This window comes from Flavicella sediminum, assembly GCF_006381105.1.
Classification (GTDB): Bacteria; Bacteroidota; Bacteroidia; order Flavobacteriales; family Flavobacteriaceae; genus Flavicella; species Flavicella sediminum.
Map to the genome: position 1 here is coordinate 115,343 of NZ_VDET01000018.1, position 57,671 is coordinate 173,013.

General features: G+C 33.7%; 55 protein-coding genes and 2 tRNA genes (2 of these 57 running past the window's edge). 20 read left to right on the plus strand and 37 right to left on the minus strand.

Going from position 1 to position 57,671, the window contains the following annotated elements:
- The 21 genes from FGM02_RS15240 to purB form a co-directional block, all read right to left on the minus strand.
- Positions 1 to 497, minus strand: the 5' portion of a protein-coding gene (locus FGM02_RS15240; RefSeq protein WP_243739422.1) for a Crp/Fnr family transcriptional regulator. The gene continues 103 nt to the left of window position 1, outside the view; only the first 497 of its 600 coding nucleotides appear in the window; its start codon is at positions 495 to 497; its stop codon lies beyond the left edge, outside the window.
- A 29-nt stretch (positions 498 to 526) separates the two neighbouring features.
- Positions 527 to 1,147, minus strand: a complete 621-nt coding sequence (locus FGM02_RS15245) for a hypothetical protein (RefSeq protein ID WP_139959359.1) — start codon at positions 1,145 to 1,147, stop codon at positions 527 to 529.
- Positions 1,148 to 1,417: 270 nt separating this feature from the next.
- The gene (locus tag FGM02_RS15250; protein ID WP_139959360.1) at positions 1,418 to 1,663 is read right to left on the minus strand and encodes a hypothetical protein; all 246 of its coding nucleotides are present in this window, start codon (positions 1,661 to 1,663) and stop codon (positions 1,418 to 1,420) included.
- A 5-nt stretch (positions 1,664 to 1,668) separates the two neighbouring features.
- Positions 1,669 to 2,049 (minus strand): hypothetical protein, encoded by a 381-nt coding sequence (locus FGM02_RS15255; RefSeq protein WP_139959361.1) that lies wholly within the window; start codon positions 2,047 to 2,049, stop codon positions 1,669 to 1,671.
- 156 nt (positions 2,050 to 2,205) lie between these two features.
- Positions 2,206 to 2,685 (minus strand): hypothetical protein, encoded by a 480-nt coding sequence (locus FGM02_RS15260; RefSeq protein ID WP_139959362.1) that lies wholly within the window; start codon positions 2,683 to 2,685, stop codon positions 2,206 to 2,208.
- 2 nt (positions 2,686 to 2,687) lie between these two features.
- Positions 2,688 to 4,280 (minus strand): ATP-dependent nuclease, encoded by a 1,593-nt coding sequence (locus tag FGM02_RS15265; RefSeq protein ID WP_208021527.1) that lies wholly within the window; start codon positions 4,278 to 4,280, stop codon positions 2,688 to 2,690.
- An 81-nt stretch (positions 4,281 to 4,361) separates the two neighbouring features.
- Entirely contained in the window at positions 4,362 to 4,706 is a 345-nt protein-coding gene (locus tag FGM02_RS18225) for an AAA family ATPase (protein WP_208021528.1), read from the minus strand.
- A 296-nt stretch (positions 4,707 to 5,002) separates the two neighbouring features.
- Positions 5,003 to 8,674 carry a phosphoribosylformylglycinamidine synthase gene (gene purL / locus FGM02_RS15270; RefSeq protein WP_139959363.1) on the minus strand — a complete coding sequence of 1,224 codons (3,672 nt, stop codon included), beginning with the start codon at positions 8,672 to 8,674 and terminating at the stop codon, positions 5,003 to 5,005.
- Positions 8,675 to 8,797: 123 nt separating this feature from the next.
- A complete protein-coding gene (locus FGM02_RS15275; protein ID WP_139959364.1) occupies positions 8,798 to 9,568 on the minus strand; it encodes a leucine-rich repeat domain-containing protein in 771 nt (256 codons plus the stop codon).
- A gap of 64 nt (positions 9,569 to 9,632) precedes the next feature.
- Positions 9,633 to 10,586: a hypothetical protein gene (locus tag FGM02_RS15280; protein ID WP_139959365.1), complete on the minus strand. Its 954-nt coding sequence runs from the start codon at positions 10,584 to 10,586 to the stop codon at positions 9,633 to 9,635.
- Between the two features lie 9 nt (positions 10,587 to 10,595).
- Positions 10,596 to 12,476 carry a DUF4153 domain-containing protein gene (locus FGM02_RS15285; RefSeq protein ID WP_139959366.1) on the minus strand — a complete coding sequence of 627 codons (1,881 nt, stop codon included), beginning with the start codon at positions 12,474 to 12,476 and terminating at the stop codon, positions 10,596 to 10,598.
- A 70-nt stretch (positions 12,477 to 12,546) separates the two neighbouring features.
- Positions 12,547 to 13,530 (minus strand): alpha/beta hydrolase, encoded by a 984-nt coding sequence (locus FGM02_RS15290; protein WP_208021529.1) that lies wholly within the window; start codon positions 13,528 to 13,530, stop codon positions 12,547 to 12,549.
- 1 nt (position 13,531) lies between these two features.
- On the minus strand, positions 13,532 to 14,710 hold the full coding sequence (locus FGM02_RS15295; RefSeq protein WP_139959367.1) for an ABC transporter permease: 1,179 nt from the start codon (positions 14,708 to 14,710) through the stop codon (positions 13,532 to 13,534).
- 7 nt (positions 14,711 to 14,717) lie between these two features.
- A complete protein-coding gene (locus tag FGM02_RS15300) occupies positions 14,718 to 15,674 on the minus strand; it encodes an HlyD family secretion protein (RefSeq protein ID WP_139959368.1) in 957 nt (318 codons plus the stop codon).
- 25 nt (positions 15,675 to 15,699) lie between these two features.
- Positions 15,700 to 17,067: a TolC family protein gene (locus FGM02_RS15305; protein ID WP_139959369.1), complete on the minus strand. Its 1,368-nt coding sequence runs from the start codon at positions 17,065 to 17,067 to the stop codon at positions 15,700 to 15,702.
- Between the two features lie 78 nt (positions 17,068 to 17,145).
- Positions 17,146 to 17,715: a Crp/Fnr family transcriptional regulator gene (locus FGM02_RS15310; RefSeq protein WP_139959370.1), complete on the minus strand. Its 570-nt coding sequence runs from the start codon at positions 17,713 to 17,715 to the stop codon at positions 17,146 to 17,148.
- Between the two features lie 30 nt (positions 17,716 to 17,745).
- A complete protein-coding gene (locus FGM02_RS15315) occupies positions 17,746 to 18,516 on the minus strand; it encodes a TerC family protein (RefSeq protein WP_139959371.1) in 771 nt (256 codons plus the stop codon).
- 322 nt (positions 18,517 to 18,838) lie between these two features.
- The gene (locus FGM02_RS15320; RefSeq protein WP_139959372.1) at positions 18,839 to 19,039 is read right to left on the minus strand and encodes a hypothetical protein; all 201 of its coding nucleotides are present in this window, start codon (positions 19,037 to 19,039) and stop codon (positions 18,839 to 18,841) included.
- A gap of 44 nt (positions 19,040 to 19,083) precedes the next feature.
- On the minus strand, positions 19,084 to 19,509 hold the full coding sequence (locus FGM02_RS15325) for a hypothetical protein (protein ID WP_139959373.1): 426 nt from the start codon (positions 19,507 to 19,509) through the stop codon (positions 19,084 to 19,086).
- A gap of 18 nt (positions 19,510 to 19,527) precedes the next feature.
- Entirely contained in the window at positions 19,528 to 20,466 is a 939-nt protein-coding gene (locus FGM02_RS15330) for an SGNH/GDSL hydrolase family protein (RefSeq protein WP_139959374.1), read from the minus strand.
- Positions 20,467 to 20,743: 277 nt separating this feature from the next.
- Positions 20,744 to 22,087 (minus strand): adenylosuccinate lyase, encoded by a 1,344-nt coding sequence (gene purB / locus FGM02_RS15335; RefSeq protein ID WP_139959375.1) that lies wholly within the window; start codon positions 22,085 to 22,087, stop codon positions 20,744 to 20,746.
- Between the two features lie 192 nt (positions 22,088 to 22,279).
- On the opposite strand from purB, the gene FGM02_RS15340 reads away from it, so the two are divergent.
- The 7 genes from FGM02_RS15340 to FGM02_RS15370 all read left to right on the plus strand — a co-directional run bounded on the left by FGM02_RS15340 (position 22,280) and on the right by FGM02_RS15370 (position 31,159).
- On the plus strand, positions 22,280 to 23,281 hold the full coding sequence (locus FGM02_RS15340) for a ThuA domain-containing protein (protein ID WP_139959376.1): 1,002 nt from the start codon (positions 22,280 to 22,282) through the stop codon (positions 23,279 to 23,281).
- 12 nt (positions 23,282 to 23,293) lie between these two features.
- Positions 23,294 to 24,181: a 3-keto-disaccharide hydrolase gene (locus FGM02_RS15345; RefSeq protein ID WP_139959377.1), complete on the plus strand. Its 888-nt coding sequence runs from the start codon at positions 23,294 to 23,296 to the stop codon at positions 24,179 to 24,181.
- A 209-nt stretch (positions 24,182 to 24,390) separates the two neighbouring features.
- Positions 24,391 to 26,247 carry a DNA topoisomerase IV subunit B gene (locus FGM02_RS15350; RefSeq protein WP_139959378.1) on the plus strand — a complete coding sequence of 619 codons (1,857 nt, stop codon included), beginning with the start codon at positions 24,391 to 24,393 and terminating at the stop codon, positions 26,245 to 26,247.
- Between the two features lie 83 nt (positions 26,248 to 26,330).
- Complete coding sequence (locus FGM02_RS15355; RefSeq protein WP_166461199.1) at positions 26,331 to 27,221, plus strand: phytanoyl-CoA dioxygenase family protein; 891 nt, start codon at positions 26,331 to 26,333, stop codon at positions 27,219 to 27,221.
- A 1-nt stretch (position 27,222) separates the two neighbouring features.
- Positions 27,223 to 29,790 carry a DNA gyrase/topoisomerase IV subunit A gene (locus FGM02_RS15360; RefSeq protein WP_139959380.1) on the plus strand — a complete coding sequence of 856 codons (2,568 nt, stop codon included), beginning with the start codon at positions 27,223 to 27,225 and terminating at the stop codon, positions 29,788 to 29,790.
- A 39-nt stretch (positions 29,791 to 29,829) separates the two neighbouring features.
- A complete protein-coding gene (locus FGM02_RS15365; protein WP_243739423.1) occupies positions 29,830 to 30,714 on the plus strand; it encodes an alpha/beta hydrolase in 885 nt (294 codons plus the stop codon).
- A 1-nt stretch (position 30,715) separates the two neighbouring features.
- Positions 30,716 to 31,159, plus strand: coding sequence for a GNAT family N-acetyltransferase (locus FGM02_RS15370; protein ID WP_317133625.1), 444 nt, complete (start codon positions 30,716 to 30,718; stop codon positions 31,157 to 31,159).
- On the opposite strand, the gene FGM02_RS15375 is transcribed toward FGM02_RS15370, so the two are convergent.
- The 7 genes from FGM02_RS15375 to FGM02_RS15405 form a co-directional block, all read right to left on the minus strand.
- Entirely contained in the window at positions 31,156 to 32,226 is a 1,071-nt protein-coding gene (locus tag FGM02_RS15375) for a hypothetical protein (protein WP_139959382.1), read from the minus strand. The two genes, FGM02_RS15370 and FGM02_RS15375, sit on opposite strands and share 4 nt — an antisense overlap.
- Before the next feature lie 57 nt (positions 32,227 to 32,283).
- The gene (locus FGM02_RS15380; RefSeq protein WP_139959383.1) at positions 32,284 to 33,033 is read right to left on the minus strand and encodes a DUF3379 domain-containing protein; all 750 of its coding nucleotides are present in this window, start codon (positions 33,031 to 33,033) and stop codon (positions 32,284 to 32,286) included.
- The gene (locus FGM02_RS15385; RefSeq protein ID WP_139959384.1) at positions 33,020 to 33,580 is read right to left on the minus strand and encodes an RNA polymerase sigma factor; all 561 of its coding nucleotides are present in this window, start codon (positions 33,578 to 33,580) and stop codon (positions 33,020 to 33,022) included. The genes FGM02_RS15380 and FGM02_RS15385 overlap by 14 nt, the downstream gene beginning before the upstream one ends.
- A gap of 79 nt (positions 33,581 to 33,659) precedes the next feature.
- A complete protein-coding gene (locus tag FGM02_RS15390; protein ID WP_139959385.1) occupies positions 33,660 to 34,010 on the minus strand; it encodes a DUF1801 domain-containing protein in 351 nt (116 codons plus the stop codon).
- A 34-nt stretch (positions 34,011 to 34,044) separates the two neighbouring features.
- On the minus strand, positions 34,045 to 34,830 hold the full coding sequence (locus FGM02_RS15395) for a carboxypeptidase-like regulatory domain-containing protein (RefSeq protein ID WP_139959386.1): 786 nt from the start codon (positions 34,828 to 34,830) through the stop codon (positions 34,045 to 34,047).
- Positions 34,831 to 35,321: 491 nt separating this feature from the next.
- Positions 35,322 to 35,405: transfer RNA gene (locus tag FGM02_RS15400), tRNA-Leu, on the minus strand.
- A gap of 53 nt (positions 35,406 to 35,458) precedes the next feature.
- Positions 35,459 to 35,531: transfer RNA gene (locus FGM02_RS15405), tRNA-Lys, on the minus strand.
- A 114-nt stretch (positions 35,532 to 35,645) separates the two neighbouring features.
- Here FGM02_RS15405 and FGM02_RS15410 point away from each other — a divergent pair.
- Complete coding sequence (locus FGM02_RS15410; protein ID WP_139959387.1) at positions 35,646 to 36,158, plus strand: shikimate kinase; 513 nt, start codon at positions 35,646 to 35,648, stop codon at positions 36,156 to 36,158.
- Here the strand turns inward: FGM02_RS15410 and FGM02_RS15415 are convergent.
- A complete protein-coding gene (locus FGM02_RS15415; protein WP_139959388.1) occupies positions 36,155 to 36,652 on the minus strand; it encodes a phosphoribosyltransferase family protein in 498 nt (165 codons plus the stop codon). The two genes, FGM02_RS15410 and FGM02_RS15415, sit on opposite strands and share 4 nt — an antisense overlap.
- An 81-nt stretch (positions 36,653 to 36,733) precedes the next feature.
- Positions 36,734 to 37,111, minus strand: a complete 378-nt coding sequence (locus tag FGM02_RS15420; RefSeq protein ID WP_139959389.1) for an RNA-binding S4 domain-containing protein — start codon at positions 37,109 to 37,111, stop codon at positions 36,734 to 36,736.
- Between the two features lie 129 nt (positions 37,112 to 37,240).
- On the opposite strand from FGM02_RS15420, the gene FGM02_RS15425 reads away from it, so the two are divergent.
- Positions 37,241 to 38,161: an FKBP-type peptidyl-prolyl cis-trans isomerase gene (locus FGM02_RS15425; RefSeq protein WP_139959390.1), complete on the plus strand. Its 921-nt coding sequence runs from the start codon at positions 37,241 to 37,243 to the stop codon at positions 38,159 to 38,161.
- A gap of 317 nt (positions 38,162 to 38,478) precedes the next feature.
- Here FGM02_RS15425 and rplT read toward each other — a convergent pair whose 3' ends face one another.
- From rplT to thrS, 4 genes are all read right to left on the minus strand, one after another.
- Entirely contained in the window at positions 38,479 to 38,823 is a 345-nt protein-coding gene (gene rplT, locus FGM02_RS15430) for a 50S ribosomal protein L20 (protein WP_139959391.1), read from the minus strand.
- A gap of 97 nt (positions 38,824 to 38,920) precedes the next feature.
- On the minus strand, positions 38,921 to 39,118 hold the full coding sequence (gene rpmI, locus FGM02_RS15435) for a 50S ribosomal protein L35 (RefSeq protein WP_139959392.1): 198 nt from the start codon (positions 39,116 to 39,118) through the stop codon (positions 38,921 to 38,923).
- A 95-nt stretch (positions 39,119 to 39,213) separates the two neighbouring features.
- On the minus strand, positions 39,214 to 39,768 hold the full coding sequence (gene infC, locus FGM02_RS15440; RefSeq protein ID WP_262711129.1) for a translation initiation factor IF-3: 555 nt from the start codon (positions 39,766 to 39,768) through the stop codon (positions 39,214 to 39,216).
- A gap of 42 nt (positions 39,769 to 39,810) precedes the next feature.
- A complete protein-coding gene (gene thrS, locus FGM02_RS15445; RefSeq protein ID WP_139959394.1) occupies positions 39,811 to 41,751 on the minus strand; it encodes a threonine--tRNA ligase in 1,941 nt (646 codons plus the stop codon).
- Positions 41,752 to 41,917: 166 nt separating this feature from the next.
- Between thrS and FGM02_RS15450 the strand changes: the two genes are divergently transcribed.
- The 3 genes from FGM02_RS15450 to FGM02_RS15460 all read left to right on the plus strand — a co-directional run bounded on the left by FGM02_RS15450 (position 41,918) and on the right by FGM02_RS15460 (position 46,280).
- Positions 41,918 to 42,691, plus strand: a complete 774-nt coding sequence (locus tag FGM02_RS15450) for a 3'-5' exonuclease (protein ID WP_139959395.1) — start codon at positions 41,918 to 41,920, stop codon at positions 42,689 to 42,691.
- A 99-nt stretch (positions 42,692 to 42,790) separates the two neighbouring features.
- Entirely contained in the window at positions 42,791 to 43,273 is a 483-nt protein-coding gene (locus FGM02_RS15455; protein WP_139959396.1) for an ABC transporter ATPase, read from the plus strand.
- A gap of 64 nt (positions 43,274 to 43,337) precedes the next feature.
- Positions 43,338 to 46,280, plus strand: coding sequence for a glycoside hydrolase family 3 N-terminal domain-containing protein (locus tag FGM02_RS15460; protein WP_139959397.1), 2,943 nt, complete (start codon positions 43,338 to 43,340; stop codon positions 46,278 to 46,280).
- 198 nt (positions 46,281 to 46,478) lie between these two features.
- On the opposite strand, the gene FGM02_RS15465 is transcribed toward FGM02_RS15460, so the two are convergent.
- The 3 genes from FGM02_RS15465 to FGM02_RS15475 form a co-directional block, all read right to left on the minus strand.
- Positions 46,479 to 47,024 carry a pyridoxamine 5'-phosphate oxidase family protein gene (locus tag FGM02_RS15465; RefSeq protein ID WP_139959398.1) on the minus strand — a complete coding sequence of 182 codons (546 nt, stop codon included), beginning with the start codon at positions 47,022 to 47,024 and terminating at the stop codon, positions 46,479 to 46,481.
- Between the two features lie 74 nt (positions 47,025 to 47,098).
- The gene (locus FGM02_RS15470; RefSeq protein WP_139959399.1) at positions 47,099 to 47,809 is read right to left on the minus strand and encodes a 16S rRNA (uracil(1498)-N(3))-methyltransferase; all 711 of its coding nucleotides are present in this window, start codon (positions 47,807 to 47,809) and stop codon (positions 47,099 to 47,101) included.
- Positions 47,810 to 47,814: 5 nt separating this feature from the next.
- Positions 47,815 to 49,266 (minus strand): transporter, encoded by a 1,452-nt coding sequence (locus FGM02_RS15475; RefSeq protein WP_139959400.1) that lies wholly within the window; start codon positions 49,264 to 49,266, stop codon positions 47,815 to 47,817.
- Between the two features lie 99 nt (positions 49,267 to 49,365).
- Here FGM02_RS15475 and FGM02_RS15480 point away from each other — a divergent pair, with 99 nt between their 5' ends.
- The 8 genes in view from FGM02_RS15480 to FGM02_RS15515 are tightly spaced (at most 35 nt apart) and all read left to right on the plus strand, a layout consistent with a single transcriptional unit that may run on beyond the window.
- Complete coding sequence (locus FGM02_RS15480) at positions 49,366 to 49,647, plus strand: DUF4834 family protein (RefSeq protein ID WP_139959401.1); 282 nt, start codon at positions 49,366 to 49,368, stop codon at positions 49,645 to 49,647.
- Positions 49,648 to 49,682: 35 nt separating this feature from the next.
- Positions 49,683 to 52,091, plus strand: a complete 2,409-nt coding sequence (locus FGM02_RS15485) for a YfhO family protein (RefSeq protein ID WP_139959402.1) — start codon at positions 49,683 to 49,685, stop codon at positions 52,089 to 52,091.
- Positions 52,092 to 52,095: 4 nt separating this feature from the next.
- The gene (locus FGM02_RS15490; RefSeq protein ID WP_139959403.1) at positions 52,096 to 52,620 is read left to right on the plus strand and encodes a class I SAM-dependent methyltransferase; all 525 of its coding nucleotides are present in this window, start codon (positions 52,096 to 52,098) and stop codon (positions 52,618 to 52,620) included.
- Positions 52,617 to 53,714, plus strand: a complete 1,098-nt coding sequence (gene wecB / locus FGM02_RS15495; RefSeq protein ID WP_139959404.1) for a non-hydrolyzing UDP-N-acetylglucosamine 2-epimerase — start codon at positions 52,617 to 52,619, stop codon at positions 53,712 to 53,714. The genes FGM02_RS15490 and wecB (FGM02_RS15495) overlap by 4 nt, the downstream gene beginning before the upstream one ends.
- A complete protein-coding gene (locus tag FGM02_RS15500) occupies positions 53,711 to 54,934 on the plus strand; it encodes a glycosyltransferase (RefSeq protein ID WP_139959405.1) in 1,224 nt (407 codons plus the stop codon). The genes wecB (FGM02_RS15495) and FGM02_RS15500 overlap by 4 nt, the downstream gene beginning before the upstream one ends.
- Positions 54,931 to 56,211, plus strand: coding sequence for a glycosyltransferase (locus FGM02_RS15505; protein WP_139959406.1), 1,281 nt, complete (start codon positions 54,931 to 54,933; stop codon positions 56,209 to 56,211). The genes FGM02_RS15500 and FGM02_RS15505 overlap by 4 nt, the downstream gene beginning before the upstream one ends.
- Positions 56,212 to 57,297, plus strand: a complete 1,086-nt coding sequence (wecB, locus tag FGM02_RS15510; protein WP_139959407.1) for a non-hydrolyzing UDP-N-acetylglucosamine 2-epimerase — start codon at positions 56,212 to 56,214, stop codon at positions 57,295 to 57,297.
- Positions 57,298 to 57,307: 10 nt separating this feature from the next.
- Positions 57,308 to 57,671 carry the 5' portion of a lipopolysaccharide biosynthesis protein gene (locus tag FGM02_RS15515; RefSeq protein ID WP_139959408.1) on the plus strand. It continues 1,091 nt past the right edge of the window, so the window shows 364 of its 1,455 coding nt (coding positions 1-364); it begins with the start codon at positions 57,308 to 57,310; its stop codon lies beyond the right edge, outside the window.

Consider the following 57,671-nt stretch of genomic DNA (forward strand, 5'->3'; position numbering starts at 1 on the left):
GGGTGTTTTAAAAGTAAGTCTCGATATCTTTCTGTGGCATTTTCCATAACCAGTGACACTTCTCGTTGTTCTTTTTCTAGGATCCAATTTTTTTCCAAATAGGCAATATAGAAATTTTTTAAGTCGAGGTGGGTATCGATAAGCTGTCTGTATTTTTTATAATCCAGATGAATAAGTGTGGTGTTTTCCAAAGCTTCTAAGCTAAAATTGGAAGGCTTTTGCAAAAGATAGGAAACGGTAGAACCCGCAAAATCATTTTCAAGAAAAATATTTTTATTGTAGCTGTTGCCAGCCGCATCGGTTATATAGGCCCGAAGTGCACCTTTGCAAACAAAATGGATGTTTTTGGCAATTTGACCATTTCTAAGCAAAAGTGCATTTTTCTCTAAATCTTGAAATTGAATCAGCGCGGCTATTTTTAACCAAGATGCCTCTGAAATTGCATGGTAACTTTCAATTTTTAGTCTTAATTCGGAAATATATTTTTCTTTAGTCAAGCTACTTTTGTTTTCTGTAATAAAGAATGTTAATTGGTTGGAAAGCCTTCTTCTGCCAACTCTGTAATTTCCATGATATCGAAATGTTCTAGGATCTCATTCATTTTATCTTGATTCCATTTTCGAATATACACCCAATCGTAAAGATTGCCCATGATTGTTCTGACTCCAAGCCATTTACCATCTGGATTTATGGTTTTATTGTAACGGTATTCTTTCCATCTTGCAATTTTACCCAATGGGGTTTCTGGTATTGTCCATTTTCTTACAACTCTAAATTTGTCTTCCCAAACGCGGTTCAATTTAGCGACGGGTCTCTTTTTTAGGATGTCCTTTTTTGGCAAAATATACGAATTGAATCGAGTGATGTATTGCTGTTTGTTTGGGTTTTCGTCTTCGGAAAGTTGTAAAATATATTTATCTAAATAATCGTGTGGACTTTTACTGTGCATTTTGTAATTAAATCCTAGCGCTTCTATTTTTTTAACACGTTCTACATTCTTTTTACTTTTTGCTGAAGTTAAAAAAGTTCCAAGGTTTTTACCTTTGTATTTAAAACGATGGTTTACTTGAAGTTCTGCACCTTCATCTATAGCGCTTTTCAATAGGTTTAGCCATTCTTGTTCTGTATGTCTTTTTTTTGTTTTCATTTAGGGGGAGCTAAAATATTAGATATTGAATTTCAAAACTTTACATAAGATGCTGTTTCTAAAAAAAGTATGCTAAGAAATAGCAAGGTATGTAAGCTTGAAGGCTTAAAGGTACTAATTATTTATATAGGATGTTGTTTTAATTTTGGTCTGTTTTTAAATCCTTTTATAGGTGTTTTTTGGTATGTAAAGAAACTAGGTTTTATGTTGGCAATCTGTTTCTATCTAAGGATCTGTAAATTTATTTTACGAGTTTGTAGCAATAAGTTTTTATGACTCGTTTTGTTGTTTTTTTAGCCAAGCTCTAATTTCTTTTCTTAAAGAAACTTCCGGTTTGGGTAAGGGAATGGTTTGTCCAAATTGTTTACTTCTGTTAAATTTAGAAAACGCAATTTTATGTTTTTTCCAAACGTCTGGAAACAATTCTAAGAACTTGTTAAAAAAAGTTTGTTCATTAAGGGTTCCTTCTATTTGAGAAAGGACTTCTTTAAATTTTTGCTCTTGTTCTATAATCATTTTTGCTAAGGGTGTGTTTGTTTAAGTTTTTTGTTGTGGGCTTTTTTGTTTCCTAAATTTTTCAAATATTTAAAATGTGTTATTGCATTAAGTTTCTTATTGGTGAATAAGGATTCGTGAACAGCATCATGGGAAGCATTAAAAGCAAGTAAAATTCCAGAAAGTCCAAGTAATGTATAAGTTAATATTACTAAAGGAAAATTTTTTGAAATTAAATTGGTAAATAACATACTATATAGACCAATAAACATGAAAAAATAGAAGAAGAATTTTGCTCTCAAAATACGTTTGCTTTTCTCTAGTACTTGATCAGTCAGAATAGTTGAAACTTTTAAGTTTAACTCCTTCTGAAAATTCGAATTTGAAGGTTTAAATTTAATTTTCATCTTTATTTTTTAATTACCCAACGGTTAGTATATGAAAAGTAGGCGATTACGAAGTACCAAACTTTCCGTTAAGAACTTAGTTTGATAAGAGCTTAAACTTCTTAATTTAATGATATTTCGCCTATTTTTTATATACATTGTTACCTGCTGGCTTTTTTATTTTCTTCTCAATCGTTCTTCACGATACATAAATCCTAAATCTCTTCTTAATTGCTTTCTAAAAGATTTATTAGCATTGAATATTTTTTCAATTTGTTCTTTAGAGAATGATTCTTGATGAGCAGGATTTTTCATAAGAACATCTCTTAAAACATAATAACTATCTCTAGATTCAACTGAAATAATTAAATTCACAATTCCTTTTTTCCATTCTATTAATTTTTCAAGTACTTCTTTAATTTGATTTACATCATAATTACCACCCTTTTTCTTGTGAATCAAATCTGTTATTTCGTAAGCTGCGGGATAATGTTCAAGCCTTAAATCATACAGCTTGTTCGTAAGAGTTCGATTTAAATTTTTGTCAAATTGTTTTTGTTGAAATCTTTGATTTTTAAAGAATTGAAATAAAGTAATAAATGAAACGCAAAGAGCTGTAATAGAAGCTATAATTGACGGTGTGAAAAAATCAGACATAGTTATTTTAAAACTTTATTGATAGTAACAATTAGTTTTTTCCAATTAGTAAGTTCTAATGAGTTAAGGTCTTTAGCTTCGTGTTCCCTAGTCCATTTAATGTATTTTTTTGCTAAATGATATTTTGAGAAATCTTTAACTTCTTTAGCGAAAATATCAATAATAGGTCTGTTTGGTTGTTCATCAGATATTTTTTTGCAATCTGTATTGTATTCAGTTTTTACAATTTCAATAAGTGTTTCACGAAGAAGGTCTTCTATTTCTGCTTTCTGTACATTTTCAACATAATCTTTTGTTCTAAGAATATTTTTATTTCCTAAAGTGTGGACTAAATTCTCTTGTTGTGCAGCTTGGTCACCAGCTGAATCAGAATCTAATAATGCAGCTACTTTTAAGTTATGAGCAAATAAAATGGTTGCATAATAGACAACTTTACCTGCTGAATTTGCAAAAACTAATGCAATTTTATCATTAAGTTTTTCGTATTTAGACTCTCTTAGTAATTGAGATGTAGCATCTAAGTACCAATAATCAGTAATTCCTTCAAGAATTAAATTTCGTTGTTGAGAAAAAAGACTTTGTGCTAGGTCATAACCTAGAGCTTCTTGCAATGGTAATAGCCCCGCAGGGTCACTTGAAGAAATAGTGGTATGAACTTTTGTTCCTTCTTTTCTATTTTTCATTTCAACTACCTTAACAATATCTAGTTCGTCTGGACCGACTAAAAATGGAGAATGAGTTGAGTATATTGTTTGGTTATTTTCTGCAAGTCTAGAAATAGTATCACGAAAATCTCTTTGCTTTAACCCGTGTAGACTCATTCCTGGCTCATCAAGAAGAAGAATTGCATTTTTATGTTTATCCATTGCTTCAGCAAAGAAGACTACAAAAAAAGAAACAAGCCATTGAAATCCTTCAGAACGTTGATCTAATTCTATATCAACACCAATATCATCCTCTACGACAACTTTTAAATATTGACCATCAGCTGTTACTTTTAATTTGTCAGCTTCTGGTCTGTCAGGATTAGGCATCCAAACTGTTCGGATTTCTTCTGTAAGTCTTACACTTGCTGCATTTAATTGATAACTTCTACTATCAAGTTTATCTTTGTATTCTTTTAAAGCTTCAGTATCATTAATGTTTGGACTTAGCGTATTTCCTAAGTCAGATAGTTCTCTCGCAGTAAAACCTAACAGCTTTAAAAGGCATAGATTCCCGTAATCGTAATAATCATCATCTAATAAATTTTGTTCTGTTCTTTTTGCTAAATGCTCTAAGTGAACAGAAGGTTTAACTTTAAAATAATTATTAAATAAGATAAATACAGGTTTTCTAGCGGCAAGAGTTTTTAAAACTTTATCAATTTCTCCATTAAATTCAGCTAATTTTTTTAACTTTTCATATCTTTCTTCTTCTTTAGAATTGTCTTCGTCAATTAAAGCAAAATTACTTTCTAAAAAAGTAATTAGTTTTGTAGAGTTATCTCCTGAAATGATAGTATAATCACTCCAAGTTTTATTAATACTGTTAATGAGTATGCTAGGCTTTTTTGTTTCTTCGTTTGGATTTTCAATAGAATATTGTTTATCCAAATGTGCAATTAACCTTGTTAAGTCATTTCTAACGTCTTTGAAATAAATTTTAGAAGGAGCATTTTCAAGAGAGTGATAAATTTAATTATCAATATTTTTATATCGTTTATAAATGCAATCTTGAAATTCTTTAGGTATTAATTTTATATCATCTTCGTCCAATTTAAACCAACCTGTTACTACTGTAACATCCTCGACAGAAACTTTCTTAGAAGTAATATCATTATACTTTGAACGAGGATAATCTCTTAAAGCATCAAATCCAGCAACATCATCAGGTTTACTTAACTGTTGAAGTGCTTTTAAAATTACAGTTTTTCCTGCTTCATTCGGACCTACCATAATTGTTTTTAAGTCTTCAACTTCAAATTCTCCAGTATCAATTATACTTCGATAATTTTGGATTCTTGCTTTGATTAATTTCATATTCTCTATTTTTTTTGAGCTTGCAGGTAACTTCCGGATAACGATACCTTATTAAGATAAACGAGGAAGCAAATTTTTTATAAAGGTAACTATTTTATATATGGATAAAAGGGGTAGTTATGCACAAAAAAGCAAAGTTTTAAACAGTAGCAACAAAAAAATCCCTCAAGAAATTCTTGAGGGATTTTACATATATGTTCTTGATACTATTTTATTCCATTTTCATTTCATAAAATCAATCAAACGGAGATTAGTTTGGTCATTTGACCAACTACCAACTACCAACTACCAACTTCTTACTTCGTCAACCAGTTTTTAGCATTTGTAAAAGCTTCCAACCAAGGAGAAACTTCGTCTTTACGTCCTACAGGATAATTAGCCCAATTCCATTGGAAAATAGAACGCTCAATATGAGGCATCATTACCAAGTGACGACCGTCTTTTGAAGTCATCATGGCTGTGTTATAATCAGAGCCATTAGGATTTGCTGGATAGGCATCGTATCCGTATTTGGCAACAATTCCGTATTGGTCTTCTGCATAAGGTAAACTAAACTTTCCTTCTCCATGCGAAATCCACACGCCTAATGTAGAACCAGCCAAGCTGTTTAACATCACCGAGTTGTTTTCTTCAATCGTTACAGAGGTAAAGTTACTTTCGTGTTTGTTAGAATCGTTGTGTAACATTTTAGGTTTGTCTTCATGGTCAGGATTGATCAATCCTAATTCCACAAATAACTGACAACCGTTACAAATACCAATAGACAAAGTATCGTCTCTTTTAAAGAAATTTTCCAAAGCCGTTTTTGCTTTTTCATTGTATAAGAAAGCACCTGCCCAACCTTTGGCAGAACCTAAAACATCAGAATTAGAGAAACCACCAACGGCTCCAATAAATTGAATGTCTTCTAGGTTTTCACGACCAGAAATTAAATCGGTCATATGTACGTCTTTTACATCAAAACCTGCAAGGTACATGGCATTGGCCATTTCTCTTTCAGAATTCGATCCTTTTTCACGAATAATAGCCGCTTTTGGTCTTGGTTGACTCGCATCCAATACAGGAAGTTTTCCTTCAAAACCAGCAGGGAAATTAAATTTTAAGGCTTGTTCTTTGTAATTGTTGAAACGAGCTGTAGCCAATCCGTTTGCTGTTTGTTTGTTGTCTAATAAATAAGAAGTCCCAAACCAGATATCACGTAAATAAGCAACGTTAAATTCGTGTGTTTCTTCACCGTTGATTACGGTAACCTCACTACTTCTAACAGCGTTTCCTAATACGGTAAACTTTACATCGTTTGCAATTAATATGGTTTCAATGGCTTCATCAGCAGATTGAATAATAACACCACTATTTTCAGCAAACAAAGCTTTGATGGTATCTGCTTCACCTAAAGCAGAAATATCAATTTTTGCCCCCACCATTTCTTGTGAGAAACACATTTCTAATAGGGTTGTAATCATACCACCCGCAGAAATATCATGCCCGGCTAAAATTCTACCTTCTTTAATTAATTTTTGAATTGTATTAAAGCCCGTTTTAAATTTAGCTGAATCTGCAATGGTAGGACTTTCGTTTCCGATTCCTGCAACCGCTTGTGCAAATGATGAACCTCCTAATTTGAAAGCATCATTTGATAAATCGATATAATATATTTTGTTTTGAGCACTTTTTTGGAAAACAGGCTCAACTACTTTGGTAATGTCGTTGCAATGACCCGCAGCAGAAATAATTACGGTACCCGGAGCAATGACATCCTCATTCGGATATTTTTGCTTCATAGATAAAGAATCTTTTCCTGTAGGAATATTGATACCTAATTCAATAGCAAAGTTTGAAACCGCTTCTACCGCATTGTACAAACGCGCATCTTCACCTTCATTTTTACAAGGCCACATCCAGTTGGCAGATAAAGACACAGAGTCTAAATTATCTTCCAAAGGCGCCCATACCAAATTGGTTAAAGATTCTGCAATGGCATTACGAGAACCCGCAACTTCGTCAATTAAACTAGCTACAGGAGCATGTCCAATACTTGTGGCAATACCTTCTTTTCCTTTAAAGTCTAAAGCCATGACAGCTACATCATTCAAAGGCAATTGCAAAGGTCCGGCAGTTTGTTGTTTGGCAACTTTACCACCCACACAACGGTCAACTTTATTTGTCAACCAGTCTTTACAAGCAACGGCTTCTAATTGTAAAACGTTTTCAAGGTAATCGTGAATATTTTCAGTTTCGTAGCTTAAAGCTGCGTAATTTCTTTTGATTGTTTTGTCGGTTAAGATTGTTTTTGGAGAACTTCCAAACATATCATTCATCGACAAGTCCATTGGTTTTTCACCTGTAGTAGCAGACTGGAAAGTGAATTGATCATCGCCAGTAACTTCACCAACGGTGTACATAGGAGAACGTTCTCTGTCGGCAACACGTTTTAAATAAGCTACATTTTCTTCATTAATAACCAATCCCATTCTTTCTTGCGATTCGTTACCAATAATTTCCTTAGCCGATAAAGTTGGATCTCCCACAGGTAATTTATCCAAGTCAATTTTTCCACCTGTATCTTCTACCAATTCAGAAAGACAGTTTAAGTGTCCACCTGCACCATGATCATGAATAGATACAATAGGGTTGATGTCACTTTCTACCATTCCACGAACCGCATTGGCAGCACGCTTTTGCATTTCTGGATTAGAACGTTGTACCGCATTTAATTCAATTTGGCTGTCCATTCCACCTGTATCCGCAGAGGATACCGCAGCACCACCCATACCAATTCTGTAGTTGTCACCACCTAAAATTACAATTTTATCTCCTTTTTGAGGGGTGTCTTTTAAAGCTTGCTCTCTTTTACCATACCCGATACCACCGGCTTGCATGATCACTTTGTCAAATCCTAACTTACGTAAAGAGTTAGAGCTTGTTGCAGATTCGTCTGCCTCAAAAGTTAACAAAGAACCAGAAATTAAAGGTTGTCCAAATTTATTTCCAAAATCAGAAGCACCGTTAGACGCTTTGATTAAAATATCCATAGGAGTTTGGTACAACCATTCTCTTTCGTCCATGGTTTCCCAAGGTCTGTTTTGCGACAAACGAGAATAAGAAGTCATGTAAACCGCAGTTCCAGCCAAAGGCAAAGAACCTTTACCACCAGCCAAACGGTCTCTAATTTCTCCACCTGAACCAGTAGCAGCACCGTTAAAAGGCTCTACAGTTGTTGGGAAATTGTGCGTTTCTGCTTTTAATGAAATTACAGATTCGTATTCTTTTGTTTCGTAAAAATCGGGCTTGTCTGAAGACTTTGGTGCAAATTGCTCTACTTGAGGTCCTTTTACAAAAGCCACATTGTCTTTGTAAGCAGAAACAATTCCGTTAGGATGTGCTTCTGAAGTTTTACGAATCATTTTGAAAAGAGAGATGTCTTTTTCTTCTCCATCAATAACGAACGTTCCGTTAAATATTTTATGTCTACAGTGTTCTGAGTTGATTTGTGAAAAACCAAATACTTCAGAATCTGTTAATTTTCTTCCAATTTTTTCAGACATTCCTTCCAAGTAAGCAACTTCTTCTTCACTTAAAGAAAGTCCTTCTTGTTGGTTGAATGCTTCAATATCTTCAATGGCTAAAACCGCTTGAGGTTTGGTATTGATGGTGAAAATATCTTGATTTAATCCTGTGTACAATACCTGTAACATTGGGTCAATGGTCGCATCTTCTGAATCTACTTTTGTAAATTCTTCAATACGAATAATTCCTTCGACACTCATGTTTTGCGTAATTTCAACCGCATTGGTACTCCATGGAGTAATCATTTCTTTTCTTGGACCCGTGAAAAATCCTTCCAAAGAAGGCTCGTTAATTTGGTTTGCATTTCCAAAAAGCCACACTAATTTTTGAATGTTTTCTGAAGAAAGTTCTTGTGTTTGTACAGCAAATACAGTGGTATTGCGTTGAAAGAATAAAATCATCTAGTCTAAAATGTTTTAAGCGTTTATTGCTTAGATTTTTAAAAGCACAAATTTACATAAAATGAGCCAAATGGCACAGTTTAGAAAGTCAAAAGTTTTAAACAATGCATTGCTAATAAAAAATTATTTTTTCTGCTGAAAGGAGAGCAAAAAGAAAGCGCTAAATTCTTTTTTTGCCCAATCAATTTCTTCTTTAGGAATGGGGTTATTGTCTAAGATCAAACCTTTTAGGCTGTATTTTTTTGTTTCGTAAATTTTAGGAAAGGATTGAATGCGATTGTTGTTTAGATGTGCCAATATTAAACCAGGCATTTCTATAAAAACTTCAGGAAAGGAATTGAGTTGGTTAAAGCCTGCATGTAAAACACGTAATTTTTTCATGTTTTTCATTTCTGGAGCCAAAGTGGTGAGGAAATTATTGTCGATATACAAACGAATTATCTGGTCTAATTTTCCAATCGTTTTTGGGACTTCATACAATTCATTATGATCTAACCAAAGTTCTGATAAATTTTTTAAAGCTGCCAATCGTGTATAATTTACCTCGTTTTGTAGTTTGTTATAGGCTATATTTAAATCGGTTATGCTTTGTAATTTAGCAATGTTTTTAGGCAGTATTTTTAAATCATTTCCTTTTAAGTTTAAGAATTCTAAGGGTAGGTTTTTTAGAAGCTCAAACGCGTTGTTAAAATCTAAATTTGGATTGTATGCCAAGGAAATGTGTTTTAGGTTTTTAAATAGAACACAGTTTTTAGGCAAGGTTTTTAGCTGTAAACTATCTAAAAGTAAGATTTCTACTTTTTCAGGATGTGGAATGTTTTGCAGTTCAAATTCTAGGTCTAGTTCTGTTTGCTTGCTAAAATTTACGATTGTCAAGGCTTTGTCTTTTTTCAAAGAAGAAGTGTTTGCGCAATTTGCAAGCAACAAAAGTAGGAGGCCATATATACTAAATCGAAAGCTATTCATTGTGGGTTGTTTTATAAAATAGGTCGGCTTGAATTTCTATATACAATTTGTCTTTTTTGTCGGTATGCCAAGGATATCGTGGATTTAGACCAAAACCGTCGTGTAATTTATTTTGGATATAGGCGCCCATTTTTTGACTGTTGCTACCTAGTTTTGTATGTAGCGAATAAAAATCAGTTTGGTAAGTTCCAAAAGCATAGGCATTGGCATAAAAAGTTTCTGGGTAATCGGTATTTGTAAACCAAACATTTTTACGTCCTTCCTCCGAATTTCTTTTATTTCTTGGTAGTTTTCCATAATTGGCTTGTGGCGTAAATAAGCTAAGTCCGAACCCAACTTGATACAATTCTGAGAAATTTTGCGCTTTTGAAAATCCTACAAGCAAGGTGCCTGTTTCACCATAATCGGTGCCTTCGCCATACATAATTTTACCAGCCTTAAAATCATTTAAAAAAGCCAAATGTAGGTTGAAGTTGTTTTTAGCATAACGCACTAAAAATTTCCCTCTTCGGTTGTTATAAATTTTTAAATTCCCCGGTAAAATTTCTTTTTCAAAACCAAAACCAAGGCCTTTAAAAGTTGAGGTTTCTTTGAAATCGTACAGGAACGTAGTGTTGGTGGTTGCAACAGAAGAACCTATTAAATTGCTATTGTTCCCTGACCCTATAAGTCCGAAAACCTCATAACCATAACTTTTGCCTTTTGTTTTTAAAGTATGTCTTTTAAGCAGTTGAGAAATAGAAAAAGAAATACCACTTTCAGCAGCCACTCCTTTGTAGTTGGCAGTTCCAAATGCAAAAACACCAAATTTTACGCCTTGGTTCTGATTGCCTAAAGTAATTTTAGAGCTCAGTAAAATACCGCCATTGACATTTAGTTTTTGTCCGAAACTACTGAAAGTTGCGAGTAAAAATAAAGAGCTAAAAAAAAGGAATTTGTGGATCACGAGTGGTTTTTATTTTTCTTTTATAAATATTTTTGTATTGAATGCCGTTAGGAACAAAGAGTCCTTTTCTTTTTCAAAGCGCATATTGCTAATTTCAAGTTTTACATTAACAGTTGCTGCGTTTTTATAGAGGGTCAATCTTTTTTTGTTGAGTTGTATGTTCGTTTTTTCGCCAAATTGCTCAATTAAACTAGTAGATAAGGGCTTTAAATCAAAATCGATGGTTTCTTTTTTTGTATGAAGGGTCAATATTTTTTCAAAAGGATCAATGCGGTCTGTACAATAGGTAAATCCTTGCACATAATACCGCTTGGTGTCGGAGTTTTTGTTGTAATAACGGTTGTTAATCAAAATAGCATATTCTGAAATATCTGTATAATCTAAGTCTCTTGTTGAAAATCGAAAATCTTCCTTTGAATTCCAATTGTTTTTATAAATTCTTCCAGATTGAAGCCCCAAACTTTTCATATACATGGTTTTTTCGTTGACATGCCTTTCACCTGTTTTGGCAATACGAATTAGGGAATCTATATTTTGATGAAAAATTGGCGCCATGCTTTTGTACCCATGGTTGTCGTTTAAATAATCTACAATAGAATAAATTTCATTGTGAATAGAATCGGAAACTAAGTGCTGGTTGATTTTTAATTTTTTGGCATGTAGTTTTGGAAGACTATCCGTAATCCAAAGAACTTCATTCGTGACTTTTCCGTTTGTGGTAATTTTATAGGTTTCTAATAAATTGAGGAGTCGTTTGGATTGGTGTTTTTCACTAACGCTAAACATTCCCCAGGGGCCAAAAGAAGAGAGTGCCAAGAGCAAGGCTAGGGAAGTGGGAATAAATTTGATATTGCTTTTTCCAACAGAAAAATAAACACAAATAATACTAAGCCAAATGCCTAATAAAACAATTATATAACGGTTAATAGTGATGCCATACTGATTGATTCGCATAAAAATAGCGAGAAATAATAGCGCGACTAAGGGCACTAAAATATAGTAGTAGATTTTTGAGAATTGTTTGATCCAAGAATTTTCTTTGGAATTGCTAAAAGGGTAAATTAATAGAATTGCTAAAATTCCCAGTATAGAAACTCCTGAAATTAGATAGGAAACGATGCCTTTTGGCCAGTCCCAATTAGCAATAATTTTGATTCCATAAACATATAAAATGGACAAATAAAGAATCAATAAGGGCAATAAAATAAATTGCGTAAATACTTTCAATCCTTTGGGATAGGTTTTTTGTTCTTCCAAAGAATTTAAATCTGTCGGTATTCCGCCTAAGAAAAACCACGTATTAAAAACACCCGCAATGAAAATATAAATGTCGAAATATAATTTTTCATGTAGGTCTATGGTAAATAATTTGTCAACGGCAAAAAGTGCCATGACCAAACCTAAATATAAAAATCCAGAATAGAGTATGGCTGTCCAAACCCGAATAAATAACATTTTGTTGTAGTTCCAAAAACCGTTCAGTTTTGTGGTTTTCCAATAAGGAACAAAGGAAACTAATAAATGAATGATGATATTGTAAATACTATAGCGAATATAAGGAATACGCGTATTGTTGTTGAATTCGGAATTGGGTAAGGAAAAATAAATAGCGATGAGAAGGAGGAGGGCTAGGCCGTAAAACAATTTCTTTTTTAAGGAGGCTGTTTTTTCAAAAGAATTGTAAACAGAAACACAGAAAAACAAAGGAATACCAAGTGCGGCAGTCAGTAATAAATTGATGTAGGGAAATGCATTGTCAATCTCTTTTTCGTTCTCAAACAAATAAATGCTAATAGCTGTTCCAACAACGGCTGCCAGTATGCTTAAAGGAAACCTTAAAAAGGTAGTTTTGGTTTGAGTAAATAAATTTTTTAGAGAAGGAAGTTTCATAGCAGTTCTTTTTTGAAAAGCTAAAGGTATAAAAGTTTCTTCACCTTGTTCACACTTTACTTAAAACTGGCTATATATTGTTTTCAATCCATTCAAAAACCTTAGAATAAACCTCTTCTCGTACTTTCTTTTTTGAAAGAAATAAATCATGAAGGCCATTTTCTATTTCACAAACTGTTAGGTGTCCTTTTATTTTTTGTGCATACTTCCGAATGTGATTTACATTTAATACCGCATCTGCTTGGGTGAATTTTTCGGACCATTTTTTTTCATAAATTGTTTTATCGCTATGCATTACAAGTATGGGTACATGTAGGCTAGGCGAGTTTTGTATGTTTTTTTGTGCGGTATGTATGGCGCGAATAAAGCCAAGGTTTATATCGGGAGTTTCAAAAGGTTTCCAAGTAGTTGAATAGTTCCATTCACCATATTTATCTTTGTGCAGGCTGTAGCCATATTCTTTTGCAAATCCGCTAGGAATCGTTCTATCTGGGAAGTATTTCCCTAGAAATGCTAAAAAAGGAATGCCAATTTCCCTTTCCAAAAAACTTAAATTAAATTCATAAAACGGACTGTTACAAATAATGCCATGAAAAAGAGTGCTGTTTTTATGGCGCTCCGCATAATTTGTAAGAATAAGCCCTCCATTGGAATGTCCTTTTAAAATGACTTGTGTATTATTTTCCGATTTGATAATAGTTAGAGCCGTTTCTATTTCTTCATCATATTCTAATAAAGAACGAACATTGTTTAATTTTTGATGCTTTAAATAAGAGCGGCCATACTTTCTTAAATCTAAAGCATAAAAATTAAATCCTTTTAAATTGAATCTTTTCGCCATTTGGCTTTGGAAAAAATAATCATTAAAACCATGAATGTATAGAATGGCTTTGGAGGAATTGCTTTCTGCTTTTCGTCTGATCAAGGTGGCTATAGCCTCTCCTTCATAGTCGCTTGCAAGTGGCAAGTTTAACTTACTAAAACCTTCACCAAGAACATCGGGTAAATAATCAGGATTGGAAATTTCTTTTAATTGTGGCGCTTGCATCTTCATTTTAGTTAGAGGTTAAAGGGCTTTTTTGTTTTTTACGAAAGCTATAAATTTTATATTGTAACAATAGCACTAATGCTGTAAAAGTGACAAAAATAATTCCTAGTAATATATTTATTTCAGCGGAGATAGAAGAAATATTGCCCCCATAAAATGCTATTTTTCTAAAAGCACTTAAAAACTGTGTCAAGGGGATGTATTGAGCTACGCTCGTAATTGCATTTGGAAAAGCCAAACTTGGCCAAGTAAAACCACTAAGTACAAATGCTGGGGTTGAAATAACCATTAACAGTTCGGTGGCTTTTAATTGACTTGGAATTGCAATTGAAAATAACATGCCAATACACATAGAAGCTAGGGTTAGCAAGGTTGTTATCACAAACATTGGAAAATTGAAGATGTTTAAATTGATTTTGAAATAGGGAAAAAACAGACTTACAATAGCCCACATAATTGGAATCATTAATAGAAATGGAGTGGATTTTAGTGCGATATGATACAAAGAAGAAGTGCTTTTTTTTACAAGTGTTCCAAAATAACCATCTTCAAAATCTCTGGCAAAAACCAGCGCCATGGCTAAAAAAATAATTTGTTGCATGATAGCCCCCAGCAAACCAGGCAGCATAAAAGTTGAATAGCTTCCTGTTGAATTGTACAATTTGTTAAAATTAATTTTAAAACTTTCGTAGCGCTCGGCGGCTTGAGAAGGATGGAATCCTTGTTTTTTGAATCCTTCTATTTCAATTCCGGCATTTAGGGTCATTAATACTGCTTGAATGTTTTTACTTGCCGTATTGGCATTCAGTATGTTTGCCATGTCTAAGTCTACTCTAATTTCAGGATGTCTTTTTTGAAGAATATCTGCTTCAAAATTTGTTGGAAAAGTAACAACGGCGGCGTATTGATTTTTAGGCATTTCTGCTAAAATATTTCCAGGTGTGTACTTTACTTTGCTAACAAACAATACTTCATTGTCTCTAAAAGCATCAATAATTTTATCGCTAAGTGGGCTCTTGTCTTGATCTACAATTACAATTGGTAAATCCAAAACTTTGGCTTGTTTGTATACATAACCAAATAAAATTCCATAAAATATAGGAGCTCCAATAAAAATGGCAAGTAGCACATTGTTCGAGAAAATTCGTTTGAATTCTATTTTGACGAGTTTTAAAAATTCTTTCATGGCCTGACTATTTAATAAGAATGGTGGCGTTTAAATAAAATTTTTGCTTAGAAATAGCTGAAGTAGGTAGTATCTTTAATTCATAAATAGATTGAGACAATTCATACAATGGAGCCGTACTACTTATGTCTGCATACTGAGCAAGCTGATTGATGGCTTCAATTTTTCCGTTTATTTCTTCTTGGGTATACGGATTTACAAGTGTGTATGTTTTGCCCACTTCAAAATCATAGATTTTAGATTCAGGTACTGTAAATCGAAAGTACAGACTGTTTTTTTTATAGCCATTGATCAATGTATAGCCTGGAGTTAGCAATTCGCCTTCTTCTAAACTGATGGTTTCAATGGTCATGTCTGCCGCAGCAACTAAATATTTTTCATTTGCCGCAATTCGTATTTCTTCTTTAGCACCAAGGGCTCTGTCTAACTGCCCTTTTGCTTGATCAATTTGTTCGGTTCTAACACTTTTGCTAATTTCTTCTTTTTTAGCCTGTAGCGCATTTATTTGCGCCTGAGCCATGTTTCGCTTCATCTTTATTTCATCAAATTGTTGCATGCTTACCAAAGAATCTACATACATGGCTTCTATTCTTTTGTACGAATTTTGAGCAAATTCTAATTGAGCATTGGCAGCATCAATTTTTCCGTTAAGTTGGTCTAACTGTTCTACGGTAGCTCCTTTAAAGGCCATATTTAATTGCCCTTTTGCTGAAGTTATGGCACCTTCGACTTGCATCATTTTTGCATTTACTTCTGGAATGTCGAGCAGGGCTAGGGTGTCTCCTTTTTTTGCTGTTTGTCCTTCTTTTACATAGAGTTTGTCAATTCGCCCAGCAATTTTACTACTTACGGCGATGGTTTCAAATTTTACTTTTCCTCTGTAGGCTGTAATTTCTTCATTGTTTCCGCAAGAGTTTAAAACCAAGGCAGTGCAGAGTATAAATATGGTTGTGAATGATTTCATTGTTTTTTATTTTTATGAGTTTGTACTAATAGGTAAGAATCCCTTTTGCGTGAAGTAATTCTGTCACGGCTTTTCGTTGTTTGAAGTAAGAATTTTGAAGTTTGAAATTGGCCTTTTCCAAGTCGTTTAAAGCAGCAAGCACATCGTTTATAGAGGCAAGATTATTTGTATACTGTCTATCAATCATTTTGTAGGTGTCGTATGCAAGTTCAATTTCTTTTTGAATAATTTGAGTGTTTTGAAGCGCGGACTCGTAGCTTAACTGAGCTTTGATCACACTTAAATGAATGAGCTCATTTGTTTCGGCTATTTGTGCTTGGTACTTTCGACTTTCCAATTTTGTTTTTTTACTTTTTAAGTGAGCTTGATTTCCGTCAAATAGATTCCATTTGATACCAGCACCCACATACCATTTTGGATCAAATAATGATAAATCATCTTCTAGTAATTCATAATGTCCTTTTATGGCCAACTTTGGTATAAAATTGCTTTTTTCCATTTTAGATTTGTAGTCCGTCGCTTTTTCGGCTTCTTCTAAAGCTTTGAGTTCGTATCGCTTTTTTGTAGCCAAAGTTGCATTGATTGCAAAAGGATGTAGTGAGGGATGAAGTGTGTTTAAATAGTTTTTGTTTTCTCCAGTTAATTGAGACAATACCTCAATCAATAAGGTTTTGTTTTGGTTGAATTCTAAAACTTTTCCTGCTAGCTGCTGTTGAGCAAGTTCTATTTTTTTTCGATGGATAGGAGTAGCCAAACCATTTTCTATGGCTTTTTTTACATAATATTCTTGTTTCTTTAAAAGTTTTTCAGAGCTTGTTAGTATCCGTTTAGAAGCATAAACCAATGCAAGTTTGTCATAGGTTTCTATTATGGAAATTGCGATTTTATCTTTTTTGGCCATGCCAAGGTAGTTGAAAGAGGCTTCTTTGTGCTTACTTGCTTTTAGGGCATGACTGGCTTCTTGTCCGCTAAATAGCACCCAGTCTAAATCGATAGAGGTTTTTAAAATATTTTTATTTTGCAAATTAGAAATCTCTGTAAGGGGTATGCTTTCTGGAAAAGGATCGTTAAAGGGAATACCAATGGCCTCCTTAATGAGTAATTTTTGTGTGGCAATCAATAAGTTTTGTGTGTCATCATCAAAACGAATGTCGTCATCTAATCTGGTGTAACTACCATTTACGGTAATTTTGGGTAAAAAAATGGATTTAGCCATTTTTTGATCGACTGCCGTTTGCTTTCGCTCTAAATTATTTATTTGTAAGCTGTAACTTTTGTTGATTCCTTTGTGAATTAAATCTTGAAGAATTGGATCTAATTGTTGTGCTGTGCTTGTAGCCCAAACAAAACAGACAAAGGTTATGAAAAGTATGTTAGATTTTTTTATTTGCATGGTAAATCGTTTTAGTATTACCATGCAAATGTCTCAATGAAATGGTTGATTTCATTTGACTTATATCAAAAAGAAAATTTATTTTAGCAATTCATTCTTTCTAATCCGACTGAGCGTTTCTTGAGTCATGCCAAGATAGGAAGCAATATGTCCTAAGGGAACTTGATGTGAAATATTTGGAAATTCGGTAAGCATATAGTCGTATCGCTCGCGCGCCGTTTGAAATTGAATGGCGTTTACTTTATGGACAATTTTGGTCAACATTTGAATAGAGATCAACCTAGCCAGTTTTTCCATTTTATGGTACTTGTTTAAAAGCACATCCATTTTTCCTTTAGTAATACTGTAAAGTATAGAATCTTCTAAAACTTCTAAATAATACAAGCTAGGCGTTTGTTGAAAAAAACTATCAGCGCTCGACATAAAATTACCGGCATCAAAAAACCATTGTGTTATTTCTTTGCCATCTTGCTTTAGGTAATAACTTCTTCCAATTCCTTTTTCAACAAAATACAATTTCGTAGAAATCTGACTTTCTTTTATTAAAATTTGATTTTTTTGTACCTGTTCTTTTTCAAAATGAGAGAGTATGTCGTTTAACTCATCATGCGTAAAGGGAACTAAATCGATTAGAAAATCAGTAAGCATACATTGTGTTTTTAGGTTGCCAATGAAAAACTAACTTTTTTTCTTTCTAATTTTCATATTCAAAGCTTCAACTCCTAATGAAAAAGTGATTGCAAAATACAAATACCCTTTAGGAATAGCCCCTATATGCTGATGGAAAAATTCTGTTTGTGCCAAATGAGCCCCTTCGGTAATTAGCATAAATCCGATCAATATTAAAAAAGACAAGGCCAACATTTGAATGGTAGGATGTGCATTGACAAATTTCCCTACAGGATTGGCAAAGAGCATCATAATTAACATAGAAACAACCACAGCAGTTATCATTATAACTAAAGCGCCTTCCGTTCCATTGGTCATTCCAACCGCCGTTAAAACCGAGTCGAATGAAAATACAATATCTATTAAGACAATTTGTACAATCGCTTTGGATAGCGTGGTTGTTACTTTTTTGGCAGTAGATTCCTCTTCGGTAATTCCTTCTACTTTGTGGTGTATTTCACTGGTGCTTTTGTACAATAAAAAGAGTCCTCCAATAATTAAAATAATACTCTGACCTGAAATATGCGTTGTCAACCACGAAGTTTCAATATCTATAATTGAATCTTTCATGGCTATTAAATAAGAAACCCCTAACAATAAAATAACACGGAAAACCATGGCCAATAACAAACCGATATTGGTTGCTTTTTTTTGTTGCTCCTTTGGAAGTTTTCCAGTGGTGATAGAAATGAAAATGATATTGTCAATTCCCAAAACAATTTCAAGAAAAGTTAAGGTTAATAGGGCAATCCAGGTGTCTACTTGTGTAAAAATTTCCATCGTATTTATGATTGTTGTGTTTTAAATTTTAGCTTCTCGCTTCTCGCTTCTCGCTTTTAGTTTTTCACTTTTAGCTTCTCGCTTTTCGTTTTTGGCTTTTAGTTTTTAGTTTTTCACTTTTAGCTTTTAGCTTTTAGCTTTTGGCTTTTGGCTTTTTGCTTTTTGCTTTTGGCTTTTGGCTTTTTGCTTTTGGCTTTTGGCTTCTCGCTTTTGGCTTTTGGCTTTTAGCTTTTGGCTTTTGGCTTCTCGCTTTTGGCTTTTAGCTTTTCACTTTTGGCTTTTCACTTTTAGTTTTTCACTTTTCACTTTTCACTTCTCGTTTTTAGCTTTTAGCTTTTGGCTTCTCGTTTTTCACTTTTTGCTTCTCGTTTTTAGCTTTTAGTTTTTCACTTTTCACTTTTAGCTTTTGGCTTTTCGCTTTTCGCTTTTGGCTTTTGGCTTTTCGCTTTTCGCTTTTGGCTTTTGGCTTTTGGCTTTTCACTTTTGGCTTCTCGCTTTTTGCTTTTCGCTTCTCGTTTTTCACTTCTCGCTTTTGGCTTTTCGATTTTGGCTTTTGGCTTCTCGTTTTTAGCTTTTAGCTTTTGGCTTCTCGTTTTTCACTTTTGGCTTTTCATCCGATATTTTAATAGTACTTCCTTTTTGTTTGAAATTATTGTTTACATAATTTGCTTGAAACTCGTAAGAGTTGTCTTTTATTTTTGTGATTTTCACGACAAATTCGGTACTGTCTAATTTCGATTTCGGGTTGACTTTTAACAAACGAAATTCAAATTTGTTTTTCCATTCAATATGAAAAGTATCCACTTGACTTCTATAAGTTTCAATTTGAAAATCTTTGGTTCTATAAAAAGAAGAACTGTCTTTTTTATTTTCTAAATAGGTTTTAAACGAACCCGTTTCAAAAGAAAAAGGTGTGGTTTTACGCTCTTGTTTGCAAGAAATTAACAAACAGATAAACAGGGAAGCGGCTACAAAAAATATTTTTTTCAACATTTACCAAAAGTACTAAAATTACTGAGCTTGTTTTGCCAAGATCTTGATTTTTTCATCAAAAATATAGGCTTCTTTTAAAGCACTTCTCAAAGGAATTCCTTCCTTCATTTTTGGTCGCTTGTGTCCTGTTGCTGTCAACCAGGCATCTTTCATAAAGCTTTGCTTTTCAGAAACTAATTGCAAGAGTAAGTTCTTTTCGTTTTTATAATTTGAAATAGCATTTCGTATGTTTTCTGTTTTGGCGACTTCCGGCTGCCCTAAGTACAGTAAAATTTCTCTGGCCATTAGCCAGTGTCCTAATTTGTTTGGGTGAATTCCGTCTTTGGCAAAAGCAAAATCAGGATTTTTTTCTCTTTTTTGAAGCAATGCTTTTTTCATAGGCCAATACAAATCAATGACTTTCCAATTTTGATCTTTTTTCTGAGCGATGATCCAATCGGAATAGGTGTCCATCACCTTAGCATAGGCTTTGTCTTTTTTTTCATCAAAAGCAGAAGGGGTCATATAAACAACAGGAAGTTTTCGTTTTTTTATTTCTGAGTCTAGCCATTGCATTCCTTCTTTAAACTTATCAAAACGGTTCTGATCAAAGGGTAAATAAATTCCATCGTTAATTCCATAACTAGCGAAAACAAAATCGGGTTTGGTCTTTTTAAAGATACGTTTCAAACGTTCTCTTAAGTCGGGTCTAGGAAAAGCTCCTTTGGCATGGTTAGGCTCTGAAAGTCCGGAAACAGTTTCACTAGGTAGTCCCACGTTTATAAATTGATATTTATTGTTCGGGTATTTTAAGCGCAGATAGGTTTCTAAATAACTAATATAAGTTCCTTGGTAAGTGATGCTATTTCCTAAGAAAAGAATTTTTTTAGTGTTTTTACCTAAAACAGTTTTTGGCTGTGCATTTCCTTGGGTAAAAGAAATAAGAAGTAGTAGGATTAAGAATTTTAAGTTTTTCATATTCCAAATATAGTAGGTTTATGGACTATAAAAAAACGAAGGAATTTGAAAAGACATATCGGATTTAGCTTCCTTTTTTATTAGCGCAAGGAACTGTTGCGAAACAAAAAAAACCTAACAGGTCTCCAAGACCTGTTAGGTTTACTTTATGCTATAGTGATGAGTTTTGTCGAGATTTAGCTTCCTTTTTTATTAGCGCAAACAACTGTTGCGAAACAAAAAAACCTAACAGGTCTCTAAGACCTGTTAGGTTTACTTTATGCTTTAGTGATGAAGTTTAGATTCCAGTATAATTACTTGGGGTAATTACTTTCAATTCTGCTTTAATAGCATCAGAAACTTCTAAAGTATCAATAAAATCAGCAATAGATTTTTGGTTGATTACTGAATTTGTTCTTGTCAATCCTTTCAAAGCTTCGTATGCATTTGGATAGGCTTCTCTTCTAAGAATTGTTTGAATTGCTTCCGCAACGACTGCCCAGTTATTTTCTAAGTCGGCCTCAAAAGCTTCTTTGTTAATCAATAATTTGTTCAATCCTTTTAAGGTAGAAGCAAATGCAATTAATGTATGTCCAAAAGGAACTCCAACATTTCTTAAAACTGTAGAATCTGTTAAATCGCGTTGCAAACGAGAAACAGGTAATTTTGCTGCTAAATGTTCAAACAAAGCATTTGCCAATCCAATATTTCCTTCAGAATTTTCAAAGTCAATAGGATTAACTTTATGAGGCATAGCAGAAGAACCTACTTCTCCTTTTTTAATTTTTTGTTTGAAATAATTATTAGAAACATAAGTCCAGATATCTCTGTCTAAGTCCATAATAATAGTATTGATACGTTTCATGGCATCAAAAATTCCTGCCATATGATCGTAGTGCTCAATTTGAGTTGTTGGGAAAGAATGGTGTAAACCTAAAATATTTTCAACAAAATTAGTTCCAAAAGCTTTCCAATCAACATTTGGATAGGCTACTTTATGTGCGTTGTAATTTCCAGTTGCACCACCAAATTTAGCTGCATGTGGTGTGTGTTGTAAATGCAATACTTGCTGATTTACACGTTCTACAAATACAAACAATTCTTTTCCTAAACGCGTAGGAGAAGCGGGTTGTCCGTGTGTTCTTGCTAGCATAGGAACATCGTCCCATTCTTCAGAAAGATCAGCAATTTTAAGAGTCAATTCATCTAAAGAAGGGTAATACACTTCCTCCAAAGAATCTTTGATAGACAAAGGAATTGCCGTATTGTTGATGTCTTGAGAAGTCAAGCCAAAATGGATGAATTCTTTATAAGGAACCAAGTTTAGAATGTCGAATTTTTCTTTGATGAAATATTCAACCGCTTTTACATCATGGTTGGTTACATTTTCAATTTCTTTAATTCTCAACGCATCTTCAGAAGTAAAAGAGGTATAAATTTCTCTTAAAGCTGGAAATAAGGAATTGTCAAAACCTTCTAATTGAGGCAAAGGAATTTCGCACAAAGCAATAAAATATTCAATTTCAACTTTTACACGGTACTTAATCAAAGCTTCTTCAGAATAGTAAGCTGCTAAAGATTCTACTTTTCCTCTATATCTCCCATCAATAGGCGAGATTGCATTTAAATTCGTTAATGACATTCTTTTAGATTGAAAATTAAGGCGCAAAAGTACGCAATTCTAGAGAATTTTTGTGGCATTGCATAAAATTTTTATAGGATACTTGTGTGTGAAAGCAGTAAAATTACTGTTCGAATTTTCTCATTGTAGTTTTTTGAACAGCGTTGCGTGGATAATTTGATAAATTGTGCTCTGTAATTTAAAAATAAGAAAATGAAATTTAGAAAAGTACTGGCGCTTATCGCTTTAATTGGAACCATGAGTTCTTTTGCTAGCATTACAGGAAATGAGCTAACTCTGGTTAAACGAAAAATTAAAGTATTGATTATCGACGGTCAAAATAATCATGGTGTTTGGCCAAAATCAACCATTATGATGAAGCAGTATTTAGAAGAGACCGGCTTGTTTACGGTTGCTGTAGAGCGCACACAATATTTATGGAAAGGTGAAGGAGAAAAAGCATTTTTACCTTTGGCCAATGCTAGAACAGGTGAGTTTTTGAAATCGCCAAAAACAGATCCAGATTTCTGTCCGAAATTTAGCAAGTACGATGTGGTGGTTTCTAATTTTGGTTGGAGAGCTGCCCCTTGGTCGGAAAAAACACAAAAATCTTTTGAAAAATTCATTCAAAAAGGTGGAGGTTTTGTTTCTGTACATGCGGCAAATAACTCCTTTCCAGAATGGTTGGATTATAATAAAATGATTGGCCTTGGCGGGTGGGGAAATAGAAATGAAAAAGACGGTCCTTATGTGTATTATACAAATGAAGGAAAATTAGTGAGAGATACTTCTGCTGGTGGGGCAGGTGCACATGGAAAAAGACATGAATTTCCTGTGACCATTCGGGAAGCAAATCACCCAATAACCAAAGGAATGCCGAAGGTTTGGTTAACAAATGCCGATGAGTGCTATGCAAAGTTAAGAGGTCCAGCAGAAAATATGACCATTTTAGCGACAGGTAAAGATCAAAATGCAAAAGCACCAACCGACAGACATGAGCCAATTTTTATTGTAACAGATTACGGAAAAGGAAGAGTGTTTAATACGATTTTAGGACATGATGCTGTTTCATTTCAAAGTGTTGGTTTTATTGTTTCTTTTACAAGAGGTGTAGAATGGGCAGCAACAGGAAAGGTAACACAAGCCATACCAAGCGATTTCCCAAAAGCTGAAAAATCATCGGGGAGAAAATTTTCTTTAAAAAAAATAAAATAAAATAAAAAAAGGATGCAAAAAATATTTTCAAAAGTAGCGGTAGTTCTAACGTTTTTAGTCGCAGCCAATGCAGTACAAGCCCAAAAAGAAGGGATTGTGATGAAACAAGAAGGACCTTCAAAAATGGTGAAGTCGAAAGACTGGAAACCAATGTTGGATAAAGAATTAAGTCAGTGGGAAGTTTGGACAGGTGTGCCTCATAAAACCGTAAAAAACTTGCCAAAAGGTTATGTGGTTCCCGAAGATGGAAAACCAGTAGCACCAATTGGTTTGGATAATTCTATGGAAGTTTTTAAAGTAACGGAAGATGAAAATGGCGAGCCTATTTTAAATATTTCAGGTTTGATTTATGCGGGCTTGACTTCAAAAAAAGAATATAAAAATTACCATTTGACCTTATTGTTTAAATGGGGTGAGAAAAAATACGAACCTCGTTTAAAGGCTTTGCGAGATAATGGTTTGTTGTACCATTGTTATGGCGAGCATGGTGCTTTTTGGAATGTGTGGAAACGTTGTTTAGAATCGCAAATACAAGAAGGAGATTTTGGTGATTTGTATACTTTGGCAGGAACAAAAGCAAAAGTACAAGTGAATGAATTTAACAGATGGGATCCAAAATCGGACAAAATTTCTGGAAAAGGAAAAAGATTGTACGATACAGAAAGTAAACATGGGGCATGGACAAGAGTAGATCTTTATGTGCTAGAAGACCAAGCAATCCATGTAACCAATGGAAAAGTAACTTTTGCTTTAAAAGATGCCTTGCGTCATGATGGAAAGAAATTAGACAAAGGGCAGTTGCAAATTCAATCAGAAGGAGCAGAGGCTTATGCCAAAGGAATTTTTATTAGACCGATTAAAAAGTTTCCAAGAAAAATTAGAAAAGCAGCTGGGTTTTAACACCAAACTTTTCAAGAACATAAATAAGTCCTGCTTCGGTGGGACTTTTTTTTTGAAAAGAATACAGCAAGCGAATATTTTTTTAAATTTTACTTAAGCATCCAACATCCTGATAGCTTAAAACCTTGTTAATAATTATTTCGCAGACCCTTTTAATTCTCTAGTGAAAATACTATTTTAGCAACACTTCAAGCTTTAGAATAGAATACATGACAGAGGAAACAAAATATACAGAAGATAACATACGATCATTAGACTGGAAAGAGCATATTAGGATGCGTCCCGGAATGTATATTGGGAAATTAGGCGATGGAACTTCACAGGATGATGGTATCTATATTTTAATAAAAGAAGTACTCGATAACTCCATTGATGAGTTTGTAATGAATGCTGGTAAAACCATTGAAATTTCTGTTCGAAACACCAGTGTTATTATTCGCGATTATGGTCGTGGAATACCTTTGGGGAAAGTGGTAGATGTAGTTTCTAAAATGAATACGGGTGGAAAATACGACTCCAAAGCCTTTAAAAAATCAGTAGGATTAAACGGGGTGGGTACCAAAGCCGTAAACGCCTTGTCAAGCAGTTTTAGAGTGCAATCTTTTAGAGATGGAAAAACAGTTTATGCCGAATTTGAGCAAGGAAACTTGATTGAAAAAAGCGATGCAGAAGCTACCAGTCAGCGAAGAGGTACACGTGTGAACTTTACACCAGATCCAAGTATTTTTTCAAACTACAAGTTCAGAAATGAATATGTGGTAAAAATGATTAAAAATTATGTGTATCTAAACACAGGGTTGACCATTGTTTTTAACGGAGAAAAATATTTTTCTGAAAATGGATTGAGAGATTTGCTAGATGAAAATATCAATGAAGATGACAAAGCATATCCAATAGTACATTTAAAAGATGAGGACATTGAATTGGCCTTAACGCATAGTAAAACACAATATACAGAAGAATATCATTCGTTTGTAAACGGACAGCATACCACACAAGGAGGTACGCATTTGGTAGCCTTTCGGGAAGCCATTGTAAAAACGGTTAGAGAATTTTTTGGAAAAACCTTTGAAGCCAGTGATGTTCGGAAATCTATTGTAGGAGCCATTAGCATTAAGGTAATGGAACCTGTTTTTGAAAGTCAGACCAAAACCAAGTTGGGATCTACCGAAATGGGAGGTAATTTGCCAACTGTTCGTACGTTTATCAACGATTTTATAAAAACCAAACTGGACAATTATTTGCATAAAAATCCAGATGCTGCGGAACAAATTCAACGTAAAATATTACAAGCCGAAAGAGAGCGTAAAGAGCTTTCAGGGGTACGTAAATTGGCAAGAGATAGAGCTAAGAAAGCGAATCTTCACAATAAAAAATTACGAGATTGTAGAGTGCATTTTGGCGATTTGAAAAAGGAGAATCGATTGGACACGACTTTGTTTATTACCGAGGGAGATTCAGCCAGTGGTTCTATAACAAAATCGAGAAATGTAAATACCCAAGCCGTATTTAGTTTAAAGGGAAAACCTTTGAATTCGTATGGAATGAGTAAAAAGGTGGTTTATGAAAATGAGGAATTCAACTTGTTGCAAGCTGCTTTAAATATAGAAGAAAGTTTAGAAGATTTACGTTATAATAATATTGTTATTGCAACGGATGCCGATGTGGATGGAATGCATATCCGATTGTTGTTAATTACTTTCTTTTTACAGTTTTTTCCTGAAGTCATCAAAGAAGGGCATTTGTTTATTTTAGAAACGCCTTTGTTTAGAGTACGAAATAAAAAAGAAACCATTTATTGCTATTCGGAAGAAGAAAGAAAAGATGCGTTAGAAAAATTATCAGGGAAACCGGAGATTACTCGATTTAAGGGATTGGGGGAAATTTCACCAAATGAGTTTGTACATTTTATTGGTGACAATATTCGTTTGGATCCAGTAATGCTAGATAAAGAAATGCCAATAGAAAAAATGTTGGAATTTTATATGGGAAAAAATACTCCCGATAGACAGAAGTTTATCATAGAAAACCTAAAGTTTGAACTGGATGTAGTGGAAGATTTATAATGAAAGAATTGCTAAAAAGATTCAAGCCCACGTTTCAAGTGTATAATTTTTTTCAAAAGAAAAAGTTGCTACACAATGTGCCCTTGTATAAAAAATATGGTTTGCGTAAGCGGTATTATTCTTCTGTTTCTGCTAGCGATTTTGAGGGCTTGGAAGAAGAGGTGAATACCTACGATCTAAAAAATTCCAGAGAGGCTTTGGCCAGTTCTGAAAAATTTCAGCAATTGGATAAAAAAATACAACAAGAATTATTGTCATGGTCAGATGATGGTTATGTGGTTTTGAAAAATTATTTTTCTTCTGATGAGGTTGCTAGCTTTAATGAAAAGATAGACGAGCTGCTGGCCTCAAAAAAAGTGAAATTTGAAAATGGTAATAAAATTATGTTTGCCATTCATAAATCCAAATTGTTATTTCAAATTGGGGCACATAAAAAAATAATTTCCATTTTAGAAACCCTATTGGATAAAGAAGTGACCTTGTTTCAAAGTATCAATTTTTTAACAGGCAGCCAGCAAGGTGCACATTCCGATTCTATTAGCATGTCAACTTTTCCTAAAGGAAATTTAATTGCCATTTGGGTGGCATTGGAAGATATTGATGCAGAGAGTGGCCCCTTGTATTATTATAAGGGTTCTCATAAGTTGCCTTATTTTATGAATAAAGATTACGACAATGAAGGCAGTACCTTTTTCCTTGGAAATAAAGGTTACGATGCCTATTTAAAAAATATTCAAAATTTATTGGACGACAATAAATTAGAAAAAAAACATTTTCTGGCAAAAAAAGGAGATGTTTTGATTTGGCATGCCAATTTAGTGCATGGAGGAGAAAAAGTTTTAGATGACAATAAAACGAGAAAAAGTATGGTTTTTCATTATTATGCAAAGGATGCAGTTGCCTTTCATGAAATAACGCAAAGACCGACTTTAAAAGAAAATTTTGAAGGTTTATTTGACAGTATAAAAGAGTAAAATGCAAGAAGAAAACGAGCAAGAAAATAACGGTACCGAAGAGAAACAAGAAACGATTACGAAAGTAACCGGAATGTATAAAGAATGGTTTTTAGACTATGCTTCGTATGTGATATTGGAAAGAGCCGTTCCTGCTTTGGATGATGGTTTTAAACCGGTGCAACGTAGAATCATGCAGTCTATGAAAGATTTGGATGATGGACGTTACAATAAAGTAGCCAATTTGGTTGGTCATACCATGCAATACCATCCGCATGGTGACGCTTCTATTGCTGATGCCATGGTGCAATTGGGGCAAAAGGAATTGCTAATTGACATGCAAGGAAACTGGGGTAATATATTAACTGGTGACCGTGCGGCGGCTTCAAGATATATTGAAGCACGTTTGTCTAAATTTGGTTTGGAAGTGGTTTTCAATCCAAAAACCACACATTGGCAAGCTTCCTATGACGGTCGTAGAAAAGAACCAATTCATTTGCCTGTAAAATTTCCGTTGTTACTGGCACAAGGAGCAGAAGGAATTGCGGTTGGTTTGTCAACCAAAGTACTGCCACACAATTTTATTGAATTGATTGACGCTTCTGTAAAATATTTAAAAGGAAGAAGCTTTAAAATTGTTCCTGACTTTTTAACAGGTGGTATTGCCGATTTCACCAATTACAATGATGGTAAAAGAGGAGGGAAGGTTCGCGTTAGAGCGCGTATCAACCAGTTAGATAAAAAGACCTTGGCCATTCATGAAATTCCTTTTGGTACAACCACATCTTCTTTGATTGATTCGATTATTAAGGCAAACGACAAAGGGAAAATTAAAATTAAACGTATTGAAGACAATACAGCGGCAGAGGTTGAAATATTAATTCACCTACCACCCAATGTGTCTCCCGACAAGACAATTGATGCCTTGTATGCATTTACCAATTGTGAATCGTCCATTTCTCCGTTAAGTTGTGTTATTGAAAATCACAAACCTATATTTATTGGTGTTTCAGAATTGCTGAAAATTTCTACCGATCATACTGTTGAATTGTTAAAACGCGAGTTGGAAATTCAATTAGGTGAGCTGGAAGAACAATGGCATTTTGCTTCCTTGGAAAGAATATTTATTGAAAATAGAATTTACCGAGATATTGAAGAAGTGGCTACTTGGGATGGCGTTATAGAGGCTATTGATGCAGGATTAAAACCTTTTACCAAACATTTAAAACGTGCAGTCACTACAGAAGATATTCTTCGACTGACAGAAATACGAATTAAAAAGATTTCTAAATTTGATATTGACAAAGCCAATTTATTAATTGAAGCTTTGGAAGATAAAATTAGAGATGTCAAAGAAAAATTAGCCAACCTTATTGAATTTGCCATCGATTATTTTAAAAGATTAAAAGAAACCTATGGTAAGGACAAAGAAAGAAAAACAGAGATAAGAATTTTTGATGATATTGTGGCGACCAAAGTGGTGATGCGAAACACAAAGCTTTATGTAAATAGAGAGGAAGGTTTTGTAGGTACTTCTTTAAAACGCGATGAATATATAGCAGATTGTGCTGATATTGATGATGTGATTGTTTTTAGAAATGATGGTAGTTTAATGATTACGAAAGTCGCTTCTAAAACATTTGTTGGAAAAGATATCATTCATATTGCCGTCTTTAAAAAAGGAGATAAACGAACAGTTTATAATATGATGTACCGTGATGGGAAATCGGGGCCAAGTTATATGAAACGTTTTAATGTAACCGGAATTACCAGAGATAAGGTGTACGATTTAACCGTGGGTAATAAAGGATCTATGGTGCATTATTTTACAGCGAATCCTAATGGTGAGGCGGAAGTGGTTACCGTAAACTTAAGAGCGGTTGGTAGTGTTAAGAAATTGAAATGGGATATTGATTTTTCTGATTTACTTATTAAAGGTCGAGGCTCTAAAGGAAATTTAATCACGAAGTTTCCCATACGAAAAATTGAATTTAAGTCGGCAGGTGCTTCTACATTAAAACCAAGAAAAATTTGGTTTGACGATACCGTACAGCGATTAAATGTAGATGAAAGAGGAGAGTTGTTGGGGGAGTTTACAGCAGATGATATGTTGCTGATTGTTACCCAATCTGGAATGGCAAAAACCATCAAACCTGTTTTAAATTATCACTTTGAAACGGATATGATTGTTTTGGAAAAATGGGATCCAATGAAACCAATTTCTGCTATTTATTTTGAAGGCGAAAAGGCTCGTTATTTTGTAAAGCGTTTTATGATTGATCATCCAGAAAGAGAAGATCATTTTATTACCGAGCATCCAAAATCGCAATTAGAAATTGTGGCTACCGATTACAGACCCGTTGCTGAGGTTATTTTTTCTAAAAGAAGTTTAGAACCAATTACAGTCGACTTTGAAGAGTTTATTGCGGTAAAAGGAATCAAGGCTATCGGAAATCAGCTGACAACAGATAAAATTAAGCAAGTAAATTTTTTAGAAAGCAAGCCTTATGATGCTCCTGATGTAAATGACATTGAAGTCTCTGAAGAGGATGAATCTGAAAAAGAAGACGGTCAAGCGACTTTATTTTAAATTATGAAGAAGAATTTTAGCATCCTTTTACTTTTTTTTATGAGTACAATCTGTTTTGGACAATCTACTATACTTCCGCTTTGGGAAGGTGAAATTCCCAATTCTCAAAAGTCAGAGGAAAAAGAAGAATACCCGAAAAGAAATGTGTTTTTTATCAGTAAGGTGCAAGTCCCTACTTTAGAGGTTTTTTTACCCGCTAAGCAGTTGGCAACAGGACAAGCAGTGGTTATTTGTCCAGGAGGAGGTTATCATGGCGTGGCGTATCATTGGGAAGGTACCGATTTGGCAAAGTGGTTCAATTCTTTTGGTGTCGCGGCTTTTGTGTTAAAATATAGGATGCCAAACTCAGGATCTGTAAAAACTTCGTATGAAGCACCTTTACAAGATGCTCAACGAGCAATTAGAATGGTAAGAAGAAATGCGGAAAGTTATAAAATTGATCCAACAAAAATTGGCATCATGGGCTTTTCAGCAGGTGGTCATTTGGCTTCAACTTTAGGAACACAATTTGATAAAGTAAATAATTTTGAGGAGTCAGCTATAGATACCATTAGTGCAAGACCAGATTTTATGGTATTGTTGTATCCGGTGGTTACTATGAAATTGGATTTTACACATAAAGGTTCTAGAAACGCATTGTTAGGAGACAAACCTAGTTTAGATTTGGTAGAAGAATTTTCAAATGAATTACAAGTAAAAGAGAACACGCCGCCCACTTTTATTGTGCATGCTTCCGATGACAAGGCTGTTCCTGTAGAAAATAGCTTGCAGTTTTACAATGCACTTCGCGAAAAGAAAATTCCTGTTGAGCTGCATTTGTATCCAAAAGGCGGGCATGGTTTTGCATTGGCAAAAGGAAGAGGAAATGCAAATCTTGAAAAATGGCCTCTCTTATTAAAAGATTGGTTGCAAATTTTGAATTAAAGTGATAGAATTTTTCACCAAAACCTTTAGCGAATTAACCACTGATGAATTGTATGAATTATTACAAGTTCGTTCGGAAGTTTTTGTGATAGAACAAGAGTGCGTGTATCAAGATATTGATAGCAAGGATAAGAATGCATTGCATGTTTTAGGAATTTTGAATCATGAAATTGTGGCTTATGCAAGAATTTTTGACAAAGGTCACTATTTTGAAGAAGCAAGTATTGGAAGAGTGGTGGTTAAAAAAGAGCATCGAAAAGATACTTATGGTCATTTATTAATGGCCTATGCAATAGAGGCCGTTGAAAAATACTTTGAACAACAGCCTATAAAAATTTCTGCGCAAGCACATCTTGAAAAATTTTACAATACCCATGGGTTTGTTACCAAAGGAGCTTCCTATTTAGAAGATGGAATTCCGCATTTGGCAATGTACCGTGACTAATTAAAATCACAACGCAATCCGATAGAAATATTTCTTATTTCTGTCTCATTAAACAAAGGAGCTAAATCGTATTTGACATAAAGCCCTAAGGATTTATAAGCTATATAGCTGCTTAATCCGTAAGTGAAATTATTGGTGTTAAAATCTCCTTTTTGTTTTTCAGTAACTGCGTGGCCTGCTTCATTTTGGTATTTTAAATATTGTCGGGTTCCTAACTTTATTCCTGCATAGCCACCCAAACCTATTCTTAACGACTGGTGCGTTCTGTCTTTTTTAGTACCATCTTCATTTCTTTTATTTTCTGAAAAATCAAATTCTATATGAGCAGGGAAATTCAAATAGGTGTTTCGTAATTTTGATTTGGACAAATCGGAAGCGTGAGTTTGCAAATGGGTAAGATCTCCATTTTTTACTTGGTATGTATTGTCAACTGCACGAAGGTAATTCCAAACAAAAGAGGCTCCATATTTTAAATATACTTTTGAAGCATTTTTAGACAAACGGGTTTTATAAGTCCACCCTAATTCATAAAAATGAGATTTCCAGAAATTGTAATCTGAATGGTTTAACGAAATTATTTGATGGTCCTCAATAGTATTATTGATACCGTACGCAAAGATAAACTGTGAAGTGGTTCTTTTAGAATTTGCTTTTTCCGATTTGTATTTGAATTTTTTTCGAAAAATAATTTCGCCTTCTTCTTTGTCAACTTTTATAGATTCGGGTAGATTCGTTTCGCTCCTGTTTGAATCGGTAATGTTTTTAGCTACCTGTTTTTGTACCAATTCTTCCAATTCAATTTGTAGTTTTTCTACTTGTGTCTCAATTTTTTCAGCGTGCATTGTAGCGGCTGCTAGTTTTAGTGTTTTGGCTTCCGCGTTCGTAATTTCATTATTTTCTTCACGTTGTTGAATTTCCTTGATTTTATCTTTTAAAAATGATTTTTCTTTGAGAGTAATCCGCTCAATTTTTCTTGAAATTTCTTGTACTCGATCTTCAAAGTTTTCATTTTGTCCTTGGACTAATGCTATTGTAAATAAGCATAGGTATAGTATTGTTTTTTTCATGATTTTCTTGTTAAGTGATTTGAGTTGGAGAAACAATGGCCTTTTGGTTCTAGATTTTTATTTATTTCTTTCGTTAAAAGCAGTTGCAAAATGTTCAATATTGACTTTTAAAGATTTCATGAATTTTTCCTTAAAACTGCTGTTGTCAATGTCTTTTTCTATTTCTTGAAGCAAGGCTATAGGATCTAAATTTAAATTTCTTTTGAGCAGTTCTTTTTCAATAAGATTGCGTTTTTCGGTCTTGTTTAAGAGAGCTTCGTTTTCTAAGGCTATGGCCTCTAATAACAAATTGGGGTCAATTTTTATTTTACGATGACTTGTTTTTGTGGCTGCTAATTCTTTAGGTTCAGTAGCGGCTATAGAGGATGCAATAGCTGTTTTTACATCCGACTTATTTTCAACTTTTAAGGGAATTATAGTTTGTTTGGTAATTTTTTGTTTCTTCTTATTGTTGAAGGCAATGCTTGTTTCTTTTAGGTAAGAAGTTGTTGGTTCTTCGACTATTATTAAGGTTTCTACTTTAGGATGAACAATGGGGGCAGCTGTGGTTTTATCATTACCTACTAGTTGTTCCTCTAAATTATATACTGGTGTTGTAGTGCTTTGTTGTGAATAATAAATACTCAAACCAAGGATGAATAAAAAGCTTGCGGCATAACTTAAAAACACCCAAACTCGCTTTTTCTTTTTTGTTTCTTGGTGTTCGTCAAGTTGTGCACTCAATCGATTCCAAGAGGAACTGGAAGGCTGCAACTTTCTGTTTTTGAAAGCTTCTTTAAAAACGGTATCTGTATTATTTGTTTCCATTGGCTAAATCGTTCATTTTGACATAATGTTTCTGCAACCATTTTCTGGCTTTGAATAATTGAGACTTAGAAGTGCTTTCAGAAATCCCTAGTTGTTTGGCAATTTCAGCATGTTTATATCCTTCAATAGCATATAAATTGAAAACGAGTTTATAGCCTTCTGGTAGCTGATCTATCAATTTTTGCAATTCTTTTTCGCCGGTATTTTCAATATTCTCTATTTCTTGAATAGCAACAAGCATTGTATCTTCTGCAAAAATTATGGGATGGTGTTTTCTTATATACGAAATACAAGTATTGACCATGATTTTAAGAATCCAGCCTTCAAAACTCCCTTTGTTCTCAAAATTATTTAGGTGGGTAAAGACTTTTAGAAAACCACTTAGCATTAATTCTTCAGCATGGTGTACGTCTTTTACATATTGTCTACAAACCCCTAACATTTTAGGAGCATAGGTTTCATACAAGGTTTGCTGAGCAGCTCTATTCTGTTTTTTCGCCTCTTTTAAAAGTCGTTGCTCTTTGTTATGTATAGAAATTATTTTCAAGCTGTAGTTTTTGACATGGGTCTTCTATGTATATAGACGCTTAAAAAAGTAAAAAGGTTGCCTGAGGATAAACTTTTTTTTATTTATAATGAAGTTTGGCTAAGTCTAAGATTTCAAACAAGGTGTCTTTGTCTATATCCTGCTCTGGATGAATAGGAAAAATTTTGATCCTTGTTCTAGTTCCTTTGATCAATTTTGGATGCTCAATTAAATAACCACGATGAATTCCTATATAGGGTTCTTGGCTTTTCTTATCCTTCCACAAATAGCAAAAGGCCTTCTTTTTGTAATAAAAAAAGGGAAGTCCGTATTTTTTTAATTCACAAATATCGGTATCATACGACAATAAGAGTTGGCGTATGGCCAAAAGACAACTTTTTGTAGGTTCTTGTAATTTGTCGTAAAAGGCATCTAAGCTGTTCAATTCCATCTCATGAATTTAGAGCTTCTAAAATAAAGATTTTTTATTGAGCTACAGAACCTTTTTTCAAAGCTTTGTAGTTTTCATGACAATCTAAAATAGCTTCAACAACTTGTAAGTCACTTGCCGTTTTGATAAAATATTCAGAATAATTACAATCATCTAGCAGTTCATTCAACTCTTTGTCATTCATGTTTAAGTATTCTAACATGACTTCTCTGTCAAATTTATTTCCTAATATTTCTCTAAGATTGTCTTTTTCCTTTAGCTTTTTTAGTTTCTTTAAAGCTTTCGGTTTTTTTCCAAACATATTATATAGGAAGTCTACCGGATGGTACACAGCAGCAGTTACCGTATTCATACTTTTTGGAGTTCCTTTACCAACCTCATAAGTTTGTGCAATTCCGTTGATGTGAATTCTTGAATACTTATCTTTAGGGACCTGTTTTACATCAATTTCTAACACTCCAATTAAGTTGTGGGTTTTTACCACTACCTCACTAATTTCATTGGCTTTTTCATGAAGGGTAATAGACAGTTCATTCCCTTTCATTAAATCGTTTGTTATTTTTAGTTTGATCGATTGGTACCCAACATATGAAATCATTAAGGTATCATTTACAGCTGTTTTTATTTCAAATCGACCATCAAAATCTGTAGTGGCACCAACAACATCGTTTAGGTTTAAGATATGAGAACCCATTAATGGTTTTTTAGAAATACCATCTAATATTTGACCTTTTAAAGAAACGATTGTAGCTATTTCTTGCGATTGCACACTAGTACAAGCAAGGAAGCAGATCAGTAGAGAAAAAAACAGTTTTTGCATGCTGCAAGTATACTAATAAACCTTTAAATGGAAGTTAAAAATCTGTGAAAACAGATGATATTCCTTATTTATTTCGTGTTTTGCAATTTGAGTAAGTTGCAGCATTGTGTAGGTTACCATCAAATTTGACAATAACTTAAGGAAAAGGGAAGTGAGTTTTTGCTACAATTTTCTTCTTTATTTAGGAAGAGTATTCATTTCTCAAAATCTTCGTCACAAAATAAGCCGTAGATGTTAAAGAAAAAAAGATCCCCGTAAGAATGAAAAATTCAAGCACGTTAATTAGTTTGTTATCGTAAAGTGTTTCTTCCTTTAAAAGAAAAATAAATGAAGTTAGGACAATAGAGCCGAATGCAATTAGTAGCAAGCTTTTTTTAGTTTTCATAGCGGTGAATTTTTTTTAGCTTTTTCACCAACGAAAATACAAAAAAAAATAAATTCAAGTTCCTAATTGAACTTGTTTTTTAAGCTAAACCATGAAAGTGTAAATGTGCACACAAGAAGACTCGAACTTCCACGTCCTTTCGGACACGAGCCCCTCAAGCCCGCGCGTCTACCAATTCCGCCATGTGTGCGTAATAAAAACTACAAATAAAAAAAGCTTCTCTAATAAAAGAGAAGCTTTTTGTGACCGGGCTGGGGCTCGAACCCAGGACCCTCTCCTTAAAAGGGAGATGCTCTACCAACTGAGCTACCAGGTCATACAATCTCTGATTGCGAGTGCAAATATAGTATATATTTTCAGTTGACAAATTTTTTATTGCAATTTTTTAAGTCATATTTGTATTTTATTTATTTCGTTAAATTTTCTATTTATGAAGATCGTTTTTGTAGGGTATATGGCCAGTGGTAAATCAGCAGTTGCTAAAAGTTTAAAGTCGGCATTGAATGTTGAATTGATTGATTTGGATGCTTATATAGAAGAGAAAGAAGCACAGACCATTACCTCTATTTTTAAGAATAAGGGAGAAGTGTATTTCCGTCAGAAAGAATCCTTTTATTTAAAGGAATTGTTAGAAAGAAACGATGATTTTATTTTATCAGTAGGAGGTGGTACGCCATGCTTGACAGGAAACATGGAATTAATTAATAAGAAAGCGACTTCTATATATTTAAAAGCAGCAATTGATACAATCTACAATAGAATTATTCATGAGAAGGCTAACAGACCTTTGGTAGCGAATATTGCAGATGAAAATTTAAAAGAATTTATAGCCAAACATCTTTTTGAACGCGCTCTATTTTATGAGCAAGCTCAATTAATCGTTTCTGTAAATGACAAATCTATTGAAGAAATTTCAAAAGAAATTGTTGAGAAATTAGCTTAGCAAAGATAGGCTACGGAAGAGTCTTCTGTAAACTCAACTCTGATGTGTTCTAAAATAGAAGTAGACATTGATATTCCTTTGAAATCAGCTTTTACAGGATATTTTTTGTGGTTTCTATTCACCAATACTACTGTTTTAAATCTTTTTAAAGGAACTTCTAAAAAATGCTTTACACCATAAATTAAGGTAGTGCCCGAATTTAAGACATCATCTACTAATACCAAGGATTGGTCGGTGTACTCTGCTGCAGGAATTGAAGTGCTAATTGTATCTAAAGGATTTTTTTTGTTGATGTTTACTTCACATAATACAACTTTCAAATCACAAATTTGTTCGATAACTTTTTTTAAACGCTCGGCAAATATAATTCCGTTTCCACATATACCTGCTAAAATTACTTTTGATTCATTGGTGTTGCTTTCTAATATTTGGTAAGCAATCCTTTTTGTTTTATGAATAATTTGTTCGTTGGTTAGGATGATAGAATCCGTCATAGTAGGTTTTTTAAAGATACTTCAAATATAAAAACATCTGTTGAATTCGTCTTGATAATTTTAAGATATTTCAAAGGTGGATTATTCCTCGGAATCGTCTGTTATATACTCGTCAATATCTCTTCTGTCCTTTTTAGTCGGTCGCCCAACACCTTTTTTACGATAATAGTCTTTAGAGTATTTTAGGAGTTCTAAAGCTTCAAATTGTTCTTTGGGAGTGGTGTCTTTTCTATACAAATCAACAAGCTTGGCGCCAACTCTACTTTTGGGAATGTCAAGAATTTCTAATTCATAGTTAATTTGATTTTTTCTTACCAATAATTTTTCACCAACATACACATCTTTAGAAGGTTTTAGGTTGGTACCATTTATCTTTACATGTCCTTTTTTACAGGCCTCTGTCGCAATAGATCTGGTTTTATAATAACGGACTGTCCATAGGTATTTGTCTACTCTCATAAGAAAAGTTAAATTATAGAGAAACTCTTTTAACAAAGATAGGAAAATTGTACATTGCGAAGCGAAAAAATACCGTGTACTCTATTGTAAAAGCCGTGTTTTTTCTTACACACTAATTAAAATATTCTTATGAATTTAATAAAAAACTTTTGTCAACTGCTGCTTATAGCAGTTTTAATTATTTCATGTGATACTGGAAGTACGCTTGCAGTAGATAATTTTGATCATGAAGGGCAAATTACAATTGACAATGATTCGTTGGTTGGTTATTTAAAAACACATTATTACAACACAAATGATGACGCAATATTGACCATTGGTGATGGTGGAGAAGCAGATTTGCCATTGGCAGATCAAAAAGCAATTTGGGATGTAAACTTAGCGGATGATAATTTAGTGTTAGAACACATGACTGGGATTGAGGTTGCTGATGTAGATGGAGAATATAGTATGTATACCTTAATGATAAACGAAGGTGATGATGAGAACGAAGCAGGTACTCCTAGTTTGTTAGATTCTGTTTATTATAAATATGAAGGAATGTTGTTGGACGGAACTGTTTTTGATGCAAGTGGAAATTTTCCAAGCTGGTCGCCTGTTTCTTCATTTGTTCAAGGTTTTTCTTATGGTTTGACAAAATTTAAGGGAGGTACAAAATTCACCAATCCGGATAGAACATTTGGTCATACAGGCTATAGTACTGGTTATATCTTTTTTCCTTCTGGTTTAGGATATAGAAATTCTGCTACAGGATTAATAACGGCTAGTTCTCCTTTGGTGTTTAAAATTGAAGTACATGAGGTAAATTTATCTGATGATGATGCCGATGGAATTCCGACCAAATATGAAATTTTGAACAATGACAACGGAACGGTAGAGGTAATAGATACAGATAAGGATGGGTATAATGATTATTTGGACATAGATGATGATGGTGATAAAATATTAACCATTGATGAGGTAGATGTTGATCCAAAAGATGGTGTGGTATCTAGATCTGAATTACAAACTTACTTTGAAGCAACGTATCCAGATAGAGAATTCAAATAGGAAAGTCTCTTGTAAAAAATAAAACCTCTTGTAGCCATTTGTTATAAGAGGTTTTTTTATGCCTTCTAATGAAATTGTTGTATAGGCTTAGGAGATACGATAAGAAAGGAATGATCCTGTTTGTTCGAGATTCCAAAGCCCTTTAGTTAGGTGAAACAGATTTTGTTATTAGGTAATGGGTGTGTATAAGACCTATAGTATTTCTTGTTATTATAGAGCTTGTATTGTTACGAAGATTATTTAAAACTTCGTTAAAGAGCAAAAAAAAGACCATCTAATAGATGGTCTTGATTTATAAGTAAGAATGATTTAATAATTTATTTTACTTTATCAACGATAGCCTTAAAAGCTTCAGGATTGTTCATAGCTAAATCAGCTAAAACCTTACGGTTTAAGTCGATGTTGTTCGCTTTCACTTTCCCCATAAATTGAGAGTAAGATAATCCATGTTGACGAGCTCCAGCGTTGATACGTTGAATCCATAAACCACGGAAGTTTCTTTTGTTGTTTTTACGGTCACGATAAGCATATGTCATCGCTTTTTCTACCGCATTTTTTGCTACTGTGTAAACGTTTTTACGACGTCCGAAGTAACCTTTTGCAGCCTTCAAGATTTTTTTTCTTCTTTTTCTTGAGGCTACTGAATTTACTGATCTTGGCATAATTTCAATGTTTTTTTGTAGTAAGGCGACAAATTAATGTTCTTAAATTAGCCCACTCCAAGGTTAATAATAATAATTACCTAATTGACTTAAAGTATTATTTTAAGTTCAATTGTTGTTTAATGTTAGCCTCATCTGCTTTGTGTACCAAACCATCATGAGTTAACTTTAATTTACGCTTTTTAGATTTTTTTGTCAAAATATGACTCTTAAAAGCGTGCTTTCTCTTTAATTTTCCAGAACCAGTAACTTTAAATCGTTTCTTAGCACTAGACTTTGTTTTTAATTTAGGCATCTCTCTCCTTTGTTTAATTTATTCTTACTTACTATTTTATAAGCTATCAGTTATAAGTAACCTAAGCTTTGTAGATTATTGAACTTTTAAAAGAATTATTTCTTTTTAGGGGCAATAAACATAATCATTCTCTTACCTTCTAATCGAGGCATTTGCTCTACTTTACCATATTCTTCAAGTTCTTGGGCTAATCTTAATAATAAAATTTGACCTTGATCTTTAAATATAATAGAACGTCCTTTAAAGAATACAAAAGTTTTAAGTTTTGCTCCTTCCTTTAAAAACTTGATTGCGTGTTTCTTTTTAAACTCGTAATCATGTTCATCGGTTTGCGGACCAAATCTGATTTCTTTTACAATAACTTTTGTAGCTTTAGACTTCAAAGCTTTTTCTCGCTTTTTTTGCTCGTACAAAAACTTTTTGTAATCAATCACTTTACAAACTGGTGGAACCGCTTTAGGGGATATCTCAACTAAATCCAATTCTTGCTCTTTGGCAATATCCATTGCTTTTCTAATTGGGTATACCCCAACTTCAATGTTATCACCTACCAATCTTACTTCCTCAACGTCTCTAATTCGACTGTTAATTCTGTGTTGGTCTTCGTTTTGTACTCTCCAGGGTTTTCTTGGAGCTCTGTTTCTACGTATTGCTATGACTTCAAAATTTAAACTTGTTAAAACAAGCGTTATTTAAAATTGTACTAATGTACTGTTTACTTCTTTTTGTATCAATTGAATAAATTCTTCAATTGTAAATGTTCCTATATCTCCTTCTCCGTGTTTTCTTACAGAAACAGTTCCTTCGTTCTCTTCTTTTTCCCCTACAATAATCATGTATGGAATCTTACTCATTTCTGCATCTCTAATCTTTCTACCAGTTTTTTCACTTCTAGAATCAATCAGGGCGCGAATTTCGGAATTTTCTAGCAATTCTGAAACTTTTTGAGCATATTTCTGATATTTATCACTGATAGGCAATAAGATAACTTGTTCTGGCATCAACCAAAGTGGGAAATTACCTCCTGTATGTTCTAATAATACCGCAATAAAACGTTCCATAGAACCAAAGGGTGCACGGTGAATCATTACGGGTCTGTGTTCTGAATTATCTGATCCTTTGTAGGTTAAGTTAAAACGTTCTGGTAAATTGTAATCCACTTGGATGGTTCCTAGTTGCCAACTTCTTCCCAAAGCATCTTTTACCATAAAATCTAACTTAGGTCCGTAAAAAGCAGCTTCACCTGTTTCCACTACATAATCTAAACCTTTTTCTTTGGCCGCATTTAAAATTGCATTCTCTGCTTTGTCCCAGTTTTCATCTGAACCAATATATTTCTCCGGATTTTCAGGGTCTCTTAAAGAAACTTGCGCTGTAAAATCTTCAAAACCTAAAGCTTTAAAAACATACAATACCAAATCAATTACATCTTTAAATTCTTGATCTAATTGATCAGGTGTACAAAAAATATGTGCATCGTCTTGTGTAAAACAACGAACACGCGTCATTCCGTGTAATTCACCACTTTGTTCGTAACGGTACACCGTTCCAAACTCTGCATAACGCTTAGGTAATTCTTTATAAGACCAAGGTTTGTAATTGTAAATTTCACAATGGTGTGGACAGTTCATTGGTTTTAACAAGAACTCTTCATCCATTTTTGGAGTTTTGATAGGTTGAAAACTATCTTCTCCATATTTTTCATAATGTCCAGAAGTTACATACAGTTCTTTCTGTCCAATATGCGGTGTCATCACCATTTCGTAACCCGCTTTCTTTTGTGCTTTCTTTAAAAAGTCTTCTAAACGACTTCTTAAGGCAGCTCCTTTTGGCAACCATAAAGGCAATCCTTGTCCTACTTTTGATGAAAAAGTAAACAATTCTAATTCTTTACCAAGTTTGCGGTGGTCACGTTGTTTCGCTAATTCTAACAATTCTAAATATTCCTTAAGCAATTTTGCTTTTGGAAATGAAATTCCATAAATACGTGTTAACTGAGGTTTGTTTTCATCACCTCTCCAATACGCTCCGGCAGCACTCATCACTTTTACAGCTTTAATGATACCTGTGTTAGGAATATGTCCACCACGACATAAATCTGTAAAGTCGTCATGATCACAGAAAGTGATTTCTCCGTCAGTTAAATTTTCAATCAATTCAACTTTAAAAGGATTGTTTTCTTCTTTGTATTTAGCCAAAGCATCTGCTTTAGAAACTTCACGCAAAGTAAATTCGTGTTTACCTCTTGCTAATTCTAAAAATTTTTGTTCAATTTTCACAAAGTCATTTTCAGAAACCTTGTGGTCTCCAAAATCGATATCGTAGTAAAATCCATTATCAATGGCAGGTCCAATCGTTAATTTAACACCGGGATAAATTTTTTGAATAGCTTGTGCTAAAACGTGAGCGGATGAATGCCAAAATGCTTTTTTACCTTCGGCTTGTTCAAACGTATATAAGGTTAAGTTACCATCTGTGGTTAAAGGGGTTTTGGTTTCAACAGTAGTTCCGTTAAAATTAGCAGAAATTACATTTCTTGCCAAGCCATGGCTTATGCTCATCGCCACATCCATTGGAGTACTATTTTTTTCGTACTCTCTTACACTTCCATCAGGTAAAGTAATATTAATCATGAATCTATTTTTAAGAAAGCAAAGATATTAGAAAACTATGGCTTAACAAACAAAATTTCTAATATAAATGCATCTTAATTTTCGCTGCTTTTCCAAGATAAAAATCAGGCCAGTACCTTTATAAAATACTTAGAAATACTATCTTTACAGCTAGATAAATTATAGAATGGAATTAAACTTAAAAAAACCAGTTGTATTTTTCGATTTAGAAACAACGGGTATTAATATTGCTAAAGATAGAATTGTTGAAATATCTATTTTAAAAGTGATGCCAAATGGCAATAAAGAAAGTAAAACATGGTTGGTCAATCCCGAAATGGCTATTCCAAAAGAGTCGTCTGATATTCATGGAATTACCAATGAGCGAGTAGCTAATGAACCTACGTTTAAAGAATTAGCACCTGCCGTTAACACGATGATTAAAGGTTGCGATTTGGCAGGCTTCAATTCCAATCGTTTTGATATTCCTTTATTGGCTGAAGAAATGCTGCGTGTAGGATTGGATTTTGATATGAAGAATCGAGTAGCCATTGATGTGCAAGTAATTTTTCATAAAAAAGAACAAAGAACTTTAAGTGCAGGTTATAAGTTTTATTGCGACAAAGATTTAGAAAATGCACATTCAGCGGAAGCAGATACTTTAGCGACTTATGAAATTTTATTGGCACAGTTGGATAAATATGAAGACCTAGAAAATGACGTAAAAAGTTTAAGTGAATTTTCTTCACATAATAAAAGAGCCGATTTTGCTGGTTTTTTAATGTTTGACGATGAGGAAAATGAAATATTTACGTTTGGAAAATACAAAGGCAGAAAAGTATTGGATGTTTTGGCTGAAAACCCAGGATATTATGCTTGGATTCAAAATGCCGATTTTCCATTGTATACAAAAAAAGTGCTGACGCAAATAAAATTGCGAAGCATGAACACAAAATTATAAAAATTTACAATAAGTCGGTGGAAGTATTTGAGAATACCATGGACTTTGATTTTTTAATCCGTACACTGAGCTTGTTGACGTGTATTTAAATAAAATAATATGTTAGTAGATTATAATAGCTTGCCAGATTCGTCTAGAGTTTGGGTATACCAAGCAGATAGAAGTTTTTCTGAAGAAGAAATAAAAGAAATCGAAATTCAGGCCGGTGAGTTTATCAATGCTTGGACAAGACATGGTGACGATTTAAAAGGAGGTTTTACTATCAAATACAAACAATTTATCATTTTGGCTGTGGATGAATCTTTTGCACAGGCTTCTGGCTGTTCTATAGATTCTTCAGTTCGTTTTGTAAAAAGTGTTGAGGATGCATTGTCGGTAGATTTGATGAATAAATTAAATGTCACTTTTAAAGATGGTGCGACTATTAATTTGGTGAGTTTGAGTGATTTTCAAAATTTTGCTAAAGAAGGAAAAATTACTGCAGATACCATTGTTTTTAACAATATGGTGCAAACCAAAAAAGAAGTGGAAACAAAATGGGAAGTTCCTGCAAGTGAAAGCTGGCATGCACGATTTGTTTAAATTGTAATGAACCTTTAGCTTTTAGCTATCGGAAAAGTTTTTAATTTAAGAAGAGAAATTAACTATGAGAAAAGCCAAAGGCCAAAAGCAAATAGTAAAAAGCTGTTTGGTAGTATTGCTAGCATGTTTTTCTAATTTAAATGCGCAACAATTAGATCCTTTACTAACTAAAGACGCCGCCGCTCAAAAAGCTTGGGTTTCAAACAAAATGGTATCCATGACCCTAAATGAAAAAATAGGGCAGTTGTTTATGGTTCAAGCCTATTCTAATCTAGACGAAAAGCATGCACGTAAAATTGAAGCAGAAATAAAAAAACACCATATTGGGGGGTTAATTTTTATGCAGGGTACACCTGAAAAACAGGCAGTCTTAAATAACAGGTATCAGAAAAAATCCAAAATTCCCTTATTAATTGGTTTTGATGGAGAGTGGGGGTTGGACATGCGTTTAAAGAAAACTTTTCGTTATCCTTGGAACATGACCCTTGGGGCTGTTTCTAATGATCTATTGCTAGAACAATTTGGACAGCGACTGGGAGTGCATTGCAAACGATTAGGAATTCATATTAATTTTGCGCCTGTTGTAGATATCAATACCAATCCTGAGAACCCAATTATTGGAAATCGTTCGTTTGGTGAAAATAAATTCAATGTCACTCAAAAAGCAGCAGCTTTCATAAAAGGAATGCAAAGTGAAGGCGTACTTGCCAATGCCAAACATTTTCCTGGCCATGGTGATACGGCTAAAGATTCACATAAAACCTTGCCACAATTAAATTTCGACTTGAAACGTTTGGAGGCGATTGAAATGTATCCTTATGCCAAATTATTTGATTCGGGCTTGACAAGTATAATGGCGGCACATTTAAGTGTTCCTGTGTTAGAACCAAACCCTGAAATTCCTACATCAATTTCATACAAAGTGATTACCCAATTGTTAAAGCAAAAAATGGGTTTTAATGGATTGATATTTACGGATGCATTGAATATGAAAGGTGCTGCTAACTATGCAAAACCAGGGGATATTGATTTGGCTGCTTTTATGGCAGGAAACGATATATTGTTAATTCCTGAAGATGTAGGGGCTGCCGTTAAAAAAATTAAAACAGCGTTGAAAAGAAATATTTTAACAATGAGTCGTTTGAATCACTCTGTTGAAAAAATATTAAAAGCTAAATATTGGGCGGGCCTTCATCATTTTGAACCCATAAAAGTAGCAAACATCGAAGCAGATTTAAATACGATAAAAGACAGCGTGCTACATAGAAAGTTAGTGGAGCAATCTATGACCTTATTGAATAATAAAAACGGTATTTTTCCTATAAAAGAATTGGCCAATAAACGTATTGCTTATGTGAAAATAGGGGATGCCGACAACAGTAGTTTTGTTACAAGGTTACAAAGTTATGCCGATGTAAAAGAAATCCATTATACTTCAAAAACAGAATTGTTAGGGAAGTTACAGGATTTTGATCAGGTAATTATTGGTTATCATAAATCAAATGCAACGCCATGGCGTAGTTTTAAATTTAGTACTGAAGAAATTGATGTGTTACAATCCGTTGCCAAAGCACATAAAACTATTGTAAGTGTATTTGCAAGTCCTTATAGTTTGTTGCAACTCAAATATTTTGACAATATAGAGGGGCTGTTGTTGGCGTATCAAAATAGTTATTTTGCCCAAGATATTGCCGCTCAAGCAATTTTTGGTGCCGTTGAAACTCATGGAAAATTACCCGTAACAATTAATGAAAATTATCCGGAAGGTTTTGGTTTGCATTCTGTAAATCTGATGCGTTTGTCTTATGGGATTCCCGAATCGGTAGGCGTAAGTAGTGCTAAATTACAGAAAATTGACAGTGTCATGAAATTGGTTATTTCAGAAAAAATGGCTCCTGGGGGACAAGTTTTAGTCGCTAGACATGGAAAAGTTATTTATGAAAAAAGTTTTGGTTATTATACCTATGAGCAAAAACAAGCCGTTACAAATAGTTCTATTTTCGATTTGGCTTCATTGACAAAAATACTTGGGGGCTTGCCCTTAATTATGAAAAGTGAAGAATTAGGGTTGTTTACTTTGAGTCAGACTTTGGGTAATTTGTTGCCAGAATACAAAGATTCAAACAAAGATACGTTGACGGTTAAAGAAATGCTATCACATACCGCTCGCTTGCAAGCTTGGATTCCTTTTTACTTAGAAACGATTGATAGTTTGAGTAAAAATTTATTAGACAAATATTACAGTAAAAGTCGATCAGCAAAATTTGGTATTGAAGTAGCCAAAGAGGTGTATTTAAGGACAGATTATATAGATAGCATTTACCAAAAGATTAAAGAAGTAAAGCAACGCGAAACACCAGGGTACAAATACAGTGGTTTGGCTTTTTTTATGTTTAAGAAATTCTTTGAAGAAAATTACCATAGCAAAATGGAAGATTTAGCGGATGGTTATTTTTACAAATCTTTAGGAGCGTATACCTTAACCTACAACCCACTTCGTAAATTTGAGCAGGATCGAATTGTTCCTTCTGAGATAGATCGTTATTTTCGTCATCAAATTTTGCAAGGTCATGTGCATGACATGGGTGCAGCTATGATGGGCGGAGTTAGTGGAAATGCAGGTTTGTTTTCTAACGCCAATGATGTGGCTAAGTTTATGCAAATGTATTTGCAAGATGGATATTATGGCGGACAGCGGTATTTGAGTTCACATACCTTAAAAAAATTCAATACCCGTTATTTTAAAGGAGATCAAGTTAGAAGAGGTTTAGGTTTTGATAAGCCGCAATTAGACCCTGAAGTACTATCAACTTGTGGTTGTGTTTCCGACAATAGTTTTGGGCATAGCGGTTTTACGGGTACGTATACTTGGGCCGATCCAGATTCTGGTTTGTTGTATGTGTTTTTGTCAAACAGAACGTACCCTACCATGGATAATAATAAGTTAGGAAAAGAAGATATTAGAACTAAGATTCAAGCCTTAGCGGTTGATGCAATTGTAGAATAAATACGGATTTTGTTTTATTTTTAATATAGGTAAATCAAAATCCGTTTGTATATCGATCTTATATTATTTCTTCATTTACCAAGGAAGAAATTAGGATTCAAAACAAGACTTTGACAATTAGCAGAACTTATAAAAAAGAGGTGCTTGCTGCTTTAGAAAAATATTAATAACTGCGTAGAGAAGGATGTAAATAAGTTTTTATTCTTCAAAAATTTTAGTCTCAAAACCATCAATACTCTGACTGTTTTTTTCTCTCCAATAATTTTCTATTTTTTCTTCTCCTTGTTTTTCTGCCCAAGTGTTTAAAGTTGTTCGATCCTCTTTAAAATCCATAAATGGAACCGCAAAGCCACATGAGGTTTGAACTAAATCTACGTTCATTTCTATAATTTGTCGAGACCCAGCCGTTTTCGGGAAGAAATCTAAATACTTGTCAAATTCTTTATCGCGGGTGTGGTAAATTTTGGCTTCGCCATAAAGACGTAAAATAAGAGGTTTTCCTTCAAAAGCACAAAATAGTATGGTCATGCGATTGTTTTTAAGCAAGTGTGCGGCGGTTTCATTGCCACTACCCGTAAGGTTTAACCAAATAATTTTATTTTCATCCAGCACTCTAAAAGTATCAATTCCTTTGGGAGAGATATTTACACGTCCCTCTTCAGCTGCAGTGCCAACAAAAAACAGGGCTTGCTTTTTAATAAATTCTTGTAATTCTGGACTAATATGTTTTAACTTCTTTCCCATAATTTAGTTTTTTTCAAATATATAGAAAGTGGTATTATTTTGTATCGTATCGAAAATAGAATTTCAAAAAAAAGTTACTTTTCATTTACGAAAGCTACTGAATGACAGGCTACCAAAGCGGCAGTTTCTGTTCTCAGTCGACTTTCACCTAAACTTACGGCTTGGAAATTTTTAGACAAGGCGAGTTCAATTTCTTTTGGTGAGAAATCTCCTTCAGGACCTATAAGAATAGTAATATCTGTGTCCGGGGCAATTTCATTTTTAAATGATTTCTTCTCTTGTTCTTCACAATGCGCAATAAATAAGGCCCCATTTTGTTGTTGTGCTAAAAACTGTTTAAATGTAACAGCTTCATTAATTTTTGGTAAATGAAATTTTAAAGATTGCTTCATTGCCGATAAGATTATTTTTTCAAATCGTTCCAATTTCACAACTTTTCGTTCAGAATGGTGACAAATAATAGGGGTGATTTCATCAATGCCAATTTCTGTGGCTTTTTCTAAAAACCACTCTATGCGGTCGTTTAATTTTGTAGGAGCAATGGCAATATGTAAATGGTAGTTCCAAGGTTTTTGTTTCTCTTCGACTTTTACAATTTTTACCAAACAATTTTTGTCGTTTGCCACTAAAACTTCAGCAGTAAAAAGAGCTCCTTGACCGTTGGTGATATTTAAAAGATCACCTTCTTTTTTTCTTAAAACACGTACAATATGTCGACTCTCAGTTTTGTCGAATTTAAATTCTTTACTTTCTAAACTTAGTGTTGCGTTGAAAAATAATTGCATAGCTGTTAGTTTTGACTTGAATCTTCTTCTGGTTCTGTGGCTTCAATAGTTGGCTTTTCCTTCTTTTTGAACAATCTTAAAAAGAAACTTTTCTTTTTTGCCTTAGGTTTGTCAACGGTTTCTTCTTTATTAGAAGACTTGTCAGAAGTAGGATCAACTGCTTTTACACTAGTGTCTTCTTCATCATCATCTTCCTCTTCAATATCATTTTCTTTTGATTTGTTTTTCTTTCCTAGAATTTTAGAGAAGAACGATTTTTTTTCAGAATTATCTTGAAGCGTGTCTTTTTCCTTTTTAGGCTTGTCACGGTCTTCTATTTCTTGTTGAAGGCGTTTTCCTTTTTTCGGCTTTTTAATTTTTTTTGTTTTTACCTTTTTCTCTTTTTTAGTAGTTTTATTCTTCTTTTTCTTAAAAATATTTTTGAAGAATGACCCAGTTGCAATGGCAGCAAGAGTCACATGAATTTTTATTTTTTCTCCAGCTAGGGTTAAAAAATTTCCAGTTCCTTTTGCAGCACGTTTTGCAAATGATGGTTTTTTAGGAGGAATGATCTGGTTCCCGTATTCGTCTACATCTACAATTCGATACATATTCCGATGTCTGTCAATTCTATAAGAAGCTCCTACTCCAAAACCAATTAAGGTCTCCGTGTTTGTTAACCCAGAATTTAGGTGAAAATCTAATTGAAAATTGTCATTTTGTAAATAGGCCAGACCAGTTCTAAAGTTGCCCGTAAAAATAGAGGCGTTCAATGGTTTTTCTATTTCACCAAATACAGCCCATGCTTCAGATAAGGTATAGTTAGAAGATACTATAAAGTCAAATTGATCACGGTGGTCAGGTATTTTCGCATAAAATAAATTGCTGGTAACTACCCAAAAATCATTCAAGTCATTTTGTAAAAGTAAGGTAAAGTTGGTTCCATAGTCACTTCCTTCTCTTTGCTGGTAAATGGATTGACTTGGATATGGAATTAAATTTGGACCATTGTAAAAGGTACCTCCAATTTTGAATCCAACAGTTGGAATCAGTCTTTTCCAATCAAATTTATGTTTCCTATACCAACTTCTAATTTCTTTAGGTTGTTTTTCTATTTTGGGTTGATAAATTAAATACTTCACTCCAAATCCATAAGAACTGATAAATCCTTTGTACCGATTTGTACTTAGGTTGTTTCTAAACGTGTTTTGAGAAGCAGAAAGACTAAACTCAAGTTTTTCTGAAAAAAAACTTCTTCTCAAGGTTTGGGTAAAATAATTTTCTTCAATAGAATTAGGAGCAGAACGATCTTTTATATATTGATGAACAAAACCTGCTTCTAGCTGTGTAACTCCTATACCAACTGCAAAAGGACTTTCAGAAAGTCCAGGTCTATTTGAATTAATGACGTCTGTATATTGTGCTTGGCCAAAAGTGTAACAAAGTAGGAAAAGTAAAAACCAATAATTTTTAGTCATTCGGAGTAGTGAAAATTTTGTCAAATATAAGATTTTATCAATACTAACGTTGCAGTTCCTTTCAAATTGTTATTTTTGAATAAATTTTTTTAATACGATATGCAGGAGGCAGGAATCATCACTTTTTTTAGAACCATAGGGATTATTTTATTGGTTATATACGGGCTCAAATTTATAGCGCGTTATGTGTTACCGTTTGTATTAACAAGAGCAGTAAAAAAAGCACAAGAACGCGCACAACAAAATCAATCGAATTATCAAAGTCAACAACAAGAAACAAAAGTTGGTGAAACGATAATAGACAAAAAAACGGTACACAATAAGCAATCTAATACAGACAACACAGTTGGTGAGTATGTAGATTATGAAGAAGTGGATTAGTTTGTAAAATGAATAAAAGTTTCAATAAAAAATAAATGCTCAAAAAAACAGTCCCGTATTTAGTCGCTGTAATTACTTTTGTAATTGCTTCACTTATGTATTTTTCACCCGTATTACGCGGTGATAAATTGTTCCAAAGTGACATCCAACAATTTAGAGGGATGTCTAAAGAAATTAATGATTTTAGAGTAAAACATGATACGGAACCTTATTGGACAGATGCGGCCTTTGGAGGAATGCCATCGTACCAATTAAGTACCTATTATCCGAATGATTATGTAAAATCGCTAGACAGTGTGATTCGTTTTTTACCACGTCCTGCAGATTATTTATTTCTGTATTTTGTCGGTTTTTTTGTATTGCTACTGGTCTTAAAGTTTGATTGGAAATTGGCCATTATAGGCTCTTTGGCTTTTGGTTTTTCAACTTATTTTATTATTATTTTAGGCGTAGGGCACAATGCAAAGGCACATGCCATAGGTTATATTCCTTTGGTTTTTGCAGGATTTATATTGGTGTTTCGGAAAAATTATTTATGGGGTTTTGCGTTAACAACAGTTGCTTTGGCTTTGGAATTAAATGCAAGTCACCCGCAAATGACTTATTACATGCTTTTTTCTTTGCTAATTCTTGGCTTGGTTGTTTTGATAGAGCGTATAAAAGCAAAAAAATCATTGCTTTCTTTTTACAAGCAAGTGGGAGTTTTGGCCATAGCCGGAGTTTTGGCTTTGGGAACAAATGCAGCCAGTTTAATGGCTACCAAAGAATATGCAGATTTTAGTACAAGAGGAAAAAGTGCTTTGACCGTTTTTCCTGATGGAAAACAAAAAGAAGCCAGTACTGGTTTGTCTACTTCTTATATTACAGAATACAGTTATGGCTTATTGGAAACATTTAATTTGTTTATTCCTCGACTGACGGGAGGTGCCAATAGCGAAAACTTGGGGACAGAATCGAATACCTATGCTTTTTTAAGCAACAAAATAGACAAAGGTCAGGCAAGACAATTTTCTGAAAATATTCCAACCTATTGGGGAAGTCAGCCTATTGTGGCGGCGCCTGCTTATATTGGAGCTATTTTTATTTTCTTATTTGTATTGGGAATTGTATTGGTAGATACGAAATTAAAAAAATGGTTGGTGGCGACTACTATTTTTTCCATTGCTATGAGTTGGGGACATAATTTCTCAATCTTAACCGATTTCTTTATTGCTTATGTACCCTTGTATAATAAATTTAGAGCCGTTTCTTCCATTCAAGTTTTGGCAGAAATAGCTGTTCCTTTATTAGGATTGCTTGCTTTTAAAGAAATTGTATTTGGAAAAAAAGACACGGAAATAAAGCTAACAGCGCTTAAAAAATCTTTTTTTATAACAGGTGGTTTGGCTTTGTTCTTTGCTTTGCTAGGTCCTTTTATTTTAGATTTTGTTGGAGCTAGAGACGGTTCTTATGACGAAATGATTCCCGGGTTTAGCGGCGCCTTAATGGCCGATAGAAAAGCCATATTTTTTAAAGATAGCTTAAGAACATTGGTCTTGATCATTTTGATTGCTGGAGGAATTTTTCTGTATTTAAAAGGAAAATTAAAACAACAAGCACTGCTGGTTTTATTGGGTGCGACTTTGTTGTTTGATATGGTAGGAACCGCGAGGCGCTATGTGAATAATGAAGATTTTTTACCCGCTAAACGAGTTGAAAAACCATTTGTCATGTCGGCAATTGATAAAGAAATATTGAAAGACAAAGGGCATTACCGTGTGGCAAATTTTGCAGGTAATTTTATGAATGACGGAGCAACCTCGTACTACCACAAGTCTATTGGAGGGTACCATGCTGCTAAATTAGGTCGTTACCAAGAGTTGGTCGATTTTCATTTGTTGAAAAACAATATGGAAGTTTTGAATATGTTGAATACAAAATATTTTATAATTCCTGATGAAAAGGGTAAAAAAGGACTTCAAGTAAATCCATATCCAAATGGCAACGCTTGGTTTGTAAAGCATGTAAAATATGTGAACAGCGCCAATGAAGAAATTTTAGCACTGAGCGACTTTAATTCCAAAGAAACGGCGGTTATCAATAAAAATGAATTTGCTGTACTAAAAAAAGTTCAAAGTGATTCTTTGGCACAAATAAAATTGACAAAGTACCAAGCCAATGCAATTTCTTATGCTTCTGAAAGTACTAAGAATGAATTGGCGGTGTTTTCTGAAATTTATTACAAAAATGGATGGAATGCCTATATAGACGGAAAATTGACCTCCCACATACGTGCCAATTATGTTTTACGTGCTTTGGAAATTCCCGCAGGAAAACATAGCATTGAGTTTAAATTTGAACCGACTATTATTTCTAAAGGAAGAACTATTGTTTTGGGATCCTTTGGAGTGTTTTTTGTGTTGTTGGCTGCTGGTTTTGTAAGTAGAAGGAAATTAAATAATTAGGAAGATGTATAAAAAAATGCCACTAAAGCGCTATGAACATACATTAGCCTTTTTACAAGAAGTTTTACCAGCACCTGCTGTTATTTTAGATTTAGGAATTCGGAATCCATTTTCTGAAATAATGGAGCAAAACGGATATACGGTTTACAATACAACTGGAGAAGATTTGGATGAATTTCCTGAACTTGTTAATGCACACAAAGTAGATGCAGTAACGGCTTTTGAAATTTTTGAACATTTATTATCTCCTTATGAAGTTTTGAAAAAAATAGAAGCAAAAAAAATAATTACAACAATTCCGTTGCGTTTATGGTTTGCAACAGCCTATAGAAGTAAAACCGATATGTGGGATCGGCATTATCATGAATTTGAAGATTGGCAATTTGATTGGTTACTTGAAAAAACAGGTTGGGAAGCTAAAAAACAACACAAATGGACAAGTCCAATTAATAAAATTGGTTTCAGACCCATATTAAGAAAATTTACGCCTAGATATTACGCAGTGTACGCTGAAAAAATCACTAAATGAAAAAAAAAATATTAATTGTTGTTGGCACTAGACCTAATTTTGTGAAGATAACGCAATTTAAGAAAGTTGCTGAGAAATATTCAAATTTAGATCTAAGGATTGTGCATACCGGACAACATTTTGACACCAAAATGTCTGATGTTTTTTTAGAACAATTTAAAATCAAGGTTGATTATTTTTTAAATATCGAAAGTGCTTCTGCAAATAGTCTAATTGGGAATATTATTTTGAAACTAGAGGAGGTAATAACAAATTACAAACCTGATTTGCTATTGTGTGTAGGTGATGTAAATTCAACACTTGCAGCTGCAATTTGCGCAAATAAATTAGGCGTTAAATTAGGTCATATTGAGAGTGGTTTAAGAAGTTTGGATAGAGAAATGCCTGAAGAAATAAATAGAATTCTGACAGATGAGATTTCAGATATTTGTTTTGTAACTGAAAAAAGCGGAATCCAAAATTTAAAAGCCATTGGTAAAAAAGACAATCAAATTGTTTTTGTAGGAAATACCATGATTGATACGCTTGTACATTTTAAAGATAAAATAGAGGAATCATCTGTTTTGGGAGACATTCAACAAATAAAACACGACTATATTTTGGTTACAATGCACAGGCCAAGAAATGTAGATACGAAAGAGGCTTTGTTGAAAATTGTTGATTTATTTAAAAACGGAACGAAAATAAAAAAAGTTGTTTTTTCAATTCACCCAAGAACAAAAAACAATTTTATAAAATTTGGCTTGTTTGAAGAATTAAATCAAATTGAAAATTTAAGTATTATTGAACCCCAAAATTATTTTTCTTTTCAAAAATTAATTAAATATGCTTTCTGTGTAATTACAGATAGTGGTGGTATTCAAGAAGAAACAACCTTTTTACAGATTCCTTGTATTACGTTAAGAGAAAATACAGAAAGACCGTCCACCATAGATGAGGGTACCAATGAACTCATGACTTTTGAAACAAAGAAGGTTTTAAAAGCTATTCATAAAATTTCTGAAGGGAATGGGAAAGAGTCAACAATTCCAAAATTTTGGGATGGTTATGCAACAGAAAGAATTATTGAAAAATCTTTAGAATTTTTAGCATGAGTTATATCTGCATGGTGGTTGATGGTGCCTACCCAAATGATATTAGGGTACGGAAAGAAGCGGAAGCACTCGTTAAAAACGGAAAAAAAGTTTTGGTTGTTTGTCCCCGTAAAAGGAACGATGCACAGAAAGAAACCGTCAACGGAGTACAAATTTTTAGAATTGGTAAAAACTACACTTTTTTCAAGAAAGGTGTTTATGATGTTATTGAAAGTGTTTTTAATTTTCATCCCTTTTTTTATTTCGGATTAAAAAAAGTTTTTAAAAAGTACAAAATAGATTTTTTACAAGTGCACGATTTGCCTTTGGCAGGGACTTGTTATTTGTTTAAATCGAAAGTAGATAAGAAATTGCTGTTAGATTTGCATGAAAACTTTCCTGAGGCTTTAAAGACTTGGTTTTTATGGAAAAAAAGTTCTTTTTTAAAATTGAAGAACCAGATTTTTATGAATCCAAAACACTGGTCTAAAAAGGAAGAAAAATACTGTAAAAAATACGATGTTGTTATTTGTGTGGTAGAAGAAATGAAAACAAAATTGATTTCGAAATTTGCCATCGATGAGAAAAAATTGGTTGTGGTTTCAAATCATGAAGAAAAAGCTTTTGTGTCGAATTTTGAAAACAACACAAATCAAAATTGTATTGATGCAAATAAATTTTCGATTACCTATGTTGGGGGCTTTGGTCCTCATAGAGGTTTGGATACGGCCATAGAAGGCATGCCTGAAATTTTAAAAACTTGTACAAATGCAAAATTGTATTTGGTAGGAAAAGGAAGTACAGATGTTCAGGAAAAATTGGAATCATTGATTATAGAAAACAACTTACAACAGGCTGTAGAAATTGTGGGATACCGACCTTTTAAGGAAGTAGCAGCAATTATGCAGGTCTCAAAAATCAATATCATCCCTCATAAATCTGATGAACATACAAACAATACCATTCCGCATAAATTGTTTCAAATAATGCTAAGCAAAAGTTTGTTATTGGTCAGTTCTTGTGCGCCTCTAAAAAGAATTGTTGAAAAATATGATGCTGGACTTGTATTTGAAGCTAATAACGCGGCTGATTTTTCAGCTAAAGTATTGGAAGCTTATCAAAATTATGAGGCCATGAAACCTAAAATGGACAAGGCCTATGATGCCGTTGTAAACAAAGGAGAAAATTGGGAATCGGAAAGTATGAAATTGGTTGAACTCTACAATTCATTAAGCGTTTGAAAGTCTTAATCATCACCTATTATTGGCCACCTTCAGGAGGATCTGGCGTTCAACGTTGGTTGAAGTTTGTTAAGTATTTACAAGAATTTGGTATTACTCCTGTTGTGTATACAGTTGCCAATCCAGATTATGCCATTGAAGATACTACTTTAGAAGCAAAAATTCCTAAAGGTGTGGAAGTCATACGTGAACCTATTTGGGAACCGTACAAACTAGCAAATTTATTTTCACGGAAAAAAAAGACGAAAACCAGTGCCGGATTTTTAGAGCACAAACCTTCTTTTTTAGGAAAGGTAATGACGTATGTACGTGCCAATTATTTTATTCCTGATGCCAGAATGTTTTGGATAAAACCATCGGTAAAACATCTTGAGAAATACCTAAAAAAGCAGCCGGTAGATTTTATTATTTCTTCTGGTCCACCACATAGTTTGCATTTAATAGGGCTAGCTTTGAAAAAAAAACTGAACATTCCTTGGGTTTCAGATTTTCGAGATCCTTGGACGGATATCGATTATTTTCATCAATTGCCTTTGTCTAAAAAAGCCAAGCAGAAACATTTCGATTTAGAAAAAGAAGTATTGACAAATTCTAATGCGGTTTTGGTGGTAGGAAAAACCATGCAACAAAATTATCTTCCTTTTAATAAAAATACATTCGTGGTTCCTAACGGCTTTGATATTGCAGCGGTTTCGGAAAAGCCAAATTTGGATAGTCAATTTTCATTGACTCATATTGGAATGATGAATGAGGACAGAAATCCACTTGTTTTATGGAAGGTTTTAAAAGAATTAACTGAAGAAATTCCTTCGTTTAAAAAAGATTTAGAAATTAAATTGATAGGAAAAATAGCACAACCTGTTTTAAAAGAAATTGAACAAAAGGGATTGTCTGGCCATTTAAATCAAATAGAATACTTGGCGCATAGCGAAGTGCAAGAGTATCAGCGGAAATCGCAAGTTTTGTTATTGGCCGTCAATAATGTTCCAAGTGCAAAAGGAATTATTACAGGGAAGATATTTGAATATTTGGTTGCAAAAAGGCCTATTTTAGCTATCGGTCCGGTTGATGGGGATTTGGCAGAAATTCTAAAAGAAACAGATGCTGGAACAATCGTAGATTTTGAAGATTATACTAGTTTGAAACGTGTCATTTTGGACTTGTACAAGGGCTATCAAAATAATTCTTTGGAAACAAAATCAGAAGGAATTCAAAAGTACCACCGAAAAGAAATTACGAGACAATTGTCTGAGATTTTAAAAACTATTCAGAAATAAATGAAAAAAATAGTCACCATATTAGGCGCTAGGCCGCAGTTTGTTAAAGCCGCAGTTTTAAGTCGCGTTATTTTAAAGCACCAAAAAATAGAAGAAGTAATTGTGCATACAGGGCAACACTATGATGCCAATATGAGTTCTGTTTTTTTTGATGAAATGGAAATCCCAAAACCTTCTTATAATTTAAATATTAACGGATTGGGGCATGGAGCAATGACGGGACAAATGTTAGAAAAAATTGAAGCTGTTTTAGAAAAGGAACAACCCGATGCTGTTGTGGTTTTTGGCGATACAAATTCTACCTTAGCCGGAGCTTTAGCGGCTAGAAAATTACAAATTAAAGTCATTCATATTGAAGCGGGCTTGCGTTCTTTTAATATGAAAATGCCTGAAGAAGTAAATAGAATCATGACGGATAGAATTTCTGATTTATTATTGTGTCCTACAGATTCTGCTATTGAAAATTTGGAAAAGGAAGGCTATAAAAATTTGTCTATTCAGGTTGAAAAAAGCGGAGATATTATGAAGGATGCCGTGAGTTACTACAGTAGTTTTTCAGAAAGTAAATCCACCATTGTTAAAGATTTAGGTCTGGAAAAAAATGAATTTGTTTTGGCGACAATTCACCGTCAGGAAAATACAGACAATTTGGAGCAGCTGACAAATATATTTGAAGGCTTGTCGAAAATTCACGAATCAAAACGTGTGGTATTGCCTTTGCACCCAAGAACAAAAAAAATATTGGAAAATAATTCCCTTTCGTATCCCGTAACAATTATTGATCCTATTGGGTATTTTGATATGTTGGAGTTGTTAAAGAATTGCAATTTGGTGGTTACCGATAGTGGGGGACTGCAAAAAGAAGCTTTTTTCTGTAACAAACACTGTGTAATTGCACGTGAAGAAACCGAATGGGTAGAGCTTGTAAACCATGGTTTTGCGAAAATAGTAGGGGCTGATAAAAATAAAATGGTTTCGGCTTTTGAAGGATTTCAAAACTCAGAAGCAGATTTTTCTAAAAGCCTTTATGGGAACCAAGTTGGGGAACGCATGCACCAAGATATTTTGACTTTATTAGCTTCCTAAAAATAAGAATATGGGAATTGTACTGAAACAAAGTTTTAAAAATACGATCACTATTTACATTGCTTTTGCAATAGGTGGGGTAAATGCCTTGTTTTTGTATACCGCTTTTTTACAAGATGAATTTTACGGATTGGTCACCTATTTATTGTCCACCGCAAATATATTAATGCCCTTTATGGCCTTTGGGGTACAGTACACAATTTTAAAGTTTTTCTCTTCGTATGCCACGAAGAAAGAGAAAGATGTTTTTTTAAGTTCCATTATTTTTTGGCCACTTATTGTCGCTATTCCAATAGCCATTATTGGAAATTATTTTTACACGGCAATCGCTTCTTATTTGTCGGTTGAAAACCCGATTATTAAAGATTATACTT

What these genes read in the sequence shown, in the direction of transcription:
- FGM02_RS15490 (WP_139959403.1), top strand. Translation starts at nt 52,096, where the DNA reads ATGTATAAAAAAATGCCACTAAAGCGCTATGAACATACATTAGCCTTT.
- FGM02_RS18225 (WP_208021528.1), bottom strand. Translation starts at nt 4,706, where the DNA reads ATGAAATTAATCAAAGCAAGAATCCAAAATTATCGAAGTATAATTGAT.
- FGM02_RS15295 (WP_139959367.1), bottom strand. Translation starts at nt 14,710, where the DNA reads ATGAAAGAATTTTTAAAACTCGTCAAAATAGAATTCAAACGAATTTTC.
- FGM02_RS15380 (WP_139959383.1), bottom strand. Translation starts at nt 33,033, where the DNA reads ATGGAAACAAATAATACAGATACCGTTTTTAAAGAAGCTTTCAAAAAC.
- FGM02_RS15245 (WP_139959359.1), bottom strand. Translation starts at nt 1,147, where the DNA reads ATGAAAACAAAAAAAAGACATACAGAACAAGAATGGCTAAACCTATTG.
- FGM02_RS15450 (WP_139959395.1), top strand. Translation starts at nt 41,918, where the DNA reads ATGGAATTAAACTTAAAAAAACCAGTTGTATTTTTCGATTTAGAAACA.
- FGM02_RS15420 (WP_139959389.1), bottom strand. Translation starts at nt 37,111, where the DNA reads ATGAGAGTAGACAAATACCTATGGACAGTCCGTTATTATAAAACCAGA.
- FGM02_RS15340 (WP_139959376.1), top strand. Translation starts at nt 22,280, where the DNA reads ATGAAATTTAGAAAAGTACTGGCGCTTATCGCTTTAATTGGAACCATG.
- FGM02_RS15330 (WP_139959374.1), bottom strand. Translation starts at nt 20,466, where the DNA reads ATGAAAAACTTAAAATTCTTAATCCTACTACTTCTTATTTCTTTTACC.
- FGM02_RS15470 (WP_139959399.1), bottom strand. Translation starts at nt 47,809, where the DNA reads ATGCAATTATTTTTCAACGCAACACTAAGTTTAGAAAGTAAAGAATTT.
- FGM02_RS15260 (WP_139959362.1), bottom strand. Translation starts at nt 2,685, where the DNA reads ATGTCTGATTTTTTCACACCGTCAATTATAGCTTCTATTACAGCTCTT.
- rpmI (WP_139959392.1), bottom strand. Translation starts at nt 39,118, where the DNA reads ATGCCTAAATTAAAAACAAAGTCTAGTGCTAAGAAACGATTTAAAGTT.
- FGM02_RS15310 (WP_139959370.1), bottom strand. Translation starts at nt 17,715, where the DNA reads ATGCTTACTGATTTTCTAATCGATTTAGTTCCCTTTACGCATGATGAG.
- FGM02_RS15500 (WP_139959405.1), top strand. Translation starts at nt 53,711, where the DNA reads ATGAGTTATATCTGCATGGTGGTTGATGGTGCCTACCCAAATGATATT.
- FGM02_RS15410 (WP_139959387.1), top strand. Translation starts at nt 35,646, where the DNA reads ATGAAGATCGTTTTTGTAGGGTATATGGCCAGTGGTAAATCAGCAGTT.
- wecB (WP_139959407.1), top strand. Translation starts at nt 56,212, where the DNA reads ATGAAAAAAATAGTCACCATATTAGGCGCTAGGCCGCAGTTTGTTAAA.
- FGM02_RS15305 (WP_139959369.1), bottom strand. Translation starts at nt 17,067, where the DNA reads ATGCAAATAAAAAAATCTAACATACTTTTCATAACCTTTGTCTGTTTT.
- FGM02_RS15325 (WP_139959373.1), bottom strand. Translation starts at nt 19,509, where the DNA reads ATGTTGAAAAAAATATTTTTTGTAGCCGCTTCCCTGTTTATCTGTTTG.
- FGM02_RS15390 (WP_139959385.1), bottom strand. Translation starts at nt 34,010, where the DNA reads ATGGAATTGAACAGCTTAGATGCCTTTTACGACAAATTACAAGAACCT.
- FGM02_RS15415 (WP_139959388.1), bottom strand. Translation starts at nt 36,652, where the DNA reads ATGACGGATTCTATCATCCTAACCAACGAACAAATTATTCATAAAACA.
- FGM02_RS15290 (WP_208021529.1), bottom strand. Translation starts at nt 13,530, where the DNA reads ATGAAGATGCAAGCGCCACAATTAAAAGAAATTTCCAATCCTGATTAT.
- FGM02_RS15255 (WP_139959361.1), bottom strand. Translation starts at nt 2,049, where the DNA reads ATGAAAATTAAATTTAAACCTTCAAATTCGAATTTTCAGAAGGAGTTA.
- FGM02_RS15315 (WP_139959371.1), bottom strand. Translation starts at nt 18,516, where the DNA reads ATGGAAATTTTTACACAAGTAGACACCTGGATTGCCCTATTAACCTTA.
- FGM02_RS15350 (WP_139959378.1), top strand. Translation starts at nt 24,391, where the DNA reads ATGACAGAGGAAACAAAATATACAGAAGATAACATACGATCATTAGAC.
- FGM02_RS15485 (WP_139959402.1), top strand. Translation starts at nt 49,683, where the DNA reads ATGCTCAAAAAAACAGTCCCGTATTTAGTCGCTGTAATTACTTTTGTA.
- FGM02_RS15360 (WP_139959380.1), top strand. Translation starts at nt 27,223, where the DNA reads ATGCAAGAAGAAAACGAGCAAGAAAATAACGGTACCGAAGAGAAACAA.
- FGM02_RS15460 (WP_139959397.1), top strand. Translation starts at nt 43,338, where the DNA reads ATGAGAAAAGCCAAAGGCCAAAAGCAAATAGTAAAAAGCTGTTTGGTA.
- rplT (WP_139959391.1), bottom strand. Translation starts at nt 38,823, where the DNA reads ATGCCAAGATCAGTAAATTCAGTAGCCTCAAGAAAAAGAAGAAAAAAA.
- FGM02_RS15365 (WP_243739423.1), top strand. Translation starts at nt 29,830, where the DNA reads ATGAGTACAATCTGTTTTGGACAATCTACTATACTTCCGCTTTGGGAA.
- FGM02_RS15475 (WP_139959400.1), bottom strand. Translation starts at nt 49,266, where the DNA reads ATGACTAAAAATTATTGGTTTTTACTTTTCCTACTTTGTTACACTTTT.
- thrS (WP_139959394.1), bottom strand. Translation starts at nt 41,751, where the DNA reads ATGATTAATATTACTTTACCTGATGGAAGTGTAAGAGAGTACGAAAAA.
- FGM02_RS15285 (WP_139959366.1), bottom strand. Translation starts at nt 12,476, where the DNA reads ATGAAACTTCCTTCTCTAAAAAATTTATTTACTCAAACCAAAACTACC.
- FGM02_RS15480 (WP_139959401.1), top strand. Translation starts at nt 49,366, where the DNA reads ATGCAGGAGGCAGGAATCATCACTTTTTTTAGAACCATAGGGATTATT.
- FGM02_RS15455 (WP_139959396.1), top strand. Translation starts at nt 42,791, where the DNA reads ATGTTAGTAGATTATAATAGCTTGCCAGATTCGTCTAGAGTTTGGGTA.
- FGM02_RS15345 (WP_139959377.1), top strand. Translation starts at nt 23,294, where the DNA reads ATGCAAAAAATATTTTCAAAAGTAGCGGTAGTTCTAACGTTTTTAGTC.
- wecB (WP_139959404.1), top strand. Translation starts at nt 52,617, where the DNA reads ATGAAAAAAAAAATATTAATTGTTGTTGGCACTAGACCTAATTTTGTG.
- FGM02_RS15375 (WP_139959382.1), bottom strand. Translation starts at nt 32,226, where the DNA reads ATGAAAAAAACAATACTATACCTATGCTTATTTACAATAGCATTAGTC.
- FGM02_RS15425 (WP_139959390.1), top strand. Translation starts at nt 37,241, where the DNA reads ATGAATTTAATAAAAAACTTTTGTCAACTGCTGCTTATAGCAGTTTTA.
- purL (WP_139959363.1), bottom strand. Translation starts at nt 8,674, where the DNA reads ATGATTTTATTCTTTCAACGCAATACCACTGTATTTGCTGTACAAACA.
- purB (WP_139959375.1), bottom strand. Translation starts at nt 22,087, where the DNA reads ATGTCATTAACGAATTTAAATGCAATCTCGCCTATTGATGGGAGATAT.
- FGM02_RS15250 (WP_139959360.1), bottom strand. Translation starts at nt 1,663, where the DNA reads ATGATTATAGAACAAGAGCAAAAATTTAAAGAAGTCCTTTCTCAAATA.
- FGM02_RS15300 (WP_139959368.1), bottom strand. Translation starts at nt 15,674, where the DNA reads ATGAAATCATTCACAACCATATTTATACTCTGCACTGCCTTGGTTTTA.
- FGM02_RS15465 (WP_139959398.1), bottom strand. Translation starts at nt 47,024, where the DNA reads ATGGGAAAGAAGTTAAAACATATTAGTCCAGAATTACAAGAATTTATT.
- FGM02_RS15395 (WP_139959386.1), bottom strand. Translation starts at nt 34,830, where the DNA reads ATGCAAAAACTGTTTTTTTCTCTACTGATCTGCTTCCTTGCTTGTACT.